The 44,737-nt window shown below is 66.2% G+C and carries 39 protein-coding genes and 2 pseudogenes; 25 read left to right on the top strand and 16 right to left on the bottom strand.

What is annotated here, in order from left to right:
• A partial coding sequence (locus BLQ91_RS38410; RefSeq protein ID WP_090105336.1) for an IS5 family transposase occupies window positions 1-618 on the bottom strand: 618 nt, incomplete at its 3' end.
• 884 nt (window positions 619-1,502) lie between these two features.
• On the opposite strand from BLQ91_RS38410, the gene BLQ91_RS38405 reads away from it, so the two are divergent.
• The 10 genes from BLQ91_RS38405 to BLQ91_RS38360 all read left to right on the top strand — a co-directional run bounded on the left by BLQ91_RS38405 (window position 1,503) and on the right by BLQ91_RS38360 (window position 11,836).
• Window positions 1,503-2,417 carry a hypothetical protein gene (locus BLQ91_RS38405; protein ID WP_143023063.1) on the top strand — a complete coding sequence of 305 codons (915 nt, stop codon included), beginning with the start codon at window positions 1,503-1,505 and terminating at the stop codon, window positions 2,415-2,417.
• A gap of 369 nt (window positions 2,418-2,786) precedes the next feature.
• On the top strand, window positions 2,787-4,709 hold the full coding sequence (locus BLQ91_RS38400) for a S53 family peptidase (RefSeq protein WP_245734278.1): 1,923 nt from the start codon (window positions 2,787-2,789) through the stop codon (window positions 4,707-4,709).
• Window positions 4,710-4,900: 191 nt separating this feature from the next.
• Window positions 4,901-5,962: a hypothetical protein gene (locus tag BLQ91_RS38395; RefSeq protein ID WP_143023062.1), complete on the top strand. Its 1,062-nt coding sequence runs from the start codon at window positions 4,901-4,903 to the stop codon at window positions 5,960-5,962.
• Window positions 5,959-6,687: a hypothetical protein gene (locus BLQ91_RS38390; RefSeq protein ID WP_143023061.1), complete on the top strand. Its 729-nt coding sequence runs from the start codon at window positions 5,959-5,961 to the stop codon at window positions 6,685-6,687. Before BLQ91_RS38395 ends, BLQ91_RS38390 begins: the two co-directional genes overlap by 4 nt.
• Before the next feature lie 53 nt (window positions 6,688-6,740).
• Window positions 6,741-7,334 (top strand): hypothetical protein, encoded by a 594-nt coding sequence (locus BLQ91_RS38385; RefSeq protein WP_143023060.1) that lies wholly within the window; start codon window positions 6,741-6,743, stop codon window positions 7,332-7,334.
• On the top strand, window positions 7,331-8,449 hold the full coding sequence (locus BLQ91_RS38380; RefSeq protein ID WP_090105324.1) for a hypothetical protein: 1,119 nt from the start codon (window positions 7,331-7,333) through the stop codon (window positions 8,447-8,449). The genes BLQ91_RS38385 and BLQ91_RS38380 overlap by 4 nt, the downstream gene beginning before the upstream one ends.
• A 95-nt stretch (window positions 8,450-8,544) precedes the next feature.
• Window positions 8,545-9,528, top strand: a complete 984-nt coding sequence (locus BLQ91_RS38375) for a L,D-transpeptidase (RefSeq protein WP_090105322.1) — start codon at window positions 8,545-8,547, stop codon at window positions 9,526-9,528.
• 47 nt (window positions 9,529-9,575) lie between these two features.
• Window positions 9,576-10,280, top strand: a complete 705-nt coding sequence (locus BLQ91_RS38370; RefSeq protein ID WP_090105320.1) for a hypothetical protein — start codon at window positions 9,576-9,578, stop codon at window positions 10,278-10,280.
• A gap of 119 nt (window positions 10,281-10,399) precedes the next feature.
• Window positions 10,400-10,978, top strand: a complete 579-nt coding sequence (locus tag BLQ91_RS38365) for a hypothetical protein (protein ID WP_143023059.1) — start codon at window positions 10,400-10,402, stop codon at window positions 10,976-10,978.
• A gap of 168 nt (window positions 10,979-11,146) precedes the next feature.
• Window positions 11,147-11,836, top strand: a complete 690-nt coding sequence (locus BLQ91_RS38360; RefSeq protein WP_143023058.1) for a YczE/YyaS/YitT family protein — start codon at window positions 11,147-11,149, stop codon at window positions 11,834-11,836.
• A 67-nt stretch (window positions 11,837-11,903) separates the two neighbouring features.
• Here BLQ91_RS38360 and BLQ91_RS38355 read toward each other — a convergent pair whose 3' ends face one another.
• On the bottom strand, window positions 11,904-12,086 hold the full coding sequence (locus BLQ91_RS38355) for a hypothetical protein (protein WP_143023057.1): 183 nt from the start codon (window positions 12,084-12,086) through the stop codon (window positions 11,904-11,906).
• Window positions 12,087-12,171: 85 nt separating this feature from the next.
• Here BLQ91_RS38355 and BLQ91_RS38350 point away from each other — a divergent pair, with 85 nt between their 5' ends.
• From BLQ91_RS38350 to BLQ91_RS38300, 11 genes are all read left to right on the top strand, one after another.
• Window positions 12,172-12,525 carry a hypothetical protein gene (locus tag BLQ91_RS38350; protein ID WP_143023056.1) on the top strand — a complete coding sequence of 118 codons (354 nt, stop codon included), beginning with the start codon at window positions 12,172-12,174 and terminating at the stop codon, window positions 12,523-12,525.
• Entirely contained in the window at window positions 12,525-13,649 is a 1,125-nt protein-coding gene (locus BLQ91_RS43510; protein WP_090105310.1) for a C40 family peptidase, read from the top strand. The genes BLQ91_RS38350 and BLQ91_RS43510 overlap by 1 nt, the downstream gene beginning before the upstream one ends.
• Before the next feature lie 148 nt (window positions 13,650-13,797).
• On the top strand, window positions 13,798-14,862 hold the full coding sequence (locus BLQ91_RS38340) for a MinD/ParA family ATP-binding protein (RefSeq protein WP_143023055.1): 1,065 nt from the start codon (window positions 13,798-13,800) through the stop codon (window positions 14,860-14,862).
• Entirely contained in the window at window positions 14,862-15,188 is a 327-nt protein-coding gene (locus BLQ91_RS38335) for a hypothetical protein (RefSeq protein ID WP_090105339.1), read from the top strand. Before BLQ91_RS38340 ends, BLQ91_RS38335 begins: the two co-directional genes overlap by 1 nt.
• A 17-nt stretch (window positions 15,189-15,205) precedes the next feature.
• Window positions 15,206-15,910 carry a DUF8175 domain-containg protein gene (locus tag BLQ91_RS38330; RefSeq protein WP_143023054.1) on the top strand — a complete coding sequence of 235 codons (705 nt, stop codon included), beginning with the start codon at window positions 15,206-15,208 and terminating at the stop codon, window positions 15,908-15,910.
• 21 nt (window positions 15,911-15,931) lie between these two features.
• Window positions 15,932-18,106, top strand: a complete 2,175-nt coding sequence (locus BLQ91_RS38325; RefSeq protein WP_090105303.1) for a hypothetical protein — start codon at window positions 15,932-15,934, stop codon at window positions 18,104-18,106.
• A 17-nt stretch (window positions 18,107-18,123) separates the two neighbouring features.
• Window positions 18,124-19,608: an SCO6880 family protein gene (locus BLQ91_RS38320; protein ID WP_245734277.1), complete on the top strand. Its 1,485-nt coding sequence runs from the start codon at window positions 18,124-18,126 to the stop codon at window positions 19,606-19,608.
• Window positions 19,608-20,000, top strand: coding sequence for a WhiB family transcriptional regulator (locus BLQ91_RS38315; RefSeq protein ID WP_143023053.1), 393 nt, complete (start codon window positions 19,608-19,610; stop codon window positions 19,998-20,000). The genes BLQ91_RS38320 and BLQ91_RS38315 overlap by 1 nt, the downstream gene beginning before the upstream one ends.
• 164 nt (window positions 20,001-20,164) lie before the next feature.
• Window positions 20,165-21,463, top strand: coding sequence for an ATP-binding protein (locus BLQ91_RS38310; protein WP_176960189.1), 1,299 nt, complete (start codon window positions 20,165-20,167; stop codon window positions 21,461-21,463).
• A gap of 23 nt (window positions 21,464-21,486) precedes the next feature.
• The gene (locus tag BLQ91_RS38305) at window positions 21,487-23,361 is read left to right on the top strand and encodes a type IV secretory system conjugative DNA transfer family protein (protein ID WP_176960188.1); all 1,875 of its coding nucleotides are present in this window, start codon (window positions 21,487-21,489) and stop codon (window positions 23,359-23,361) included.
• Entirely contained in the window at window positions 23,354-24,100 is a 747-nt protein-coding gene (locus BLQ91_RS38300) for a hypothetical protein (protein ID WP_143023052.1), read from the top strand. Before BLQ91_RS38305 ends, BLQ91_RS38300 begins: the two co-directional genes overlap by 8 nt.
• Window positions 24,101-24,255: 155 nt before the next feature.
• On the opposite strand, the gene BLQ91_RS38295 is transcribed toward BLQ91_RS38300, so the two are convergent.
• From BLQ91_RS38295 to mobF, 5 genes and pseudogenes are all read right to left on the bottom strand, one after another.
• Window positions 24,256-25,785 (bottom strand): tetratricopeptide repeat protein, encoded by a 1,530-nt coding sequence (locus BLQ91_RS38295; RefSeq protein WP_218130569.1) that lies wholly within the window; start codon window positions 25,783-25,785, stop codon window positions 24,256-24,258.
• Window positions 25,740-26,546, bottom strand: coding sequence for an ATP-binding protein (locus tag BLQ91_RS38290; protein WP_090105292.1), 807 nt, complete (start codon window positions 26,544-26,546; stop codon window positions 25,740-25,742). Before BLQ91_RS38290 ends, BLQ91_RS38295 begins: the two co-directional genes overlap by 46 nt.
• Window positions 26,543-26,953 carry a hypothetical protein gene (locus BLQ91_RS40860; protein WP_143023051.1) on the bottom strand — a complete coding sequence of 137 codons (411 nt, stop codon included), beginning with the start codon at window positions 26,951-26,953 and terminating at the stop codon, window positions 26,543-26,545. Before BLQ91_RS40860 ends, BLQ91_RS38290 begins: the two co-directional genes overlap by 4 nt.
• Before the next feature lie 183 nt (window positions 26,954-27,136).
• Window positions 27,137-27,692: pseudogene (locus BLQ91_RS38285) on the bottom strand (IS5 family transposase); the annotation flags it as partial.
• 43 nt (window positions 27,693-27,735) lie between these two features.
• Window positions 27,736-32,163 carry a MobF family relaxase gene (gene mobF / locus BLQ91_RS38280; protein WP_090105288.1) on the bottom strand — a complete coding sequence of 1,476 codons (4,428 nt, stop codon included), beginning with the start codon at window positions 32,161-32,163 and terminating at the stop codon, window positions 27,736-27,738.
• Between the two features lie 291 nt (window positions 32,164-32,454).
• Between mobF and BLQ91_RS40855 the strand changes: the two genes are divergently transcribed.
• Window positions 32,455-32,958 carry a hypothetical protein gene (locus BLQ91_RS40855; protein WP_143023050.1) on the top strand — a complete coding sequence of 168 codons (504 nt, stop codon included), beginning with the start codon at window positions 32,455-32,457 and terminating at the stop codon, window positions 32,956-32,958.
• A 167-nt stretch (window positions 32,959-33,125) separates the two neighbouring features.
• Here BLQ91_RS40855 and BLQ91_RS38275 read toward each other — a convergent pair whose 3' ends face one another.
• From BLQ91_RS38275 to BLQ91_RS38235, 9 genes and pseudogenes are all read right to left on the bottom strand, one after another.
• The gene (locus BLQ91_RS38275) at window positions 33,126-34,040 is read right to left on the bottom strand and encodes a hypothetical protein (RefSeq protein WP_143023049.1); all 915 of its coding nucleotides are present in this window, start codon (window positions 34,038-34,040) and stop codon (window positions 33,126-33,128) included.
• A gap of 884 nt (window positions 34,041-34,924) precedes the next feature.
• A complete protein-coding gene (locus tag BLQ91_RS38270; RefSeq protein WP_090105284.1) occupies window positions 34,925-35,416 on the bottom strand; it encodes an NUDIX hydrolase in 492 nt (163 codons plus the stop codon).
• Window positions 35,417-35,476: 60 nt separating this feature from the next.
• On the bottom strand, window positions 35,477-35,926 hold the full coding sequence (locus BLQ91_RS38265; RefSeq protein WP_245734273.1) for an exonuclease/endonuclease/phosphatase family protein: 450 nt from the start codon (window positions 35,924-35,926) through the stop codon (window positions 35,477-35,479).
• Window positions 35,927-36,521: 595 nt separating this feature from the next.
• A complete protein-coding gene (locus BLQ91_RS38260; protein WP_090105282.1) occupies window positions 36,522-36,839 on the bottom strand; it encodes a hypothetical protein in 318 nt (105 codons plus the stop codon).
• A gap of 472 nt (window positions 36,840-37,311) precedes the next feature.
• Window positions 37,312-38,232, bottom strand: coding sequence for a bifunctional DNA primase/polymerase (locus tag BLQ91_RS38255; RefSeq protein WP_281199891.1), 921 nt, complete (start codon window positions 38,230-38,232; stop codon window positions 37,312-37,314).
• Between the two features lie 475 nt (window positions 38,233-38,707).
• Window positions 38,708-39,463, bottom strand: coding sequence for a GGDEF domain-containing protein (locus BLQ91_RS38250; protein ID WP_090105278.1), 756 nt, complete (start codon window positions 39,461-39,463; stop codon window positions 38,708-38,710).
• Window positions 39,464-39,667: 204 nt separating this feature from the next.
• On the bottom strand, window positions 39,668-40,327 hold the full coding sequence (locus BLQ91_RS38245) for a gamma-glutamylcyclotransferase family protein (protein WP_218130568.1): 660 nt from the start codon (window positions 40,325-40,327) through the stop codon (window positions 39,668-39,670).
• Window positions 40,328-40,486: 159 nt separating this feature from the next.
• Window positions 40,487-40,825 carry a hypothetical protein gene (locus tag BLQ91_RS38240; RefSeq protein WP_483810960.1) on the bottom strand — a complete coding sequence of 113 codons (339 nt, stop codon included), beginning with the start codon at window positions 40,823-40,825 and terminating at the stop codon, window positions 40,487-40,489.
• A gap of 331 nt (window positions 40,826-41,156) precedes the next feature.
• Window positions 41,157-41,536, bottom strand: a pseudogene (locus BLQ91_RS38235) (single-stranded DNA-binding protein); the annotation flags it as partial.
• 447 nt (window positions 41,537-41,983) lie between these two features.
• Here BLQ91_RS38235 and BLQ91_RS38230 point away from each other — a divergent pair.
• The 3 genes from BLQ91_RS38230 to BLQ91_RS38220 form a co-directional block, all read left to right on the top strand.
• On the top strand, window positions 41,984-43,324 hold the full coding sequence (locus tag BLQ91_RS38230; RefSeq protein WP_176960187.1) for a SidA/IucD/PvdA family monooxygenase: 1,341 nt from the start codon (window positions 41,984-41,986) through the stop codon (window positions 43,322-43,324).
• A gap of 66 nt (window positions 43,325-43,390) precedes the next feature.
• On the top strand, window positions 43,391-43,900 hold the full coding sequence (locus tag BLQ91_RS40850) for a hypothetical protein (RefSeq protein ID WP_143023047.1): 510 nt from the start codon (window positions 43,391-43,393) through the stop codon (window positions 43,898-43,900).
• Window positions 43,901-44,524: 624 nt separating this feature from the next.
• A partial coding sequence (locus BLQ91_RS38220; RefSeq protein ID WP_143023046.1) for a helix-turn-helix domain-containing protein occupies window positions 44,525-44,737 on the top strand: 213 nt, incomplete at its 3' end.

Here is a 44,737-nt window from a genome sequence, read left to right as displayed (position 1 = left end):
GTTGCGTGCCCAGCCGAGCAGGGTTCCGGTGTAGCCGCCGTCCGCCCAGATGAGTTGGACTCGCCGTCCGGCGGCGGACCGCAGGCGCCGCAACAGGGAGCGGGCTGCGATTCTGTCCGATGTGGATGCTGGGGTGACCAGCACCGTGATCAGCAGTCCGAGGGTGTCCACGGCGATGTGGCGCTTGCGTCCCTGCACCTTCTTGCCCGCGTCGTAACCGCGGGTCGACGTGGACACGGTAGGCGCCGCTCGCACGGACTGGGAGTCGATGATCGCCGCCGACGGGGCGGCGTTGCGGCCGTCCGCCAGCCGGGCACGATCGCGCAACGCGTCCAGCAGCCGCTGGGTGGTGCCGGCCTTCTCCCAAGCGGTGAAGCGCTTGAAGACAGTTGGCCAGGGCGGGAAGTCGGCGGGCAGGGCTCGCCATTTGATGCCATTGTCGACCACGTAGAGGATCGCGTCGACGATCAGCCGGCGGCAGTGCTTTTCCCACCGCCCGCCGCGACCGGCCAGGCACGCCGGATCGGGCAGCAGTGGGTCGGGCTCGGCCCATTGGGCGTCGGTGAGGTCGGTGGGATACCGGCTCGCCCGCCGGCCGGGCTGATGTGTGACGGCCAAGCGGCAACAGGCGGGACCCACGGTGGAACCGCCCGTGGCGATCGGGCACGATAACAACGGAACTCCTGGCAGAACGGCGCTTCGACAACGTCCGATCTACCAGGACTTCCCTGTCTGCACACCACAGGGCTCTCACCTGCTCAAGCTCAGAAACAGGCACTCAGAGACTCTCAATCATTCGCCAGTCGAGCGTGACCACGCAACCGCGCTTGAGCGCACGCGTGAGATCAGTCGAACCTCTCGCGTCAGTCCTTTCACCTTCTTGACAGATTCACTTCCACGACCGCGTCGACACATGACGAGACATGCTGCCCACCAAGGTCAGGGGCACCTCTCGCCGGCAACTACGGGGCAGATAAGCCCAGATCTACGGGAAGCCGCACAGCCCTTCCCCTGACTACGGGATATTTTTTCTAATCCCCTCGCCGTCTACGCGTTGACAACTGATTTGATTGCCATAGTGTTTGTCTCATCGGGATGCGGACTAGCGCACAAGACGCCTGGGACGAGAAGCTTTCTGCTCACCACCTTTGACAGCGCGATTTTGCATACGCAACACCCGCTCCTGCGTAGACGAGCACCGGAAGGACAGCGATATGCGTGGGTCGATAATGCGGCCGGGCACCGTTCGCTGCCTCAGCGGTCGTCGCCCGTCGTATCACGACGTCAGTGACCGCTTCCGGTGCGCCACGGCCTCGTCGTCGCGTCACCGGCGACGGCGGGGCGGTGGCCCAGTGGCGGACCTGGGAGGGATCCGCTGCCGGGCCACCGGCCAGCACACCACCGCCGGCCACAGACGAGACGTCGGTTGACGAGCCGCAAGCGCCCGCTCACCGGTCAGCGACACGGCGACCGGTATCTCACGGCTTCGAAGGGAGAGGACGTTGCTGACACATCAGCCGCGCTGGGCTCGCAGCACCAGCGGCCTGGCGGTCGTGCTGGGCCCGCGAGCAGGTCATGTGCCAGCTGCGCTCGCACCGCATCTCCAGCAAGAGATCACCGCCAATCAGGGCGAGGACCTGGTCGCCCTCGAAGGCAATCTTCGCGCCACGGCGGCCACGCTGATGGCACTGACCAATCAAGCTGAGCACGAGATTGCCGTTGCTCGCCACCAGGCGGCCGCTGCCTGTACCGGTTGGGGCCTCACCGCGCGGCTGCGTAGGCGCACCGCCAACGCGGAGTTGACCCGCGCGATCCAGAAACAGTCGGAGTTGCGTGATTTGCTGGACGAGGCGCTGACTATGCGGAACACGTTACGAGAGTTCGTCATCGGCTTCGACGCCCCGGCCGGTTTGCTGCGTGAGTCCGCCGACGGCTGGCAGCGCTCACCGCACGTGCCCGCCAGCGTGATCGTGTTCGGTCTGGAGGACAGCTTTGTCGCCGCAGACTCGCGCCGCCTGGACAGCGGATGGGCTGGCGCACGTGTAGCCGGGGAAACCTACGGCGAGCAGTGGCGTCGAGACGGCGACAGCCCTGATAGCCGGCCGCTGGACCGTGCGGGTCCGTGGCGGGTCGGGTTCAGCCCTCGCACCGGCGAGGTCTACGCGTCTCGGCGTTGCGGCTACCTGTCGCAAAAGGTGTGGCTGCTGGGCCGCGAGTTCGAGGCCGAACAGGCGCACGATCTGCTGACCGCGCTCATGCCGCGGATGCGTGAACCGACCTCCCTGATCCTGGCGGCGGGTGTCGTACACGTGGCCCGCTCACTTCGGCCGCGCGGCCCTTGTGCCACCCTGAGCAGTTTTGCTGCACCGGTGATCGCATCGGCAGACGACGACAGCGAAAGAACCACGTCGCGTTAGCTATGAACACTGCGGACAGGCAGGCGCAGCCCTGCGATCACCTGATGTCAGGGAACTTCGCCACACGATAGATAGAACAGCATCCCGTCGAACGATTCGACGACTCTACTTGATTTGAAGCTCATCCGCCTCAGGTGGATGAGTGGAGTACAGCGCAGGCAAAAACGACGCGAGAGTTTCACCTCCACGCGGGGTGGTCTAGCCGCCCGCACTAGAAATATGTGGCGAGCAAACGACTTCGATGCTTGCTTTCGTTCACTTCCTTTTAAGCGGCAGGCTCATGCGCCGCAAATTTCGGCACTGTCCGGGATAAGACTATTATTTGGGGGGCTTTACATGGCAGTACGACCATCCCGTGCGGTGGGCGCGGTGAGCGCCGTCGCGTTGCTGACGGGTCTGGCGATTCCCTCAGCGTCGGCGCAGGTGTCGATGGAGAACAAGGCCGGGTTGCGCATCGACGCCATTCCCGGCTGGGCCACCCTGGAGGCGAAGGTTGGCACGGCCGACGACGGGCAGCGGCGTCAGGTACAGATTGCGCTGCAGCTGCGCGACAAGCGCGGCGCGGAAGCATTGGCGAGGGCGGTGTCCACGCCGGGATCGCCGCTGCACGGCAAGTACCTGACCTCGGCGCAGTTCCTCGACCGGTTCGGGCCGACGCAGGCAACCGTGGACAAGGTCAGCGCGTGGTTGCGCGGTAAGGGCTTGGTGGTGAGGGACATCGCCGCGAATCGACATTTCATCGCGGTCGAGGCGACCAATGGCCAGCTCGAGGCGGCGTTCGACACGTCGTTGTCGTCGTTCAAGCGCAACGCCAAAAACGGGCGCGAGCAGGTGTTGGTGGCGCCGGAGAAGGCGTTGACGCTGCCGCGTGAGCTCGCCGGCGTGGTGACCGCGGTCGTGGGCATCGACGACAGTGCGAAGACGGTGTCGCCGCAGCAGGTCATGGGGCGTGTCGGCGCGGGCCGGCCGTCACGGCCACTGACGGCGGCGGCTGCGGGCCAGGAGTGCGCGCCGTACTGGGGTGCGGTGAACAACCTGGCGGTGCCACAGATGCACCCGGCCGGTCAGCAGAGCAACGACCTCTGCGGCTACAACGCCGCCCAGATGCGGGCGATCTACGGTCTGTTTGCAGGCAGTACCGGCGCCCGCCAGCACATCGCGATCACCGGCGCGTACAACCTGCCGACTCTGGTGGCCGACACCGACCGGGCGGGCCGCGCCTACGGCTGGCCGGCGCTGACCGCGGGGCAGTACACCGCGAAGGTGGCGACGGGCTTCGACAACGCGGACGAGTGCGGCGGCGTTGAGTCGTGGCATGGCGAGCAGGCGCTGGACGTGCAGGCGATCCGGGCGCTCGCACCCGCAGCGAACATCACCTACTACGGTGCACAGTCCTGCTTCGAGCTGTACTCCGGCTTGAACCGCGCGGTCGCCGACAACAGCGCCTCGGTGGTGTCGAACTCGTGGCTGTTCGAGTATGAGGCCGACATTCCCGCCTCGGATCGCGAACAGGTCGACGCGATCGCGTTGCAGGCCGCGATCCAGGGGCAGGCGATCTTGTTCTGCAGCGGTGATCAGGGCGACAACTCGCGCATCAACGGCCGCCCGGAAGCCAGTTGGCCAGCGATCCACCCGTGGGTCACCGCGGTCGGCGGCACGACGGTCGCGCTCGGCGGCGACAACACGCTGCGCTTCACCGGCGGCTGGCAGCACTCCGGCTTCACCCAGAACGGCACCCAGTGGGTCGCCCAGCAGGACAGCGACGGCCGGTTCGCCGGCGGTGCCGGTGGTGGTGTGTCCATGCGCTATCCGGCGCCGGACTACCAGAAGAGCGTCGTGCCGACTTCGATCAGCCAGGGACGGCGCGCGATGCCGGACATCTCCGCGGTCGCGGACGCGCTGACCGGTATGGGCATCGGTCACACCCGCGCCGACGGCGTGTACGAGCTCTATCCCAGCGGCGGCACCTCACTCGCCTCACCGGTGATGGCGGCGCTGGCCGCGAACGCGCAGCAGACCCAGGGCGTGTCCCGGTTCGGGTTCCTGAACCCGGCGATCTACAAGCTCAGAGGCACCGCGGCAATCACTGACGTCACGCCGGTCAAGGCCGGGATCTGGACGCCCCACATGATCCCGTGGCGCAACGTCGACGTCCCCACCGCGGCAGGCTCCTACCTGCTCAACATCGACGACAAGCCCCAGACCCTCGCGTCGGCGAGCGGCTGGGACACCGTGACCGGTGTCGGCACCCCGGCGGCCAACGGTCAGTTCCTCACCGCACTCGGCAAGTGAGCTGACCCGTCCCGTTCCCCGTCAGTCCATCTGGGACTGACTTTCCCAGGTCGCGCCGTCCGTCCCCGCTCCCCCAGGTCGGGACCCACGGCGGGCGGCGCGACCACCCCAACACGCACCGCTTTCCGCCATTGGCTTCCAGGTCTTGCGTGCCGCGACCGGCACGTCTCGTTTGATCGGGGGAAACGATCATGGCTTTACGACAGCGATTCACACCCGTTGCGCTGCTCGGCGCGGTCCTGATGGCCACCGCCTGCACCGGCTCAGGCAACGACCGCGATCCTGCCGACGCCGGCGAAACGCGGCAGGACGGCGAGTACCAGGTCAACGCGGGCGTGCCGGAGCAGTACCGCGCCAAAGCGCTCGCCGACGGCAAGCACCGTGCGATCGACGCGTGCGGTCTGCACGATCCGGACGCCGCGCAGAAAGCCACCGGTGACCGAGGTGACGAGATCCTGCCCTCGACCTCCGGCTTGCAGGAGTGCACGCTGCGGCTGCACCAGGGCGAGTTCAAGTCGACCTGGACGCTCTACCTCGAGGTCGGTACCGCCTACGACGCCGGCTCCCGCAAGAACGACGCGCCGGAGCAGCTCGGCGGGATGGACGTGTTCGTCAGCGAGGGCGAGGACGGCAAGCGCTGCGAGATCTCCAAGCCGCTCGACGACAAGCACGCGGTCCAGGTGCGGGCGAGCGCGTCGAACGACACTCCCGCGAAGCCCGCGTGCCAGGTGCTGCGGGAGTACGTGACCGCGCTCGCGCCGGTGTGGAAGAACATGCCCAAGCACGGCGGCGGCCGCACCGCGCCCGAGCTCACACTGGTCAAGCTCGATCCCTGTGCGGCGGCCGCGGCGACGCTGGACATGTTCGAAGAAGGCTTCCTCAAGACCTCCGGGCCGATGGCGTGCACTGCACGCTCCGCCAAGGTGATGCCTCCGCAGCAGAAACCCGCCAAGGGTGTCGGCCAGCCCGAGGTCAGCGTCACGTGGATCATGGCCTCCGACCCGGCGAAGCTGATCCGGCCCGGTGACAACAACACAGCACGGGAGATCACCGTCGAGGGCCGCAAGGCCGTGCTCTCCCCGGGCTCCTACGGATGCAGCACCTACGTCGTGTGGGACGACCAGATCAAGGTCGACCAGGACAACCGTGCCGCCGATGACGACCTCACCCAGCAGATGCGGATCCAGACCGCGACGTGCGACACCGCCGAAGAGGTCACCAAGAAGATCCTGGCGAGGGTAGGCCGGCGATGAGCCGCCTCACGGTCGCGTTCGCGGCGACAACGCTGGCCGGGCTGCTCGCCGGATGTACGACCATCCTGCCCGGCACACCGAAACCGGAGCCCGGCCCATCCGGTGAGGACGCGCCTGCAGCCGGTGGCTCGTGTGCGCGCAGCACCAGCCCCGAGCAGTGCGTGGAATGGAGAAACACCCAACCCAAGACCGGCGAGCAGCTGATCGCGCAAGCCAAACAGGACGCGCTGATCACCGCGCAGATGCTGTGCTCGGCGGTACCCGCGCAGGTGTGGGACCGCTACCTCGGCGCCGGGCACTACCGGCTGATCGACGAGGGCCGGGCCTGCACGATCAGCAGCGACGACACCGCGAAAACCCCCGATGGAAAGCTCGCGGCCATTACCGAAATCCAGATCTACCTCTCCCCCACCGAGTCGATCGCCCGAGACCTGCAGATCCTGCGCTCCCGCAAGGACACCGCAGGCATGGTCACGGAACTGTCGCTGGCCGGCAAACCGGCCATGCGTGTCGGAAGGGAAGACGACGCAGACGGCAAGGGTCCGGAGAAAGAAGAGCTGAGCGTCGCTGTACTCGGCGACGTCACCCAGTCCGGGACGCTGCGGATCCGGCAGAGCATGCGCCCGCCGCGAGGACAGCCCGCCGAAGCACCGGTCGACCGGTCCACGTTGGACGCGATGCGCGACGCCGTCATCGGCGAGTTCCTCACAGTCCTTTTCCCGTAATCCGTGCTGTTGTCCAAGGGGAGATCATGAACTTCGTCAACGCCGGGCGGACGGTGCTCACGCTCGCCGCTGTCACCGTCGCGTGTCTGAGCACGACTCTGCCGGTGCAGTCCGCTGCCACCGCGCAGGACAAGAAGACGTTCCAGTTGGGCGACCTCGACCCGAAGGTCGACGCACAATCCGTCGGTGCGGCATTCGATCCGTGCAGTGTGGGCTGGGACGCGATGCCCCCGCAGGTGCGGTCGGCCACGAATGCCAAGCCGAAGCTGCGCGCACCGGACAAGGACGACGTGTTCGCCGTCGGCTGCCGCTACGACAACGGTGATGCGACGGTCGTCACCACCGAGCAGGGCGGCACGCCGAAGCAGGGCAGGAACTTCATCGTCCTGATCGTCTGGGCCAAGCCGGGTCAGATGAAAACCGCTCAGTCCGATCACCAAGGCGCCCAGCCCGCGCAGTTCGGGTCGAAGGCCGGCTTGCTCAAGGCGGGCATGAACCGGGCCAGCCAAGAAGCCTCATGCACGGCGATCATGCCGTTGGCCAACGGCACAGCCGCAATCTCGATCACCAACGGCCGCTTTCCCCAGGTTGACACGTGCGTGGTCGCGAAGTCGATCGGGACCGCGATCGCGGAGAAGACGCCGTGAGCGCCCGGCTCGGCGACGAGCAGCTCGTCACGCCCGTGTCCGGCAGTGTCACGGTGGTCAGATCGTCCGGCAGCGCGTTGAGCGCGGGCCCGGAGACCGATACGGAGAAGACGCAGCCGATCCGGCCAATGACGTCGTGGACGCTGCTGTGGCACGCGCTGCGGTTCCGGCTGATCACCTGGCGGCGGCCACGCGCCGGGCGCACCACGACCGCAGCCGCGGTGCCGGTGGTGCTGGTGGCCGCGCTGCTGCTCGAGCACGACACCGATGCTCGCGACGCCGCTCAGGCCGTGCCCGTCGGCGAGCCTCAGACGACCGCGACAGGCACACCGGCGCCACCGCTGCCGGTGCCCGGCAACCGACGTGCCCCGGTCACGGCGCAGGAGGATCCAGGCGCTGTCGCGCCTCGTGTCCCGTCCGAGCAGGAACTCGCCGCACTGCCGAAAGCGGTGATCGGTGCCGCAGTGAACACCGCGCCGACCGACCCGGCACCGTCCGCCGCTCCCGGCACGACGATGCTGCACCCCACGAAAGACGTCGCGGTGTACGCGGAACCCGGCGGATGCGCCATCGCAGTCCTGCCTGCACGACAGCTGCTGACATCGACGTGGGTCCCGGTCGTCGAACGTAGGCCGGGCTGGGCGCTGGTGCTGCTGCCGACCCGGCCACATCCGGCCGGGGTCGCCGCAGCCGGCTGGATCCACCTGCAGCCCACGGTCGAACTGGCCGACGGGGACCGACGCGTCGAGGTCGACACCGCCACAGGCCGGGTGAGTGTGCTGGCCGTGCTCGGAGGTGTCACGACCTCCAGCGCACTGGGCACGCCCCGCCCGGCGGGCACGGTGTCCCAGGCTGCTCCCTCGCCCGGTACGCGGAGCTTCGTCGCTGTCGGCGGCCAGGTCGCCGAGGTGTCGTGGCTGCTGCGGATGCTGTGGCCGTTCGCGATCGACACCAGCCGGGTGTGCACCGGCGCATTCACCACGGTCTCGGTTCCCGGGCTGCCCTCGTCCTCGCCGCTGGGATCACTGGACGCCAACGGGTGCGTCGCGGCACCACCGGCTCTGAGCTCCGCGCTCACGCAGGTGCCCGCGGGCACGCCGGTTCTCCTGCGGTGACAAGAGCCTTCCAGTCGTGGATGTGCGGGCGCCGTTGTCGGGGACGCGCGACACGCACATCCACCCCATCCCCTACGAGTAGGAAGGAGGAGTTGATGATCGACGACGGCGACCGGCGCATCGCGACCGGCCAACGCGACCTGTCGGCAACGACCGGCCTGACATCCCCGTCAGGTGTGCGGCCCACCCAGCCGCCTACGGAGACGCCCCGCAGACGCGCGCTGGCACTGACCGGAGCACTGGTCGCCGTCGCCGCCCTCACCGCCGCGCTCGGACTGCAGGCACCGCTCGAGCCTCCAGACGCCGGCACGCCGAACAGCGGCGCGGGCACCACGGCCGCCACCAGTGCCGATGTGGCGCAGATCGTGTCACCGCGGACGGTGACCGACGAGGAGCTCGCTGCGCTGCCCCAGTCCACCACCTACACCACCACGGCGGCCGCACCGCGCGACCCTGCGCCCGAGCGGGCGCCGACAGGGCGTGTCATCCACCCGGTGCGGACTGTGCCGGTGTTCGCCGAACCCGGCGGCCGGGCCGTCGCCGCGGTGCCGGCACAGCAGCCGCTGGGCATCGAACCGAACCTCGTGCACAGCGACACCTGGCTGTCCGTCGTGGACGAGCAGCCCGGCTGGGCGCTCGTCATGCTTCCTTCGCGGCCCAACAACTCCGTGGCATGGATGTTCACTGACACCGACGCCGTAACCATCGCGACCACGCCGTACCTGATCACCGTCGACCGCGCCACATTCGAACTCACGCTCTCCCACGCCGGCCAGGTGAGCGGGCGGTGGAAGGTCGGTATCGGCAAACCCTCGGCGATCACCCCGGCGGGCCGCACCTTTCTGCTCGCCGCGCTACGCGACGAGAAGTCGACGTTCAGCCCGGTCGTGCTGCCCCTCGGCTCACACAGCGACTCCCACCAGCGCTTCGGCGGCGGCCCGGGCACAGTCGCCTTCCACACCTGGCCGAGCGCCGACGTGTACGGCACGGCCTCTTCCGACGGCTGCGTCCGGGTACCGCCCGATGCCCTGCACGCCCTCACCGACGTCCCGTCCGGGACCACGGTGTTGATCAAGTAAACGCCTGTTCTCCGGCCACAACGGCCACACAAGACAAGGGGGACCACGTGGTCCGCAGTATCGAATCCACCCGCCGCGTCCTGGCCGCGGTCGGCATCGGCGGCCTGCTGGCCGCCGGCACGACCGCGACACTGCAGACGGCCACCGCACAGGCAGCTGCCGCGACCGCCTACGGCGTCTCGGCTTCCGGAGTCGAGGCCAAGACCGCGCAGCCTTCGGTGTCCAGCGACGGAGTGGCGAAGACGGCGCAGGGCTCGGTGGCGGGCATGGGCTGGTCGGTCACCGGCATCGCCGTGAAGGCCGGTGCCGGCCTCGCTGAAGCAACCGCAGGCAACGTCGTGGTCGCCGGCCGGGCACTGGGCGCGGTCTCGGCGAGCTGCACGAATGGTGTGACGACCTACAAGGGCCCGAACGTCAACGAGGCCAAGCTCAAGGTTTCCTCGGGCGGCGGCGCGGGCGCCACCATCCAGATTCTCGGCGCCGACGGTAAGTCAGCGCAGACCATCACCGTTGCAGTCGTGTCATGCGCCAAGGGCTCGGTGCCGCCCACCACACCCCCACCGACCACCACCACTCCCCCGGCAACCAGCACGCCGCCCACGTCACCCACGTCAACGCCGCCCAGCGAACAGCCGACGCAGCCTCCGACGAGCGCGCCCACGCCGACGCGCAAGCCCTCCGGTACGCCCGCACCCCCGAAGCCCGCGCCCAAGCCGCACCTGCACAGCGGGCACCACCCGGTCACCGGCTGACCCGAGTCACCCTGCCGACTGCCGACAGAGGCACCCACCAACCCCTGTTACAGGCGTCCCACCCCACTTCCCCGCGGGTGGGGCGCTCACGCAACCCGATCGACGCGAAGGAGGACAACGTGATCCCGACAAAGTCCGGCACGGTCGTCGACGAGCTGGCCGAGCGTGCCGCCCGGCTCGCGCGAGGCATCCGCCTGGCGCCCAAGTTCTCCGACATCCTGAGCTGGTGGGTGGGCTACCCGCTCAAACGGGTTCCTCTCGAAGCCGACCGCTTGGACCAGCTCGACGAACACGACAGCATGCTGCTCGGCCTGACCCCAGGCACCGAAGTCCTGCGCCGCAACGGAGTTTTCGTCCCGTTGCACGGCGACGGACCACCATTGGCGTCCATCACATCCCTGATCTACCTTCCCCGTCTGGGCCTCTCGCCCGACCAGCTCCTTCTGCTACGCGACGGCGACGTCCCGGTCAGCTCGCTCGTGCCGGACGCGCTGCGCAGCACGCACTACGCCATCGAAGTGGACGGGCCACGCGAACCTGCCGACCCGGCGATCGTCTCCCGCGGAATCCTTGTCCCCGGCGGCATGCCCGCAGTGCTCGCAGACGAAGTCGTGTTCTGGCAGGTGTTGCACGATCGCGCCCCTCAACGCGGCGTCCTGTTCACCCGTCCCACCACCTCTTCGGTACCTGTGTGGTGAGCACGACCATGCCATCGACTTCACCGCACCTGAATGTCGGCGCAACAGCGTCGCGGACGACCAACACGCGCTCGCAGCCGCTTGCGGCACACCGCAACCCCGATGCCGGAACGGAAGCGACAACCCGCGGCGTGTACGTCGTCCCTCGATGCCAGCGGGTGAGCGGTCATGCCCGGTGACACCACGCGCAACGTTCCCACCAGCAGGCCGGACTCGGCCGGTTGGCCACTGCCCGTTCGGCTCGCTCAAGTCGCGACCGGCACCGCACTGATGGGCTTTGCTGTGGCACTGCTGGTCAACGCCGCAACAGGCCTACTGCCACTGGACATCCTGCACAGGGCAATCGGCAACCAGTTCGGCTGGACGCTCGGAGGCGCGATCATCGCCGTGCAGTCGAGCTTGCTGGTACTCAACCTCTCACTTGGCGTGAAACCCGGTATCGGCACCCTCGCCGCCGTCATCATTCCCGCCGTCACCGCCGACCTCGCCCTGTCGATGCTGCACCCGCCGCAGCTGACCTGGTTGCGGCTGATGGCACTGCTGCTCGGCGGCGCGATGTTTGCCGTCGGCACCGCGCTCTACCTCTCGGCCGAGATGGGCGCCCTACCGCGCGATGGCCTGATAAACGCGATCGCCCAACGCACGAACTGGAACTGGGCGCGGATCCGGATCGCCGCCGATGTGCTGTGCCTGCTCGCCGGTGTGCTGATCTTCCGCCCTGCGCTCGCGGTCGCCAACGGCTCACTCGGCATCGGCAGCCTACTGCTCGCCCTGACCTTGGGCCCGTCGATCGCGTCTCTGGTTGCGCTGTTCAGCCACCGACCGCGGCCGGACACGCCCGCTCGAGAGGAAGCATGATGCCGCGCGCCGCATCCCGGTCCGGTCGCGTGAGCACCCATACGCGGTGGCAGCGCGGCTCTGGCACCTACCAGCTCTCGATTCCCGCCCTGGCGTTGCTCATGTGCGCGGGCTGCTCCTCCCCCAAGCCCCAGGCCACCGTGCCGGCGCCGAGCGGTTCCACCCCGGCGACCAGCCCGTCACCCCCTCCCGGCTCCGGGGTGCGGCTGCCGAACGCCTCGCCGATCACTCCGACAGCGCCCGCAGGCACCCCATCCACTGTGCCGCCCGCGCCTACCCCGCCCACCGCCGCGACCACCGACTTCCGCGACCCGGTCGCGGTGACGCGGGCGTGGATGACGCAGTGGTGCGCCTCGGACTACCGCCAGCCGCGCAACAACAACGTCGAACGCGCCACGGTGTTCTCCACCGCGGCAGGCAAAACCGCAGACCTACACGCCGGTGACGACGAATCCGCGCACCGCGCCATGATCGAGCAGAAGCTGTCCACCCGCTGCGACCGCATCACCGCCGAGATCATTCCCGAAGCACCGCGCAGCGACGACCAGGTCTACATACGGACGACAGCAACCCGCACGCTGCTCTCCGACGACGTCGCTTTCCAGACAGAACCGGTGCTCACCACCCGCTCCGTGCTGCGTCAACCCGACGGCCGCTGGCTCGTCGACATCGGCGTCGAGGCCGGCTGATGATCAAAACTCTCCTCGTTCCCATCGCTGCGCTCGCAGCTGCGCTGCTGCTCGTGCTGATGGTGCTGCAGCCGCAGCGAGCCGACGCCGACACGATCACCCCACCCGTGACGTGCCAGGTGCCCGCCCCCGGTGCGGACCCGTCGTCGGCGCCGCCAAGCGACGGCGCGTTCCACGGCGTCCGGTTGTCACCGGTGCAGACCGACACGGCGCAGAAGGTGCTCGGCGTCGCCAAGCACATGAGCATCACCCGACGCGGCGCGGTCATCGGAATCCAAGCCGGCATGCAGGAATCCACACTCAACCCGCTGGCGCGCAACGGCAACGCTGTTGGCGTATTTCAACAGATCGCTCCAGGCCCGTGGAACGCCTACTCCGGCTACGACCGCACCGACGCCGCCGCAGCAGCCAAAGGATTCTTCTCGGTACTGCTCAAACGCGCACCCGGATACGAGACGGACCCGCGCTCGAACCACGAGCTCGCCGAGGAAGTCGAACGCAGCGGCGAAGGCTGGCGCTACCAGCGTCACCAACCCTTCGCCGAAGCGGTCGTCGCCGCGCTCTACGACGGTTCAGGTCCGCTACTGGACTGCGCCGATCGATCGTTCAAAGGCCGAATCCAGGTCACCGTGCAGGGCAGCGACGTCACCTTGCCCGCAGAAGCCGGCGTCGCAGGTGTCGTACGAGCCTCCTCACCCCAGGTCGCGGCCGCGATCGCGGCCGGCCTGTCGTGGCTGGGCATCACCTACTCCTGGGGTGGCGGCGACGCCAACGGACCCACAAAAGGCATACGGGACGGTGGGGTCGCCGACGCGCACGGCGACTACGACAAAGTCGGATTCGACTGCTCAGGACTGACGCTCTACGCGTACGCGCAAGCCGGAGTGCAGATCATCCGGCCCTCCGACGCGCAGCTCACCCGTACGAGGCTCGTCGTCCCGTTCACTCAGGCACGAGCCGGTGACCTGCTGTTCTGGGGAACTCATCACGTCGCCATGTACCTCGGGCAACTCGGCGGCCGGCACCTGATGCTCGAAGCCCCGCAGAGCGGCGAGGTCGTCAGGGTGTCCACGGTGAGAACTGGCGGAGATTTCCGCAACGTCGCAGCACGGCCCATTCCATGAGTTCGGGGGAAACACGATGAAACCTGGAGACGGCACCGGATACCGGGCAGAAGATCCCGTCGATCTCACGGTCACTACCGCGCCTGCCCCGCCACGCCCGCAGCCTCCTGTCGCGCCAGCCACACCTGAGATGAGCACAGGTCAGCTGATGGCGCCCCCGCCGCCGGTCACCGCCGACCCTGCGGCATGGGGATGGCGCGCCGCGCTGCGCAAGGTCACCGGCGGACTGGTCACGCTCCGGCCAGGCCGTGAAGAAGCACGACATCGTCAAGCAGAAGTCGCGGTGCGCCAACACCTCGGTGGAAGCAGGCTGGTGATGGTCGCCAATCCGAAAGGCGGAGCGCAGGTCAGCACCACAGCTCTGATGCTGGCGCACACCTTCGCCACCCTGCGCGGCGGCCCGGTCGTCGCATGGGACAACAACGAAGCGCGCGGCACGCTCGCCCAGCGCGCCGAAGTCACGACGCCGGACACGCACGTGTGGCATCTGCTCGGCGCGGCCGATCAGCTCACCGCTGTCGGCACCGCGGGCGACCTCACCCACTACCTGCGCTCCCAGCCCACCCGCGCCGAGGTCCTGGCCAGCGACACCGACCCGGCCAGGATGCAACAGATCGGACCCGCGCAGTGTGGACGGATCTGGCTGCTGCTCAGCCGCTACTTCGGCTTGACGATCATGGACACCGGCAACAACGTCCGCACGCCGGCCTGGCAGTGGGCCGCGCACCTGGCCAACCAGCTCGTCGTGCCGATCACCCTCGAACCCGACGTCGCACACAGCGCCGCGTGGATGCTCGACCACCTCACCACCCGGCGCCCGGACCTGGTCGCCGGCGCGGTCACCGTGGTAGGCCCCGCAGCCGCGGCCGCGTCGCCGAAAGTACGCGAGCAGATGCTCGCCTACTTCGCGCGGCGGACCGCGCTCGTGGTCGAGGTGCCGTTCGACCCGCAGCTCGCGGGTGGCAGACCGATCGTGCACGCCCGCATCAGCGACACCTCACGCCGGGCATGGGTCAGCGCGGCCGCGGCAGTCGCCGACCGGCTCGCATCGCGTCCCGGGCCTCGCCCCGACGAACTGCAGCCACCGACACCACCGCACGCGAATACCGAGATCCAACACGAAACCTCGAGCCCGCCCGCCAGCGAGCCGCAGCCGCGGTCCGACGACGGGCACACGTCGGTAACCGAAACGCCAATCAGGAAGGCCCAGTGATGATCGACGACCCGGAACTGACCATCGCCGGGCAGAAGGAGCCCAGCGCACCCAACCCGTTCGACGGCGTGCAACCCGACCTGTCCGTGTGGGGCGGCGCATTCGAGTCCGCGTGGCAAACGCTGCTCGCCGGTGTGTGGGGTCTGGCGTTCCTTGTCGTGGCGTTCGGCGCGGTACGGGCGGTGGTGGAGTTGCAGCGCGCGAAAAAGGGCGGCTACTCCGCCGACGTGCACGAGCACACCGAATCAGTGAAGAAGTCGGCGTTCGCGCTCATCGCCTTGGCGGGCTTGGGCGTGCTCTTCGGTGCCGTGATCTCGATCTTCTGACGAACCGGAGCATTCTCGTGTCCTTCACCTCGCCTGCCGCGCACACCGGCCCACGGTCTGCTGCCCGACGACCACTGCTCCTGGTGCTCGCTGCCGCCGTCCTGTTGATCGGCGGGGTGGTCATCGGCCGCTACGGCGTGCCCGCAACCGACGAGCCGACCGAGACAGGGCAGGTTCCCCGCAGCAGCGCACCCGACAGCGCGGGCGCACGGGAACACGGACCGTCGAAGATCGTCAAGGGCGTGCCGAGCGGCTTCACCCGCGACCGTGAGGGTGCCGCCAGCGCAGCGGTGATCGCCGTCCAGCTTCCGCTCAACATCGCCCGCAACTATGCCGACCTCGAGGTCGTGAAATCGACCTGGCTGGCCCGCGATGCCGATGCGGCGACACGGCGTGAGTACTCCGAGCGCGGTAGCACCACCGGTGACGACCTGACAATCAAGATGCCCGCCGACGTCACGGTGAAGGACTTCAACGGCGACAACGCCGTGGTCGAGGTGTGGGTGTCCACCACCGGCGTGGCGCCCGGTTTTGGTGGTCGCGGCACCACGCGCAGCCAGTCCTTCTCGACCGTGACCGTTGAGCTGGTCTGGGAGCGCGAGGACTGGAAAGTCGTCACGTTCACAACCTCAGACGGTCCGCGCCCCGGAACCGACACTGCCGCGCCTGCCCCGACGCTCAAGCCGTTCGCCTTCTACGGCTTCTTCCTCACGATCGAATAGGCCAACCCCCATGGAGGGAGCATGTTCCAACGACTGACGATCCTATGTGGAACGGCTGCGGTACTTCTGCTGACACTCGCGCCTGCGGCACTCGCGCAGCCATCGTCGAACGGCAACATCCCGCACGGTTTCCCTCCTGACCTTGCGAAGTTCGTCGCAGGCACCCAGCAGTTCCGAGACGGGCCGTGGTTCGGCACGCCGGAGTGCAAAGACAAAGGCGGCGACGTCAGCCGCTACCTCAACGACGTCATGCAGGTCGAATCGCGACTGCTGTACTGGGCCACGCCGCCCGGCCGGCGAGCCACGTTCTGGCCCGACCCGAACCTCGCGGACGTCAACACCGAACCGCCCGAACTGCCGCGGACCTTCCCCGCCGTCTGGGGCCCCGACCACTCCTACAACGTCGCTTTCCGCTACTGCGCGGACGAGCTGAAGGAGTGGACGAACCCGGCTCAGAACGCGTGGGGGTTCACGTGGGCTGCCAAGCCGGACGCCGACTCGCTGCAGCGGATGAAGCCGTTCGCCGCCGGCAACGAGGACCTGATCGCCAAGTTCAGTGACGCCTGCTCGGATGCCAAGTCGCCCTACTGCCAGAAAGCGTTCTTCGTCGACTGCAGCCGTGTGGTCATGGTGCCGGAGAAGAAGGAACGCTGCCTGCTGTGGAACGAGTCGGTCGCCAACCACTTCCACGGCCTGTCGAGGTTCGTCAACGCCAACGGCACCTGGCTCGAGCGGATCGGCAGCTTCTTCACCAAGGTCGGCGAGGCGCAGATCGCCGCAGGACGCATCCACCTTGACGCGTTCGCCTCGATCATGACGATCGGTCTCGACATCGCGAAGTTCGTCGTCAATCCCGCCAGCGCGATGGACGAGCTCGCCAACAGCCTTCACCAGTCCGCCGTCGACTTCACCGTCCGGGTGCTGCTCGAGGGCCTCGCCACCGTCGGCAACTTCGACCCGCGTTCGCCGTGGTTCCTCGTGACCTATGGCGCCAGCACCGGCCTGGGCCTGCTGGTCATGGCGATCATGTCGGTGCTGATGATCAGCCGCACCGCAGCCGGTGCCGGCACCAGGGAAGACTTGCAGGAAGCTCTGTTCAAGCAACTGCCACTCGGCGTGTTCCTGGCGGTGTTCGCGCCGGCGATCGCGACTGTGCTGTACGAGGCCGTCCGCAAGATGACCAACGGCATCGCGGCGTGGCAGTCGCAGTACATCGGCAGCTCCATCACCAAACTACGTGAGCTGTCCACGGTGACCGCCGCGATGATCCCCGGCGGCGTCGGCGTCGGCGTCATCGTTTTCGCGCTGCTGATCTTCGGCACGGGCGCGGTGTTCGTCGGCTTCGCGATGCAAGCCATCGCCCTGCCTCTGGCAGGGCTGGTAGCCGGTTTGGCCTGGGGCATGCGCGTACACCCGAAATGGCGCACCAAGGCCACGCGCCCGATCTACACCTACCTCGGGCTGTTGCTGTCCAAGCCCCTGCTGTACTTCCTGCTCGGTGCGATCTTCGCGCTCATCGACGGCAACCTGTCGATCCCCGCGATGAAAGCGGGAGGCATGCCGCTGCTCGGCCAGATGGTCACCGTCATCGTCGCACTGGTCGTGGTCGGCTTCGCTCCGTTCGCGCTGCTCAAATACGCGCCCCTGCTGCCGACAGCAGCCGATGCGCACGACTCACAGCCCTCATCCGGGTTCGGGACCGCTTCGGTCGTCGGCGCGAGCATGGCCGCTTTCGAGCGGCATCACAGCACGAAACCCACGATCGAGCGTGACGACAGTGGTGCGCAGAATGGCCGGCACTCGATCGCGCAGAGCTACAGCGATGCCCAGAAGTCCGCCTTGCAACAGCCGGCGCGGCAGCGCACCGGCGGTCAGGCAGGCGGCGCCCACACCAGCAAGTCGGCCTCCGGCACACCGAAAGCAGGCAAAGCCTCTGGTACGCGGGCGCTCACACCAGGTGCCGGCGGGGCAAAGCCGGCACCTGCTGCAGCGGGCCAGCCTGCCGCGGCTGCCGGTTCGGGTGTCGGTGCGGCCGCGGGCACAACAGCGCAGGCCTCGCACGCAGGAGCAGCCGCGGGTGCGGCGATGGGGCCGCTGGGCATCGCCGCACAGGCCGCGGTCGCCGCAAGCAACAAGATGCGTCAGGGCGCGCACCGCACCGTCGATGCAGACGAAGAAACCGTCCGGGGGGACTGATCACAATGAGGATATCGGTGCTGGGCGGCGAGATCAGCCGCCGCGGACTGCTCGGCTCGCTGAGCACACCCGCCTATGTCGCGCTCGGCGCGGCAACCGCACTCGCGGTCGTGTCATGGCTGGTCGTCGGAGATGTCGCGGGCGCCCTCGGCGGGATCGCCATTCTTGCCGGGACCTACACGCTGGTACGCCTCTGGGGCCGCCGCTCGATCGCAGCGACCCTGTTGCGGGCGTGGTGGTGGCGGCGTCGCCGACTGCGCGGCGAAACCACGTTCATCGCACCGGTAGCAGCCCGCGAATCCGACCCGCAAGACCTCCTCGGTCCGCTGTGGGCGCTGCCCACACCGTTGGGCCGCGTCGAACCACTCAACCTGACCGGCACGGCATGGGAGCACATGTTCATCCTGTGGCATCACAACCCCGGCGAGCGCGCCTACCTCACCGTGCTGCTGGAGGTGCAAGGCCATGCTTCAGCACTGCGCACCGACCGCTCCTACGAAACGGCCTCCATGCGCTACGGCGTCCTGCTCGCGCAGCTGGCCAAGGCAGGGTCGTTCCTGCGGGGTGTGCAGCAGATCAACCGCATCGTCCCGCACGACGCAGCACCCCACCGCGAGTTCGTCTCCAGGCGGCTGTCGACCCGGCCCGGCCTGCAGGCCCTGGTCGAATCCTACGAAGAGCTCGTCGACGCCACGGCAGCCACCGCCGAACAGCACCGCAACTACCTCGTCGCACGCTTCCCGCTGACCACCGAGTTCTATGACGAGGCACAAAACTACGGCGCTGGTTCGACAGGCTGGGCAGGGCTGGTACGGGAGGAGCTCGCGCGGCTCGCCGACCTGGCCGTGCGCGCCGAACTCTCGCGGCCACAGGTGCTGGGAGAGCAACGCACCTGCGCGGTACTCAGGTCACTGCAAGACCCCGGCTGGCCGATCGACCAGCACGAGGGTGTCCGGTGGAACAACTGCTGGCAGTCCTACACCACCGAACCCGACCGACTCGTCGTCAACGACCGCTGGCACACCCGCACCGCATTCCTGCCCCGCGACGGCATCGCCGCCGCCCCGCTCGGAGCGCGCTGGCTCGCACCGCTGCTCACCGCCGTCACCCCCTCGGTCATCCGCACCCTGTCGGTGCGCATGGAGTTCGTGCCCGACCGGGTGGCCCGCGCACGTGCCCGTGCCGACGTCGCCCAGGACAGCGCCTCGCTGCTCGACGACGGCAAGAAGGGCCGCGTCGATGACGGAACCGACAGCGTCATGCTCTCCGCCTCCCAACGACGGCTGCACGACCTGGCACCCGGCTCCGGTTACCACGGCGTCGACTGGTCGATGGCCATCTCGGTCACCTCGCCCGACCCGGCCGAACTACGCCGGGCCTGCATGCGCGTCGCCAACGAAGCCGCCCAGTCGGCACTGACCGATTTGGACTGGCAGGACCGGGCACACGACACCGCCGTGCTCAGCACCTACCCGCTCGCCCGCGGAATGGCGGTGGCGTGATGCGCGAACCCACCGTCTTTCACTACGTGCGACTTGCCGAAGCCCGCCGATTCGCCGAGCACTCCTGGCAGGAACTGGACGCCGTCATCCGTACTGCTGACGGGCTGCGGTGTCGCTCGAGCAACCCGGACGTCTTCTTCCCCGAGGAAGGCTCCCGATTCGCCGGCAGGCAGGCGATGCGCGATGAACGAGCCCGCGTGGCGGAGCTGTGCAGAGGCTGCCCGGTGCGCACCGAATGTCTGGCCAGTGCACTGCAGCGCGGCGAGGCCTACGGAAGCTGGGGCGGTATCTGCCAACCGGACTATCAGATACTGCGGCAACTCTGGAGCGAACGCGTCCACGCCGCCGCTCCCCCACCGGCAGGCAGCACCGCGGTGAAAGAGACCCGCTGATGCCGCGCAGCACCACAACGCCCCGCACCGCTCGTAGCGCGCCCGCCGTCGGGTGGCGACCGCCGCAGCCCGAGACACCCCCACCTCAGCCGGTGTTCCTGCCACCGCCGCGACGACGACGGTGGCTTGACCGGTGGGGCTGGTACGAACCCCGCGAACAGCCCATGTCGACAACGACCCGCCAGGCGGAGGCACTCAACCTAGCGCTGAGCTCGCCGCCGACCAGCAACCGCGGCCTCATCGTCGGTACCGACCTGCTGTCCGGTCAGCTCGTCGTGCACGACCCGTTCGTCGCCTACGAAGACAAGGTGATCAGCTCGGTCAACGTCGCCGTCGTCGGCGATGTCGGCAAAGGCAAGAGTTCGTTGCTCAAGACCTGGGGCTGCATCCGGCAGTTGCTGCTCAACGATCGTCGTGTGGTCGTGCTCGACAAGAAACTGCAGGCAGGCTGCGGCGAATACACCTCCCTTGCCCGGTATCTCGGTGCTCCGAGCATCCGGTTCAGCGTCGACGGCACCGGCAGCCGGCTCAACCTGCTGGACCCGGTCATCGCCCTGGGCGGTGAGCAACTCGCCGACACAGGACACCCGCTCGAGACCATCGAGCGCCCGACCGGACAGATGATGCTGCTGCGTGCCGTGCTCAGCGAAGCATTGGGCCGCCCGGTCAGCGAACGCGAAGGCAAAGCACTACGCCTCGCTCTCGTCGCCGCAACCCGCGATGCCCGCGATCGCGGCAGGATTGCCGTGATCGGCGACGTCGTACACCACCTGATCCACCCCTCTGCCGCCCAGGCCGAGACGCAGGCCCGCAGCGTCAGCGAACTGCAAGAGTGGGGACTGGACCCCGCATACGCGCTCGAGCGCATGATCCAAGAAGACCTCGCCGGCCTGGTCGACGCGGAAACCAGCTCCGAGGTCCACCTCGACCACCCCAGTGGCATCACCCACATCGACATCAGCGCCCTGCCCGTCGACGGTCCGGCGCTACGCGTCGTCATGGCGTTGATCAACACCTGGCAGACGAACATGCTCGCATCACGATCACGGCGCGCCGCTCAGACGGTCAACATCATCGAAGAAGGCTGGCACGTCGCGGAAGGCTCGATAGGCAAGGTTTTCCGGCGCAACGTGAAGCTGTCCCGCGGGCTCGGCCTGGCCACCATGACCGGTATCCACCACCTCGCGGACTTCGCACAAACAAGCCCCGCATGGTCGCTGCTGCAGGAAGCGGAGACCAGGTTCATCTTCGGCCAAGGCTCCTACGACGACGCCCGCGCCTGCGTCGAGCTCTACAACCTCCCACCCGGCTCCGAAGAAACGATCATGACACTGGAACAGGGCACCTGCCTGCTGCAAGTCGGGTCACGCGATCCGATCCTGGTCCGTCACGAACGCTCGGCCCGTGAAATCGCACTGACCGACACCGACGGCACGCTGACCGGAACGGCCCACCGGTCATGAACCCACACGACCAGGCGGCTCGCGTGCCTTCCTCCCCGCGTCCGCTGTTCGGCATCTTCTACCCCCTGCTCGTCGCAGCAGCAGCGAGCGTGCTCCTCGCCGCGCTGCTGGGCGCGGCGACGTCTGGCTGGCTAGCGGGTCACGGCTGGGCATGGCCATCCCTGCTGAGTGTTCCTGCCGCGCTGCACGGATGGGTGATGCACTGGCCCGACCCGGCACAAGGGTGGCCGGCAGAACCCCGCCCCGGGCCGGCACTGCTCACCTACCTGCTCGGCACCGGGACACTCGCCCTCGAGGCCGTGCTCTGGATCAAGGTTCTTCTGTGGCGCCGGCGCGTTCTGCGGCAGCGAGCCGAGGCACGGTCCGGGCTCGCGGATCGCGCCACAGTCCGCAACCGCCTCGGTGCCGAAGCAGTCACCAAGCACGCCTACCGGCTACGCCCGTCCCTGGCAGGCTCTGCACACATCAGCGCCGATGACGCAGGAGCGTTGTTCGCTCGATGGCCAGGCACCGACGAAGGGATCTACGGCACCCACGAAGACTCGAAACTCGTCGTCGCTCCTGTACGAATGGGCAAAACCGGCCGACAAGCGGTGTCGGACGTCCTGCGTGCACCCGGCGCGCTCGTCGCCACCTCCACCCGCTTCGACCTCATCGAACTGACCATCATGCAACGAACCCAGCGCGGCCAGGTATGGGTGTTCGACCCGGAGAAGAGGGTGCCGTGGCCGGAAAAACTGCGGTGGAACCCCATCCACGGATGCGAAGACTTCGACGTGGCACTGCGTCGAGCTGTCGCCATCTGCAGCGCCCGCCCGCTCGAGGACACCAAGAACGGCGGCTACTTCAGCGGCAAGAGCGAAGGCGTGCTCGCTGCGATGCTGCACGCCGCCGCACTCAGCGGCACCGACCTGGCCACATTGTGGCTGTGGACGACCAGCCAGTCCTACCGTCCCGCGCAGATCCTCGAGACAGACAACCGGGCTGCCCCGGCGATCGCCGACGGGCTGCGCAACCTGCTCGACAGTCTCAAAAGCACCAGCGACACCTCCGGTGCCGGCGGCATCTACTCAACCCTCGAACTACTCCTGCGGCCGCTCACCTCACCGAAGATCATGCGGGCACTCACCCCTGCACCAGGTGACGCCACCTTCGACATCGACAGCTTCATCCGCAGCGACCACGACACCCTCTACATGGTCTCCCGCGGCCGCAAGAACAGCGCAGCGCCCATGGTCAACGCGCTCATGGTCGAAATGCTGCACCGCGCCGACCTGCTGTCCCAGCGCCCCACTGCCCAGCAGCTCACCGCCCCCGCTCACGGCGACCTCAGGCTCGATCCACCGCTGCGGATCGTGATGGACGAAGCCGCCAACATCACCCCGGTCGACGACCTCAGCGCCCGGCTGGCGGACTCAGGCGGACGCGGCATCCAGCTCTACGTCTATGTGCAGAACCTGTCGCAGCTGCGACAGAGATGGGGTCTGGAAGAAGCAACCGAGATCTGGGACTGTGCCTCGATCAAGCTCGTCCTCGGCGGCTTGAGCAACTCCAAAGATCTCCTCGGGCTCTCCGAGTTGCTGCCCGAACGCATCATCGACCAAGCGAGCGTGTCCACCGGTCCAGCCAGTCGCGGTCAGATCACGGTGTCACCATGGAGACGACGAGCACTCACCGTCGATGAGATCCGCGAGCTTCGCGACGGCGAAGGCCTGCTGTTCTACCGCAACCTACGCGCCGCCAAAGTAGACCTACCCGGCTGGTGGGAGACCCCCGACTTGACGGGGATCGTCACCCACAGCCGAGGCGAGGTCCGCAGACTGCTCGCCTGTGCACATGCTGCTCACACCGCGGAGCCTTCTGACACAGGCCTTCACACGCCGGCACTCGATGACTGAGCACCTGCACAAGCCACAGAGGTCCGACAAGACAGCACCCAGCGAAGGCGCGAGCACACCACCGAACGCCGAGAAGGTGCCCGTCCTCGACGTGGAACTACTTCCTGAGGTCGTCTCCGAACTCGCGGCGGCCAGCGAACAGCACGAACAGCAACTGTCAGAACTTGCCGGCGTCGTCTCCGAACTCGGAGGGATCTCTGCCACCCTCCGCGACGAGGTGCACTCGTTGCGGGAGTACATCGTTGAGCTGCAAGACAGCCTCGTTCAACGAGCCAATCTCAACCGCCCGAACCGGTGGGCTTGGAAGTTCCTCACCCACGATGAAGCCGCCCAACTCTGGAGCGAACTGCGATGGTTCGTCGACTACTTCATCGAGAGATACCCGCTGTCGTTGGATGTGAGCATCCCGTCCTGCTGGTACCGCCACACCGTCGCCGTCGACGAGCTCACCGATCTGTACGCGGCGTGGCGTGAGGCCTACTGCTCAATAGATCAGCCCTCGGACGCTATGACTGCGTGGCGCAACCGATGGCTCTGGCCGACGCTGCACACGCTGCACTCCCACGCTGACTGGCGAGAGTGCAAAGCTCAGCGGCAGCACGTCGAGTCGGCGGCTCGTCAGCATGCCACTGACGGCGAGTTCGACGACTTCATGATGCAGGACCTCAGGGCGCGAACTGGTTCACGTCGAAGCGACCTGCCCTGGCACGCTGCGGGAACGTCTCAGCTCCGGCGGTAACCTGTACATGATCGCTACCCTAGTGAGGTTGGGCACAAAGCTCCATCGTGCGGCGTTTCGAGCACGAGCATTCAAGTCATTGACCTGCAGGTCCACCCACCGCGCCGTTTCTTGTCCCGCGACTGTCCTGCCCGTTGCGGCGGTCAGCCAGGCACTCAACCATCGGTGCGGATCGTTGCCTGGAGACCAGAGCGAACCACCTTTGTAGTCGGGTGGTCAGGCCCCAACACCCGCTCGCAGCCGGTGAGGGTGGCTTCATACAGCGGAACGGCGCGTCCTAGATCGCCCACCGCTCGGTAGGCACTAGCCAGGTTGTTCCGCGACATCAGCGTGGTGGGGTGGTCGGGCCCCAGCACCCGTTCGTAGTCGGACAGAGCGGCCTCGAACAGCGGGATCGCTCGCCCCAAATCACCCACCGCCCGGTAGGCACTAGCCAGGTTGTTCCGCAACAACAGCGTGTCGGGGTGGTCGGGCCCCAGCACCCGCTCGCAGTCGGACCGAACAGCCTCGAACAGCGGGACCGCTCGCCCCAAATCACCCATCGCTTGGTAGGCGTGGGCCAGGTTGTTCCGTGACATCAGCGTGCTGGGGTGGTCGGGCCCCAGCACCCGCTCCCGATCGGCGAGGGTGGCCTCATACAACGGGATCGCTCGCCCCAAATCACCCGCCGACACGTAAGCACCAGCCAGGTTGTTCCGCGACATCAGCGTGCTGGGGTGGTCGGGCCCCAGCACCCGCTCGCAGTCGGACCGAACAGCCTCGAACAGCGGGATCGCTCGCCCCAAATCACCCACCACTCGGTAGGCGTATGCCAGGTTGTTCCGCGAGGTGAGTACGTCGGGGTGGTCGGGTCCCAGCACCCGTTCGTAGTCGGACAGAACGGCCTCGAGCAGCGGGATCGCTCGCCACAAATCACCCGCCGACACATAAGCACTGGCCAGGTTGTTCCGTGACATCAGCGTGCTGGGGTCGTCGGGCCCCAGCACCCGCTCCCGATCGGCGAGGGTGGCCTCATACAACGGGACCGCTCGCCCCAAATCACCCGCCGACTCAAAGGCATTGGCCAGGTTGTTCCGCGACTTCATCGTGTCGACATGGTCGGGCCCGAGGAGGTCACCCAGGCCTTGGACTGCACGGGTGAGGTGAGTGATCGCGGTCTTAACGTCGCCTTGCGCCTCGAAGTAGACACCGAGGTTGTTGAGGAGCAGAAAGGTGGTCGGGGTCTCGTGGCCTGAAGTCGTATGGTCAAGCAGGGCCTGAGCATGGGGCACAGCCAACCTATACATGCGCCAGCTGGCTACGGATGCGTGATGATGTCTGCTCAGGGCGGTTATCAGCGTATTTGCAGCGGTGTCGCGGGCGGCTGTGACGTCGTCGGGCCGGCGGTGCGGGTCATTGGGGTCGGGAGTGCGGGTGACCGCCTGCACCAAGCGATGTACGCCGATGGCGTCACCGGTCAGGTTGATCATGCTGTAGGCCGCGAGTCGGCCGAGCGCGGCCAACACGTCGGGTTCGTCGGCGGTCCCGGCCAGCAGGTCGCGGGGGATGTCGTCGGGGGCGTACCAGGCCAGCTGGCGCAGCAATTGCCCGGCCAGCGGGGTGTCGGCGAGCCGGTCGAGGGTGACATGCCAGACCCTGGCTACGGTGCGTTGAGCGTCGCCGCCTTCCGCGGTCGCGGTGAACATCCGTGCCGGAACCGGGCGAGCAGGTCGAGGTAGACGGTGGGGTTGATGCGGAGCTGGCCGAGGTAGGCGCCTGCCTGCTCAATAGCCAGTGGCAACCACCCCAGCTCCGCACATAACGTGCCGGCGCCGGTCAGGTCAGCGTCGGGCCACTCGGCCCGGACGATTCGGGTGAGCAGCTCAACTGCCTGCTCAGCGGGTAAAACATCCAGCGCAACGGTCTGCATGCCGCGCCAGCCGCTGCCCTGACGGCTGGTGATCACGATCGTGCCGGTGTGCACGCGGTCCAGCAATCCGGCCGCGTCCGCCGGGCCGGTGAGGTTGTCCAGAACCAGCAACCAATCGGTATGGGTGGCCAACCAGCGCACCCCCAGCTCGGTGCGCTGTTCCAACGGCATCTCCACCGTCTCGGGCGCGACCGCCACGGCCAAGTCGGCAAGCCCGGTGTCGATCGCGGTCGCCGAGTCGGCGACCACCCACCACACCAGCGAGAACCGGTCTGCCTGACCGGCGGCGAAGTGGGCGGTCAGGGTACTTTTGCCGACCCCGCCGAGCCCATGTACCGCAACCACGACAGCTCGGCCGCAACCGGCCACTGCCGTCTCCAGTTGCTCCAACTCCTGTGACCGTCCCACGAATACAGGAGGATCAGGCGGCCGCCGGCCCATCCCCTTCACCGCGGACGTGAACTCCATGGCAGGCACGCCGGAACCCTCAACGTTTAGGTCACCGTGCACCACGCCCACAGCGGTCGTGCCGGTCACGCCGCCGGTGATCCAGGCCGATCCGGCCCCTCGGGCGTCCGACGCGGCCGGGCCTGGCCCCGCGTCGGCCCAGTAGGGTCCGGCGGCCCGCCCACCTGGCCGAAGTTCACCCCGACCGTCGGGCCTCCGCCAGCACCACCCATGACATTTCCATGCACGATGGCGCTGCCATCGGTCGCCGTCTGCGACACCGACGGGCTCGGCGCGCTCGCACCAGCGAGATCGGCCGGCCGGCCTTGCCGCCTGGCCACCACCAACGCCACGACCGCCACCACCAGGCCGCCGATCCCTGCGATCCAGCTCAACGCCTCCAACACCGGCCTGGCCGGATGTTCCTTATCAATCAGCCAGATCGGCGCACCGAACCGCAACAGCGCCCACACTCCAGCACCGGCGACAACCGCCACACCAGCCGTCCGCAACGCACGCCGTCCCGCACTCACCATGCGTCCGCTCAACCCACAGCACCGCCCCACGACTGGGAAGCCCGACTCCTAGGTGATCGCCCCTCGCACCCCCAACGCTACTAACTCCCGCACATCCGCCACTGGACTTACCACCGCGACCACACCTCCCCGTCTCCTTGGTGATCAGTTCAGAATGAGTCTGCGCAGACAGACGATTGAGCGAGCCAGACTCAGGATGGCTTGATCGAACGTCGGCTCGTCGTTCGGTGCGGACCCGCAGTCGTCGGAAGCCCTTGAGCCAGGCGAAGGTGCGTTCGACCAGCCAGCGGACTGTGCCCAGGCCGGAGCCGTGATCGACGCCGCGGCCGGCGATGACAAGTGTGATGCCGCGGCCTCGGATCAGGCGGCGGTTCTTGTCGTGGTCGTAGCCGCGATCAGCGTAGATTCGGCGTGGCCGGCGACGCGGTTTGCCGACGATACCCCGGAAGGGTGGGATGGCGTCGATGAGCGGGATCAGCCGGGTGACATCGTTGCGGTGCCCGCCGGTGAGCATGACGGCCAGTGGGACGCCGCCCGCGTCGGTGATCAGGTGGTGCTGGGAGCCGAGCTTGCGGCGGTCGATCGGGCTCGGCCGGTGTGGTCCCCCTTTGAGAGCGTGCAGGTGAGTGGAGTCGACCAGGGCCGCCGACAGGTCCAGCAGCCCGGCGGCGCGCAGTTCGGCGAGCAGTAGCTCGTGCAGTTGGTCGTCAACTTATCTATTCACGAAGCACCGGTGCGGTAGTTCAGAACCCAGGTCGTGGGCCTCGATGAGCGCTGTGTCGAGGATGATCCACATCGCGGGTCGGATGTGACGCGATAACTCGATGCTCCAGCGGGCGTTGCACGGTGGACGTCTCGTGCGCATCAGTCGACGCGTCAGCCATACGGGTTGCTCGCTGAAGCACCAGATCGGTTCCGGCTGAGGAAGGAACCGTTTGTGGAGGCGCAGTAGCCCACTTGGCTTGCTGTTCTGCTGCCCGAGCGGCCTCGTATGCCACAGGAGATGCCGCAGATGAGTGGCCCACCGGCTCTGAAGCTGTGATGCCATGTTGCTCCCGATAGGCGGCAAGGACGGCGACAGCAGCTAGGTAGCGAGCAGTTTGCGCAGCACCTTCGGGTGCAGGCCCGAGTTGCTCGACCCACTCCGGTCGGCGTCGGACAGCGTCACGTGCGAGCTCGACCATGCGGGCGCGAATTCGTTTCGCGTCCGCCGAGGCTGCCGAGGCGACGGCCCGATCACGTCCCTCGTACTCCGTCGGTACGGGCGGTTGTGGCAACCACGACGGCCAAACGCCACCGAAGTTGACTGGCGCTCGAGCAGGCATGCTTGTGTCTGCCTGCTCGAGCACGCGAGATTGCAGCTGTGCCAGCGTCCGTTCGTAGGTAGGTACGAGAAGCTCCAGGCTTGTCGTAGAAGAAGCTGTGGTGACGTGGTTCTGGTCCGCCACGGAGCTGGCGCTGGCGGTCATCGAGTGGCGGACTCGCTGGGCAACGAACGCTGCAGGGTTTTCCTTGCCCTGGAGCTCATCGGGATTGATCGCCTTCAACAGATTTCGTACCTCGGTGTCGGTACGGTCCCCAACGGCAAGGTTGCGGGCAAGGGCACCGAAGCCTGCCCCACTTATGACGAGGTCGGTGCTCGGGTGATTGTTCCAAGCCTCGTGCAGCAACTGCGCAGCACGCTCACGCTGCCGCGTTTCGTAGGTGCCACGCGACGTCTGGTCGGCTTGTTCTCCGTTCGCTAGCTGCGCGGCTCGATTGAGAGCAGCCGCGACGATTCGGCTGGCATCTCGCACCCCCGGCCGAACCAGGACGGCAGGATCGACACGGAGCAGTACGTCACGCGGGTTTTGCTCGGCTGCGCTCATCCGCTCGATCAACCGGGCAACAGTGTCGAACGCTCGCCCGCCGCGGACGGCCTCGACCGCAGCATGATCCAGCCACACGTCACGGAAAAGCTCCTCGGCTGCGTCTCGCTGCGCATCGGTGGCCGACCAGTGATGGGAAGCCGCCCGCGCGTGTTGTCCTGGATGTGGGTGGTCGGCGAGAAGGTTGAGGTCGACCAGGATCGGCCGGTCGTTGGCGTTGACTTCGGTGGCCTTGGCTCGATCGGCCATTTTTGTGATGACACGCCGGCGGCGCGCGAAGGTCGAGGTGGTTTCGCCGTGCAGGTGCGCGTCGTGCCGGGTGTTGAAGTCCTGTTGCGAGGCGAAGGTCCAGACGGCTCGAGTGTGCCGGGACGTGGCGACCAGGAAGCTTCGGTTGTCGAAGCCATCAGCGCGGTAGAGCACTGAGCCGCCGCGTTCCTGGCCGTCGTCGCCGGTCCATGTGGCGTTGATGGTCAGGCCTTGGCTTTTGTGGGCCGTGAGGGCGTAGCCGTGAGTTAGTCCGCCTTTGGTGACGTAGGCGGGGTCGAAGGTGCGGGTTTCGTGCACGAACCCGCCGGGTGCCGCGCGTGTCCACGTCACGGTGAGGTGGCCGGTGTCGTTGATTTGTGTGATGACGCCGCGGTAGCCGTTGAACGCGTCGGGTTCGTCGGTGTTGCGGTCGTTGAGCCGGACAAGCACGTGATCGTTTTCGTGGAGCTCGAGGGTGTGGCCGCCGCGCAGCTCGTAGGTTCGGCTGCGACCGAGCTCCCCCTGCAGCCGGCGGACTGCCTGGGCGCCGGCGTTGAGTCGGTCGACCTGGTCGTTGGTGTTGGCAACCATGAGCAGACCGCGCATCTCGGTGTGAGCATCCGGGGCACCGTTGCGTTGATCGATCCACGTCGCGAGCATCGCGACGGTAGTGTCTTGGTTGTTCTTGCCGACGGTAAGCCGGTCGCGGTCAGCCCATGAGGTGAGAGCATCGACATAGTTGCCGTCTCGCCACGCGGCCACCGCGGCGCGTTCGTCCTCGTCGGTCTGTCTGCGGTTGTCGAGCAGTGCGCCACCGTCGACCATCTTGTGCACGACGGCCACCATCGATCCACAGCCGACGCCGCGCAGCTGCTTAGGATCGAAGATCTCAAGGATCTTCGTGCCGCTGACCTCTGCTGCCCGGTAGAGAACGGCGCGGTCGCGGTCGTTGGTCATGCCGGCCTCGTCGACGATGAGAACATCGATCCCGCGCAAGCCCTCACCGTGCTCGATGCGCCATCGCCATTGGGCCACTGTTCGGCTGTGAATGCCCGATGCGGCCTGCAGGTTCTGCGCTGCAACGCCTTGAGTGGACGCTCCGGCCACGACGAAACCAGCGGTCTCGTAGGCGGATCGCACAGCCTGCATGAGCGTTGTCTTGCCTGAACCGGGACCTCCGATGAGCGCGTCGATTCGTCGACCGGAAGTGACGATGTTGATCAGCTCGCGGCGTTGCTCGGTCGAAAGCAGGAAGCCGTTCCCGGCCTCCACCGCGGACGCGGCCATTTCAGCAGCGGCTCGGGAGACGCGAACCGGTGACTGCTCGTCGTGGCTTGCACGAGCTGCAGCGACGATGACCTGCTCGGCGGCGACGATGTCTCGGGTCGTGTACAGCTGGGCGTTGGCCATGTGGCCGGCGCCGAGTTGAACTTTCCTCCCGCCACCGATTACGGAGGTTTCGTCGGCGCCGGGAACCAGCGGAACGAAGCCGACATGCTGCAGCACCTCATCGGTGAGGGCTTCGACCGCTTCACGCGACCCCCCGTTCGGCAACGCATCGACGACCGCGGCGAGTGCATCGATACGGGAGAATCGGCGGGCGTGCGCAGTCAGTCCGGAGTTTGCGTCCTGCAGTGCTACGACCAGCTCCTCGACCGTCGGCTGGCAAGCGGCGATGTCCTCGGGCGTCAGCGGACGTGACGAAAGCTGGGCCATTCCATCAGGGTCGAGACCGGCCTCGAGGGCACGCTGCCGGTAGTGCTCACGCCGGGCCGCCTCGGACGGAGGCTGCTGTTTCGCACCGCGGGTCTCTTGTTGCACCATGCGTTTGAGTGACCGCGAGGCTTCCTGTTCGGTGAAACCGAGATCGAGAAGCATCGCCCGGATGTCGGCACCTCGCTGGGAGAACTCCTTGATGGCTGCGTCCGGGATGGACGCCACTTCCCACTGGCCAGTGCGTTCTGAGCGACGCCAGGAGACGCCGTACCGTTCGGTGAGTACACGCCGCACGCTGCCGTGCAGAAGCTTCGCGGCCACGGGGATGTGCCGCATCAGGTCACGTCCGCCGGCCGCCACAGTGCTCCATCGGCCGTCAGAGCCCATGGTCATGTTCGCGATCGTGTAGTGCACATGCCAGTGCGGATCGCCGAAACTTCGTCCCGCCGCGGGCCTGGCCGCGGAGTGGATCATCGCCCACCCCGCGAAACCGTTGCCCGCGATCGTGGACGCCGTCGAACCATCACCGTGATGACCACGCATGCCGTAGGCCGTGTTCGTTTCCATCCACGCGAAGGTGGCGGCGCCCTCGTCGGTGTAGATGGCGTCGAGCTCGCGGCCGGTCTCCTCGTCGACAAACTCCCGGAGCACCGAGAAACTCTTGGGCAAAGTGAGAGTGATGTCGTAACCGCGGTTCCCGACGATCACACGGTTGTCGACAACGACCTCGGTTCGAGTGCCGTCATCGGCGACCACCGAGACGGTTTTGATCAGATTGGCGGCCGCGGCCTCGTAGACGCCCGCTTCCCAGACCGCGTCCAGGCGCAGTTCGGCCGCGTCTGCGAGCTGGCCCGCATGGTCGGCACGCAGCATCGCGAGCTCGCCCTCACGCGCAACCGCGCGCCTGGCGCGGTGGAACATGTCGAGCATGCGTTTAGAGGTCGTTCCGCACCATCGGCCCTGGCGATGGCGAAGAACTTCGGAGACGTCGACATCCGCTTCGCGGGCGACTCCCTCGATCATGCGCACCAACTGCGCGATCGGCACCTTCGCTTCAACGGGAAGGCCACGTTTCAGCTCGACGAGCTGCTCACCGGTGCGCGGGTGCAGACCATCCATCAACGCCCGTGCCAGCGGATGCTGATCCGGCGTCAGCTCGGTCCCGGCCTCGATACCCAGCTCCGCAAGCGCTCGGCCGATCCAGATCAGCGGACGTTCTGTCCCTGCGCTGTATTCAAGCTGGGAGCCGTCGGAACCGCCTACGCCACAGCCGTGTTGCAGCCATAGCCGGTAATCGATCTGTTCGGGTGCGCTACCGATCGGCGTCACCCACGACATTGCACAGACTCCTCCCCCGGTGTCGTTGCACGTGGGAGGGTTGCCGACCAGTCTCCTGATCAGGACAGCGATACCTTAGTCCAGGCTGGGGTTCTTCGCAGGCGCACAGCGTCTGCCCTGATCGCGTAGCGATCAGCACGGGTTCTGCCGGCCCGCAGGCCGTCGACATGCGGCCGCCCCAAGGAAAGCAGCTCGCGTCTGGCGTGCTGGCCGCGACGTTTGCTTGCGCGCCGGTGTGCGCTTCTGTCCTAGGGTCCGCGTTCGGGGTTTGTCCACGTTGGAGGGGTTGGCATGAAGACCGCCAGGCAGGTCCGGGAAGAGGTACGTGCTGAGGAGAAGCGACGGCGGCAGCTGCGGCTTGAAGCGGTGCTTGCGGTGGTGGCTGCTGGTTCGGCGGCGTCCAGGGAGTTGGAGGCGGCTGAGCGGCGCAAGCAGGCGTTGCGGGAACAGTTTGAGCGTGATCTTGCAGCCGAGGACGCGAAGATCGACGCGAAGGAGTTGGCGGCGGGGCGTTGTGTTGTCGAGGCGTTGAGTGGTGCGGGCCTTGATGCGATCGGCGCTACGTTTCGGGACACCGAACTTCAGAAACGCACGGGGATCCAGCTTGCGGTGTTGCGGCGTTGGGCCAAGCGTGCGCGGGAGGCCGGTGAGCAGACCTCTGGCGGTGGCGGGTCGACTGGTGCGGCTTTGCCGGAACCGTCAGGGGCTCCTGGTGGTGAGCGGCGTTTGGAGTCTGCGGGCCGAGGCGTGGTTGAGGCGCCGGTGTCAGCTGTGGGTTTGGATGGTCGCGGGTGAATGCGCCGTCGTAGGCGGTCCGTTGCGCCGTAGGCGGCGGGTGTGTGAGGGCGGCAGCCTTCGCTCGGGGTGTGGCGGGCTCGATGCCCGGCACACCGCGGCTTGCCGCGCGGCGGGTGCCGGTGACGCACTCCCTGGGGTGCGTCACCGGCCAGTGACCGTGGGGGTTAGGCGGCGGTGGCGTACTGCGGTGCGGGGGTTGCTGGCTTGTTGACCGCCCAGCGGAAGTTCTGTGCGACCCAGGTGTTCATTTCGATGCGGTCACCGGGGGCGTATCCCCTGTAGTCGCGTCGCAGGATCGCCAGCGCGGTCGGGCGCTTGGGGAACGTCTTGACGATGTGGGCGCATCGGATCGCGATGAGTTCGTCCCGGTAGGGGTCGGTGGACGTGATCGGCAGTCCTGCCCGGTTGTCTTGGCGGCATTCGTTGCACAACCCGTCGTGGTGGCGGTAGTTGTCGAATGCGGCGCGTTCGGTCCAGCAACTCACACAGGCAAGTCCGCGTAGCGGTGCCATGAAGTTCTGGTCTTCGTCGTTCTCGTAGCCGGGAAGCGTCTCGAACTCGACGGCGTCGTCGACTCCGGCGCGGTGCCGGAAGTAGTGGGCCACTTCGCGGTCAAGGCGCTTCTGCTCGGGGGTGCGGGCCGGGCGGCGCTTGCGACGGATCTCCGGCTTGATCTTGCGGCGGACCGGCCCGGCTTCGACGGCGCTAATTCCTCCGGTGCGCAGCTCGGCGACTTCGGCGTGCGTGGGAATGTGCACGTCTGCGCGGAGGATCTCCGGCTCGGCGGGGGCCTCGGCTTCGGCGGGCTGCGTGGCGGGTTCGACGTGGAGCATGACGCACGTTTCGACGAGTTCGCGGTGCTCGGGGGTGCTGCGCTTCCACGCGTCGCTGAGGCGGGCGCGGGCGGTGTTGGGGTGGTTCTCTCGAATCCAGGCGATGCGTGCGAGCAGGTCAAGGGTGTCGGTGTCGGCGGTGTCGAGGATCTGGGCGGCCAGCTCGCGAGCCTCGGCGAAGCCACCGAGTTCGAGGAACAGGTCGATGTCTTCGAGCATTTCCGTGATGGATGCGTTTTCCGTCATGAGATTTTACCTCTTTTGGCTTTTCGTGGCCGCCGGGGGTCGCGGTCCCCGGCTTCATCTTGCAGCTTGATCCTATTAAGGAAGCAGACCAAATGCAAGCAATTCGCATCCGTCGACAGTAATTCTTTGATGTCTTTTTGCGGTTTGACGCAGTAAAGTCCAGAGACTGTGAGGAAGTGATGGAAGGGGCGGCGCGTCACGAAAGGGCAGGCCAGGGGCCTGCCCTTGTCTTCCTGACCGCGGGTCGGTGGTGGTCTGTCAAATCGCCGGGATGGCCGGTTGTTTTGAGCGCCCGAATTGCGTGGCGGTAGGGGCCCCGCGCCATTCGGGCGCTCAAAACAACCGGACAGGCGATTTGACAGGCCATCACCGACCCATACACTGCGCCGCCCCTTCCATCACTTCCGGGGGTGAGCAGGAATTCGGAATCAGCCACAATTTTTTGAAGCCGCCTTCGTGGGTGGGGTTTCATGGTCGTGGCAGTACAGATCGACGAGCCATGCGAGCTGTCAGGCAGTCCGGACGGTGCTCTCAGCGCACCGGGGTCGGACGGTAGGGTTGTCGAGGTCTCCAGTGATGGGCTTGGTTTGCCTGTGGCGCTGGAGCAACGTGCTGGCGGTTGACTGTCGCGGTTCCGTCTTCGGACGGTAGGCCCTGTGCCTAGACCGCCAGCACACCTCAATCTGCACCATCGGTCGTCGGCCTACTCCCCTAGCTCGGCCATCTTGCTCAGAGGTGCGAACTCACGACGAAGAGCTGGCCAGGCTGTCCGAGCGTTACTGCCACCCCCCGCGCTCGAACCTGGCTGGTGCGGCTTAAGTCGGCGAACGGCGTATCGCGCGGCTGGACGACGACCTGGGCTCCAGGTGGTTCATCCTCTGAGGTCAGTCGAACAGGCTGAGCGGCGTGGTGCTGAAGGTGTCCGTCAAAAGATCGTCCACCAGGCGTGGGAGGGTGGCCGGAAGTAGCTTGGCGGTGGTGGCGCGCAGGTCAGCCGCAGACCACCAGCGCCGCTCGATCAGGCCGGCTTTCTCGTTCTCGGTGGGCTTGAGCGCGACCTTCGGCGCTGTGTCCGTGATGCGGCAGAGGAACACGTGGTCGACCCGGTGGTGGTCGCGGCCCTTGTAGTGGAAGCGGGACTCCCGGATCCACAGCTTGCGACCCAGCACTGGAAGAACGAGCCCGGTTTCCTCTGCTACCTCGCGGCGAGCGGCGTCGTCCGGCTCTTCACCGTCGTTGAGTCCGCCACCGGGAAGTTCCCACCAGTCGTGGCCGCGGTCCTGTGGGTCGCAGGCGTGGATGAGGAGCACGCGGTCGTTGGCGTCGAGCAGCAGCACCCGTGCGCCGATACGTGGAGTGGTGACGGTCGCGGACATCCGGCAGGCATTCCTCGCGGTCGGCTGGCGGGCGGCAGCCAGCGCGAGCGACGCCGGAGATCAGAACAACGTTGGCTCCGGCTCAGTGAGCGCGTCGACCGCCTTGGTGGGGTCAGACGTTAGCGTTCGGTTCGCACTCAGCTCAAACCGGACGGCGAGTCCCGAGTGATCGGTGAGACGGGCGCCGCCATCGGTGTTTTCTCTGGTCTCGTGGACGTACTCGCACGTCATGAGCCTGTCGGCAAGGGCCCGTGAGCCGTGGGCGTGGTCGTAGCGGTAGCCGAGCTCGGGGCGGCGCGCCCAGCTGTGTTCGACCTGATCGGGGTGTAGGTGCTGAAACAGGTCGACGAGGCCGTGTTGCTCAGTGAGCCGGTATGGAAGGCGTACTCGAACTGGCGAATTGACCGCGGTGAGCAGGCTGGTGGCCGGGTTCGAGCACGTTGAGGTCGCCGAGAAGCTGGCGAGTTTGCCGTCGGTGCCGTATTTGCTGTCGACGGTGTGCCGCCACACCGGCAGACAGAACCGAATACCTCATTGCGCTCACGCCCTGCTGCCACGCCACAGGCAAAGGCGCCACAAGCTCCGCAACCAACGTCGCCTGCCGCGCTGCGGGCTTCATCGCATAGAAGAACGTCGCCGTCAGCGTCGAGGCCGCGGACCTGGCTGGCGATTGCCAGCGCAACGTAGACGCGTGTGCCGTCGGCGAGCAGCACGGAATGGGTGCGGCTGGGAGAGGTGTACTTGCTCATTGGCCTTCTGGTTCGAGCGGTTGGGGGGCGCGCCGGCCGTCTGCTGCTCTGCGGAGGACCGGCTCGGCTCCTCGATCGAGAGCTTGCCTGTCGGCAGATTGCGATGGTTCTCGTGGTGCTACTTCGGATAAGTGGTTGGGTCACGCGGCGGGCTGGGGTCTCGATGTGGATGTCCGCGGCGGGCCGCTGCGCTCTTCGAGTGCTGGGGTGATCTGGGGGACAACTCACCCGCGTGGGCCGGCTTGTGCCGGGCGTGTGTTGGCCTGATTGTGGTGACGGGGCTGCGTCGTGCGCTGGTGCCTGCGTGGATGACCTTGACCTACGGGCGGCGGATGGCCGGGCGTTGAGCTGCCGTGCTACCAGCCCATGGCGATCTCTTCGGGCCGGCACCAGTGGTCTGGTCCGTAGCAGTTGGCTAGTGACATGTTGTGCGGGCAGAGCGCGTACTCCAGCGGGTACAGGGCGCGATGCACCGTGTCGGGGACTTCGACCGGTCTGCCGTTGTCGTCTTCTGGTTCGTGGAACGTGACGTCGCAGAAGCCCGAGGCGGAGTTGATGATCGAGTAGCGTCGGTTGATGTAGTCCACGGCGATGCTGTCGGCGTTGGGGCCTTCGAAGGTCACGGTGAAGGATCGGCCTTCGCAGCGGACGTGACCGATGATGACGAGGCTCATGAGGCCTGCTTTCGTCCGGGAAGTTGGGGGTGGGTGTGCCGCGCGCCGCTCCCGCCTTGGGGTGTAGGAGGCGGGGGTCGCGCGGCACACCCGGCAGGTGACGCCTGGCTTGTGCTGGCCTGGCGCCACGAGGTCTGGTCACCGCGAACGGCTACTTCGGAGGCGGTGGGTGTCTCACTGGTTCACTTGCCTGCGGAAACGCATGGCGTTGTGTCGTCACAGTGCGCGGCAACGCGGTAGCGGCCCCAGGCTTCACGAATGCCTCCTTGGTAGACGACGAAGGTGCTTCGGGCGTAGTCGTGCCGATGTCGCTGGTGCTAGGGCTTGGCGGGCAGTACACGACTTCTCCGGGTTGATCTCTCGTGGTGTTGGTGAGTCCCGGTCCATGGCGTGGGTGCGGTTGTTCAGGTGCCGTGGCACCCGCCCGTCCGGAACGGCAACCGGCCGTGCGGAACGTCTTGAGAGGCTGTGATCACCTCGTTGGCCGACGCGGCTGGCTGTTGCTCTGCTGCCGCGGTTTCGGACTGCACGGTGTCGAAATCACGCGTGGTTCTCGGACGCCGCGGGCGAGTCCGTTCTTGATGTGGTGCAGCGATTCGGCCCTGGTCCAGCCGTCGACGCCTTCGTGACCGGCTGCTGCGGTGAGCAGGGCGGTGATGGCGTCGGTTCGGTGGAGGCATCCGGCGCCGACGAGCTGGCCCAACTTGATCGCGGAGACGAACAGCGTGCGGGCGCGTGTTCCGACTTGGGCGTTGTGGACGGTGGCGGTTTCGCCTCGTACCGCGGCCGCCACGTAGGCGTGGGCGTTGCCGAGGGCCGGCGTGAGACCTATGGCGGGTGCCGGTGCCGGTGGTGGGGTCAGTGCGGTGGCGAGCCAGAGCGGCAGCACGGCGACCGGTTGTATGGGTTGTACCGGCCTGTACAGACGTGTCCTGCCTTCGAGGCGGCGGGTTGATCCGGCGGCGATGATGCTTCCGCCATGGGCGCGTGTGTCGATGCGCCAGCCCAGGGTGCCGGCGGTGTTGTGGAGCTCGAGGTGGTGTGGGGCGTGAAAGTAGCGGTGTTCTCCTCCGGAGGGGGTCAGGACCGTGTAGGTGTCGGTCGGGTCGGGTTCGCCGAGGTCGTGGGCGAGCAGGCGTAGCACGTCGCGGCCGTGTTGGGCTCCGCGGCGCGCCCACTGCTCGGGTGGGGGTGTGCCGTGGGCCGGGTCGAGGTCGATGACGACGAGTCCGGCTCTGCGGCAGGAGAGGGCGATGTTGTAGGGCGCTGCCGCCCACCAGGCGATGATCTGTGCCCGGTTTGTCGTGGCGGTGTGGTCCCAGTCGGTGAGGATGGGGACTTTGCCGTCGGGGCGGGCAGGCACGACTGGCCATCCGCGGGCAGCGGCGGCCAGTGCCGCGGCGAGCCGCGCCAGGCGCTGGGATGAGCCGCGTTGGCTCGGGAGTCTGGTGTGCGTTGTGACGCTGATGCGCGTAGTTGTCATGTCGTGGATGGCTGTGTCGCCTGGTGTACCGCGTCTCACCGGTGGCCGGGATTGCGCGCGGAGCTGTCCCAAGGCACGGCTGGTCTCGCGGTGAGCGGGATGTGCAGGTCACGCCGCCGTCTGCGTAGATGTGTCTGCGGAGACGGTCAGTCCCTTCTGGGTGCCAGAGGTCGTGGCGGTATCGGAGATAGCGGGTGGCCTGCCGGGTTCGTCCAGGCCGAGGACGTAGTTGTCGACTTCGGTGAGGCCTTCGTCGTCGCCGGCGAACGGGTCCTCGTCGACGAGGGTCTGCCCGGGGTTGTCAGTGACGTCTGTGCCCGGGGTAGGGGGCCGTGCGGGTCGACCGGCAGCAGAGGCTGAAGTCCCCGGCCGCGACCGCGGCGTGTCATGGGCGTGTGGTGGCGGGGGTGCGTCGGTTCGGTCGAGCCGGACGGATGCGCAGGAGCGGCGCGACGATCCGGAGCAGTGCGGAATGGGGCAGGGTGTTGAAGTTGTGTGGCACCTCGCCGTCGCTGCTGCGCCGGTAGAACGCGAGTGCGGGGCTGGTCGGTGCCGGGGATGCCCGGCGCACGGCTTTCGCCCGTAGCAGGGCAAGATCTGCTGCGCGCATCAGCCGGGACAGCTCACGCCGGTGGTGATCGTCGCCGGCTTCGTGATGACGCTCGGGGTGTGTTTCGAGGTCGGTCAGTTGGGCTGCGCCGAATTCCGCGCTGGAGATGATTCCGTCCACGCTGACGATGCAGCCTTGCGCTGCGGCGGCGAGATCTGCTCGGTGTTCGGGTGCGAGATCGATCAGTGCGGCGAACTCGTCGCCGCCGAGCCGCCCTACGAGCGCGTTCGGTCCTGCGATGTGCAGGATCTCGTGAGCGATGATGCGGATCAGCAGGTCGCCGTAGGCGTGGCCGAGCTGGTCGTTGACGCGTTTGAGGTGGTTGACGTCGATCATGAGCACCGCGGGGTGGCGCATACCGCGGTAGCGGGCAGCGGCCGTGATCGTCCAGAGCTGTCGTTGTGGCAGGCCGGTGAGCGGGTCGAGCAGGGCCTGCTGCAACGCGGTCCTGACGATGACCAACAGGGTCAGGGTGACGGTGTTGAGCGCTGCCAGGGCGATGACGGCAGTCATCCAGTCGTCGTGGTGCATGGTGAGTCCTCGCGTTCGGGGCGTGACAGCGGCTCGCACGGCGCGTTGGGAACAGTCGGCCTGCTGGTCAGGGTCGGTGGTGCCGTCGGCGGTGATGTGGACGGCCTGTGGTGATGTCGCCAGACGATGGGCATCGAGGGCGGTGGCGCGTGTACCGCCGCCAAGGCAGGTGTCCAGGAAGCCGGGCTGCGGCCGGAGTATCAGTCAGGAGCTCTGGGGACGTGCCGTCTTGTTGCCGCAGCGGATCCTGTTGTGATGCGACACCCAGTCGCCGTCCACGATCTGGTCTGCTTCGGTGAAGTCCCGTTCAACGGTGTCGCCAGCCTGATACATCCAGGCCTGCACCGAGGTGCCCGTCGCGTTGACGCTGACCACGACTCGTGTGAACAGTGCACCGGGATCGCTGTCGTCGCAGCCCTCCAGCTCGTCGAGCTCGTCGAGCACCTGGCGGTAGTGATCGGGTTTGATCGTCATGAGCTCGCCGACGACGATGCGGTCGGTCCGGCTGATCTTGCGCACGGCGAAGGGGAAGCCGCCGGCGTCGTACAGAACGCAGCCGTGCAGAACGGCTGGCTGCTCCGCCAGCGTCCGCCCGCGCAGAACCCTGTCGTAATTGAACAGTCCATTCCGGAGTGTTCCGTAGGTGAAGATCGGGAGTTGCGTGTCACGTTCGCGTTCCGGCGCGGGGTGCTGTCGCATAAGAGAACCTGTCTGGTCGTGATGGCAGATGAAGGGGAGTGCCTGAAACGGCCGCGTCGGCGTCGAGAGGCCTGCGGAGCACGGCAAGTGAGGCACTGAAGGGATGTCGACGAGCCGGACCGGGCAGTGGTCACGGCCGGGCTCGGCGGTCACGCGGGTGCGCATGACTGCCGTATGAGGGCTGATTACCGAGAGTCAGGTGATCAGTGAGCATCCGACCTGCTCAAGCTGCGCGGAGTCGACGATGTGGGCCAGCGGCCGTCGAAGGACGCGGCTGGCGCGCGGCTCGGCATCGGCCGGCGGTACAGGCCAGGCGTCGGCGGTCTACAGGTGACCGGACAGCCGCTTTGTGCCGACGATGATGAGTGCGTGCTCTGCGCCGCGAATCTTGACGGCGAGGGCGGCAGCCGCGATCGGTAGGTCGTAGATCTGCTCAACGCCCATCCGCACTGCCTCGACCCACGGGGTGCGTTTCGCAGCGGATGCGGTCACCAGCACGACGTTGCTCCGCAGGGGCAGTCGGTGTTGCAGGCACGCTGTCAACGCCACTTCGTCGAGCACGACCCGTCGGGCGTCAAGCCAGGTGCGGACGGGCGGCGCGTCTGCTTCCACGATGCGCACTCCCCCAGCCGACCCGCAGCAGTCTCGGACTGACGCGAGCACCTGGTGCAGCAGCTGTGATGACGTCGGCGCAGAAACGAAGGTTTCTGCGGTGGCGCGAGGATGAGCCACAAGACTTCCTCTCTACGGATCAGGCTGACCACCCTCCAAGCGAACGTCGCCTCACAATGAACGCTGGATCAGTCGCGACGGCGAATGTCCGTAGGCCCAGCAGCGTTGCGTGGTGGCCACACGGGTTTCTGGTTGCCGTCCCTGATTGACAGGACGGGACGGCGTGTTTCGTCGTCGACATCCGCTCATCGGACAGAAGCGCTCGAAGGCAAGATCGAGGTTCGCCGCGGGCTCAAGGACGACCTGGGGGCGGCATCGATGCTCAGAGCGGTGGTTGCTCATCGTCATCGCTCTCAGCAGGCGACTTCGAGTTCTCAGGGCCGGCTGACTCTGCACTCTTGTCTCCGTGTCTCTGACCGCCGGGCACCTTGATCAGCGTGGCCGTGAAGTAGCGCAATGACGGCCCTACCTCGTCGACGTCGAGCTCGATGACGGTGCGCTTCTCGCCTTCGGTGGTCTCGAAGGTGCGCTGCTTGAGACGATCCGTGACGATAAGCCGCGCTCCCCTGGCGACGGACTCGACCAGGTTTTCAGCAAGCTGGCGCCATACGGTGCAGCGCACGACACGAACAGCGCTTCGCCGTCCCTCCACGTGCCGACCTGGTGGTCGAAGCTACGTGCGGTCGACGCGACGGCGAAGTTCAATCTTTTTGAAACTATAACGGGCCGCCTTGGTGGCTGGATGCGCTCGCCACCGGGTCGTCCCGTCGGGCCAAGACAGCACCACAGCCCCTTCACGAACTGGAGATCAAGCAAGGTGAGCGGACGCTCTTGACCTGCCCCGCTCCTTCAGAGATGACCTGCAAGGGCAGCATTTTATGCAAGACACAGGGACTGATCGGTTGCCACCGCTTGGTGTTGAACTGCTCGTGCAGGCGTGCCGCGCACGCCTGCACGTTCATGTGCATGAGGCGGAGGCAGAGCGCGCCGGATCTGCGGCAGTTCCTGTCGCCTGAATGGGTGACACGCCGAAGAGTGCATCGAAGGCACCTCAGGGGGACACTGTACAGAGCCGATACGTTTTATCCTCAGATGCCACAACAACTATTTGGCCAATGTAGAATCGGTCCAGCGCCGAAGGAGCGTCAAATGACAGCCAGTCAATCTGCCGCACAACGACTTATCGTAGTGGGCGCCGGACCAAAAGGGCTGGCCATCGCCGCAAAAGCGCAAGTTCTCAGAAGCGTTTGTGCCGATGTGCCGGAAGTGCTATTGGTTGACCATCAAGGTATTGCGGAAAACTGGACCGGAAGGTTTGGATACACCGACGGCAGACAACAATTAGCGACATCACCGATGAAAGACATCGGATTTCCCTATAACTCGACGTGCTGGCGCGATAACAACAAAGTCAATGTCGAGATGATTCAGTATAGCTGGCACGCATTCCTTACGCAGCGAACCGGACCAAAGCTTTCCGCGTTCGCAGAGTGGGTTGATCGCGGTTTTCCGTCGCCGTCACTGAAAGAGTGGGCGAAGTATCTACAATGGGTGTTCAAAAGTCTTGACACCCAAATAGATCAGCGCAAAGTTACCCGTATTCACGTTCGCGATAGACAATGGAGGATCAAGGTTGAGGATTTGCGTGACTCCCGTAATGCCGAATGGCTTACGGGTGCAGGTGTGGTAATTACCGGACCGGGCACGCCACTGCGTTTACAAGGGTACGATGATAACAGCCTACGGTTCGCGAACGCAGAGAACTTCTGGAAAAGATGGCCCCGCATGCAAACGGCAATACGTCGAAGTTCTATGCAGACGGAGATAGCAGTTATTGGAGACGGGGGTGCGGCGGCATCGGTCGTTACAACGCTGCTAAGTACTTCCGACCGTTGCCGAGTAACTGTTATAACCCCCTCGGGAGTAATGCTCACACGTGGTGAAAGTTATGATGAAAACCGTCACTACTCGAATCCGCGCGATTGGCCTCAAATTAACTCCTTAGGTCGTGAAAGATTTCTGCGTCACACGACCTTGTCGGTTGTCTCACGAGCAGTCAAGAAAATCTTGGATCAGCAAGTAAATCTGTCTATTATTTGTGGTCAGGTCGATAGGCTCGAACTTAAGGATGCGGATGACAAGGTTTGGATCCATTACAAAATAGACCCGCCCGCCGGTCGAACCGCAAATTATGAAGAGTTTGATTTTGTCGTTGTCGCCATAGGATTTGACGCTATGTGGTGGGCGAAAAATGGAATCCTAACGCGTGAAGCGGCACGCCTCATTCGCGGCTCGGTATCTCCAAATCGAATAACAGCTAAAGCGCTCGGACAGCTCATCGAAAAGGATCTTTCTATTCATATAGCGGCAAATGGCGTGACACTGCCGCTTCACCTCCCAATGATGTCCTCTACGCAAGGTCCAGGCTTTCCAGGATTGGGGTGCCTCGGACTCTTGTCAGACAGAATTCTTAAACCTTACTGCGATTAATACTGGACATCAAATATTATAGCGCGTATACTTACGAGATCGATCATAAATTGAAGGAGGTCGATTATGCAGTCGCATGGGTGGCAGCCGTCCGTCCTCGTTGAGCGGGCGCTGCTGTGGCCTCCTAAGGCGCTCGACCTGGTCACGGATGTGGCCGCAAGGGAGGAAACTACCTTTACGGCTCTTGCTGTCGACGCCGTCCGTCACACTGACTGGCTGAAGTTAAATAAAATCAAAGCGTTCGATCGAGCACAGGCGTTCTTTAGGAATAATTCAAAGATTCTGGTCAAGCGTACCCTCTACTGGGAAGAGGAGTGGGATGATCGCCTTGATGAAATCTTGAAGGCGGAAGAGGTGAACCGACAAGAGGATGTAGACCCGAACATCGCTCTATTTGCTTGCTTTTATGACTACAGCGTCATACGAAAGTACTACAACAAAGAATACCGACCACTTCAGCGTGGCAGACTTCAGAAGACTCAACAAGATGCATCTGAGGATTTCATGGTTACGGCAACTGTACGGCCAGCTCGACCTTCCGGGCGCATTGAAGTTCGACGCGGAACACCTCGATGAAAATCGAGTGACCAAGAATAGTAGGTTTCAGACCACGTCCCATGTGGGTTTGATGGCTCTATTGGCGTGAGAACGGCGGGGCATCGACTTCTGCGGCTGACTGCGGCACAGACCTCATGAGTCATCAACCGGTGTGTTCGACTCGCTTCCGTTACAGGCGATCCTGTTGGCCTGAACTGTTGCGTACCGCAACGAAGCCCCATTTCTCCCACTTGCAACTGACCACGGCGCGTTTCTCGCCCTCCTTCGCCTCGCAGGAACGCTGGCGCAGGCGCCCCTGAAACACGACCCGCGCTCCACCCGTAAGGCTTTCCGCCGCGTTCTCCGCTGAAGTCACGAGCTCTCGGAAACCGCGGCCATGTCGATCTTCTCCCTGTGGAGAGGTTGAGTGAACGCAGAGTGATGCGCGCAGGAGGTCGACAGTCATGCCGATGCTGCAAGCCCTACACCCGCTGCGGTACTGGATTCCCAATCACGACGTAGTGAGGGCTGCAGCATCAGTAGTTAGTGCGATGTAGGTCTCAGTGGGGCCTACTAGTGGCTCGTCCCAGAACGTTGACCCGGTAATCGGTCTTCTGGGCTGACCGGCAGGCTGGTCCCGCATGTCGAGTGCGGGAGGTGGTTGTGGCTCGTCGTCCGGAAGTGTTCGTCCGGCCGCTGTCGATGGAAGACGGCCGGAAACTGGCTCGGATCAGCCGGACCGCGAAGAACCCGGTCAAGTTACGTCGGGCGATCGTGGTACTGATGTCCAGCCAGGGGCAGACCGTCCGCGATATCACGTCGTTGATGCAGGTCAGCGCCGACTATGTGCGTGATGTGATCCACGCGTTCAACGAG

The organism is Lentzea jiangxiensis, from assembly GCF_900104175.1.
GTDB classification, from domain to species: Bacteria; Actinomycetota; Actinomycetes; order Mycobacteriales; family Pseudonocardiaceae; genus Lentzea; species Lentzea jiangxiensis.
This window is presented reverse-complemented; position numbering and strand designations above follow the sequence as displayed.

What these genes read in the sequence shown, in the direction of transcription:
- BLQ91_RS38270 (WP_090105284.1), bottom strand. Translation starts at nt 35,416, where the DNA reads ATGTCCGCGACCGTCACCACTCCACGTATCGGCGCACGGGTGCTGCTG.
- BLQ91_RS38390 (WP_143023061.1), top strand. Translation starts at nt 5,959, where the DNA reads ATGAGCCGCCTCACGGTCGCGTTCGCGGCGACAACGCTGGCCGGGCTG.
- BLQ91_RS38275 (WP_143023049.1), bottom strand. Translation starts at nt 34,040, where the DNA reads ATGACGGAAAACGCATCCATCACGGAAATGCTCGAAGACATCGACCTG.
- BLQ91_RS38260 (WP_090105282.1), bottom strand. Translation starts at nt 36,839, where the DNA reads ATGAGCCTCGTCATCATCGGTCACGTCCGCTGCGAAGGCCGATCCTTC.
- BLQ91_RS38325 (WP_090105303.1), top strand. Translation starts at nt 15,932, where the DNA reads ATGTTCCAACGACTGACGATCCTATGTGGAACGGCTGCGGTACTTCTG.
- BLQ91_RS43510 (WP_090105310.1), top strand. Translation starts at nt 12,525, where the DNA reads ATGATCAAAACTCTCCTCGTTCCCATCGCTGCGCTCGCAGCTGCGCTG.
- BLQ91_RS38310 (WP_176960189.1), top strand. Translation starts at nt 20,165, where the DNA reads ATGTCGACAACGACCCGCCAGGCGGAGGCACTCAACCTAGCGCTGAGC.
- BLQ91_RS38250 (WP_090105278.1), bottom strand. Translation starts at nt 39,463, where the DNA reads ATGCACCACGACGACTGGATGACTGCCGTCATCGCCCTGGCAGCGCTC.
- BLQ91_RS38315 (WP_143023053.1), top strand. Translation starts at nt 19,608, where the DNA reads ATGCGCGAACCCACCGTCTTTCACTACGTGCGACTTGCCGAAGCCCGC.
- BLQ91_RS38360 (WP_143023058.1), top strand. Translation starts at nt 11,147, where the DNA reads ATGCCCGGTGACACCACGCGCAACGTTCCCACCAGCAGGCCGGACTCG.
- BLQ91_RS38375 (WP_090105322.1), top strand. Translation starts at nt 8,545, where the DNA reads ATGATCGACGACGGCGACCGGCGCATCGCGACCGGCCAACGCGACCTG.
- BLQ91_RS40850 (WP_143023047.1), top strand. Translation starts at nt 43,391, where the DNA reads ATGCAGTCGCATGGGTGGCAGCCGTCCGTCCTCGTTGAGCGGGCGCTG.
- BLQ91_RS38335 (WP_090105339.1), top strand. Translation starts at nt 14,862, where the DNA reads ATGATCGACGACCCGGAACTGACCATCGCCGGGCAGAAGGAGCCCAGC.
- BLQ91_RS40855 (WP_143023050.1), top strand. Translation starts at nt 32,455, where the DNA reads ATGAAGACCGCCAGGCAGGTCCGGGAAGAGGTACGTGCTGAGGAGAAG.
- BLQ91_RS38350 (WP_143023056.1), top strand. Translation starts at nt 12,172, where the DNA reads ATGACGCAGTGGTGCGCCTCGGACTACCGCCAGCCGCGCAACAACAAC.
- mobF (WP_090105288.1), bottom strand. Translation starts at nt 32,163, where the DNA reads ATGTCGTGGGTGACGCCGATCGGTAGCGCACCCGAACAGATCGATTAC.
- BLQ91_RS38295 (WP_218130569.1), bottom strand. Translation starts at nt 25,785, where the DNA reads ATGTTCACCGCGACCGCGGAAGGCGGCGACGCTCAACGCACCGTAGCC.
- BLQ91_RS38300 (WP_143023052.1), top strand. Translation starts at nt 23,354, where the DNA reads ATGACTGAGCACCTGCACAAGCCACAGAGGTCCGACAAGACAGCACCC.
- BLQ91_RS38340 (WP_143023055.1), top strand. Translation starts at nt 13,798, where the DNA reads ATGGCGCCCCCGCCGCCGGTCACCGCCGACCCTGCGGCATGGGGATGG.
- BLQ91_RS38245 (WP_218130568.1), bottom strand. Translation starts at nt 40,327, where the DNA reads ATGCGCACCCGCGTGACCGCCGAGCCCGGCCGTGACCACTGCCCGGTC.
- BLQ91_RS38230 (WP_176960187.1), top strand. Translation starts at nt 41,984, where the DNA reads ATGACAGCCAGTCAATCTGCCGCACAACGACTTATCGTAGTGGGCGCC.
- BLQ91_RS38395 (WP_143023062.1), top strand. Translation starts at nt 4,901, where the DNA reads ATGGCTTTACGACAGCGATTCACACCCGTTGCGCTGCTCGGCGCGGTC.